Source organism: Paraburkholderia sp. BR10923 (assembly GCF_040948765.1).
GTDB lineage: Bacteria > Pseudomonadota > Gammaproteobacteria > Burkholderiales > Burkholderiaceae > Paraburkholderia > Paraburkholderia youngii.
This window is the reverse complement of sequence record NZ_JBFPKO010000012.1, coordinates 169,569-215,076: the sequence shown is the minus strand read 5'-3', so window position 1 is coordinate 215,076 and position 45,508 is coordinate 169,569. Positions and strand designations below refer to the sequence as shown.

Annotated in this window: 32 protein-coding genes (1 of these 32 running past the window's edge); 4 read left to right on the top strand and 28 right to left on the bottom strand. The window is 61.1% G+C overall.

Annotated elements, in window-relative coordinates:
- The 18 genes from AB3X94_RS23110 to AB3X94_RS23025 form a co-directional block, all read right to left on the bottom strand.
- On the bottom strand, positions 1-2,593 hold a 2,593-nt coding region (locus AB3X94_RS23110), incomplete at its 3' end, for a type VI secretion system Vgr family protein (protein WP_368612819.1).
- A gap of 33 nt (positions 2,594-2,626) precedes the next feature.
- Positions 2,627-6,592 (bottom strand): type VI secretion system membrane subunit TssM, encoded by a 3,966-nt coding sequence (gene tssM / locus AB3X94_RS23105; protein ID WP_368612818.1) that lies wholly within the window; start codon positions 6,590-6,592, stop codon positions 2,627-2,629.
- A gap of 13 nt (positions 6,593-6,605) precedes the next feature.
- A complete protein-coding gene (gene tssL / locus AB3X94_RS23100) occupies positions 6,606-7,940 on the bottom strand; it encodes a type VI secretion system protein TssL, long form (RefSeq protein ID WP_368612817.1) in 1,335 nt (444 codons plus the stop codon).
- A complete protein-coding gene (gene tssK, locus AB3X94_RS23095) occupies positions 7,937-9,286 on the bottom strand; it encodes a type VI secretion system baseplate subunit TssK (RefSeq protein WP_176111534.1) in 1,350 nt (449 codons plus the stop codon). Before tssK ends, tssL begins: the two co-directional genes overlap by 4 nt.
- A 5-nt stretch (positions 9,287-9,291) precedes the next feature.
- Positions 9,292-9,837 (bottom strand): type VI secretion system lipoprotein TssJ, encoded by a 546-nt coding sequence (gene tssJ, locus AB3X94_RS23090; RefSeq protein ID WP_176111535.1) that lies wholly within the window; start codon positions 9,835-9,837, stop codon positions 9,292-9,294.
- A gap of 141 nt (positions 9,838-9,978) precedes the next feature.
- The gene (locus AB3X94_RS23085) at positions 9,979-10,461 is read right to left on the bottom strand and encodes a type VI secretion system tube protein Hcp (RefSeq protein ID WP_176111536.1); all 483 of its coding nucleotides are present in this window, start codon (positions 10,459-10,461) and stop codon (positions 9,979-9,981) included.
- A gap of 108 nt (positions 10,462-10,569) precedes the next feature.
- Positions 10,570-12,072, bottom strand: a complete 1,503-nt coding sequence (gene tssC / locus AB3X94_RS23080) for a type VI secretion system contractile sheath large subunit (protein ID WP_176121500.1) — start codon at positions 12,070-12,072, stop codon at positions 10,570-10,572.
- A gap of 46 nt (positions 12,073-12,118) precedes the next feature.
- On the bottom strand, positions 12,119-12,652 hold the full coding sequence (tssB, locus tag AB3X94_RS23075; RefSeq protein ID WP_176121501.1) for a type VI secretion system contractile sheath small subunit: 534 nt from the start codon (positions 12,650-12,652) through the stop codon (positions 12,119-12,121).
- Between the two features lie 209 nt (positions 12,653-12,861).
- Positions 12,862-14,541: an OmpA family protein gene (locus AB3X94_RS23070; protein ID WP_176111539.1), complete on the bottom strand. Its 1,680-nt coding sequence runs from the start codon at positions 14,539-14,541 to the stop codon at positions 12,862-12,864.
- Positions 14,538-15,227 (bottom strand): DotU family type IV/VI secretion system protein, encoded by a 690-nt coding sequence (locus tag AB3X94_RS23065; RefSeq protein ID WP_368612816.1) that lies wholly within the window; start codon positions 15,225-15,227, stop codon positions 14,538-14,540. Before AB3X94_RS23065 ends, AB3X94_RS23070 begins: the two co-directional genes overlap by 4 nt.
- Before the next feature lie 24 nt (positions 15,228-15,251).
- The gene (locus AB3X94_RS23060) at positions 15,252-15,872 is read right to left on the bottom strand and encodes a fimbrial protein (RefSeq protein ID WP_246392318.1); all 621 of its coding nucleotides are present in this window, start codon (positions 15,870-15,872) and stop codon (positions 15,252-15,254) included.
- A 12-nt stretch (positions 15,873-15,884) separates the two neighbouring features.
- Positions 15,885-18,452 (bottom strand): fimbria/pilus outer membrane usher protein, encoded by a 2,568-nt coding sequence (locus AB3X94_RS23055; RefSeq protein WP_368612815.1) that lies wholly within the window; start codon positions 18,450-18,452, stop codon positions 15,885-15,887.
- A gap of 285 nt (positions 18,453-18,737) precedes the next feature.
- Positions 18,738-19,502 (bottom strand): fimbria/pilus periplasmic chaperone, encoded by a 765-nt coding sequence (locus AB3X94_RS23050; RefSeq protein WP_176111995.1) that lies wholly within the window; start codon positions 19,500-19,502, stop codon positions 18,738-18,740.
- 99 nt (positions 19,503-19,601) lie between these two features.
- Positions 19,602-20,138 (bottom strand): fimbrial protein, encoded by a 537-nt coding sequence (locus AB3X94_RS23045; protein ID WP_368612814.1) that lies wholly within the window; start codon positions 20,136-20,138, stop codon positions 19,602-19,604.
- 254 nt (positions 20,139-20,392) lie between these two features.
- The gene (locus AB3X94_RS23040) at positions 20,393-21,043 is read right to left on the bottom strand and encodes a response regulator transcription factor (RefSeq protein ID WP_176111542.1); all 651 of its coding nucleotides are present in this window, start codon (positions 21,041-21,043) and stop codon (positions 20,393-20,395) included.
- A 492-nt stretch (positions 21,044-21,535) separates the two neighbouring features.
- A complete protein-coding gene (locus AB3X94_RS23035) occupies positions 21,536-21,925 on the bottom strand; it encodes a BON domain-containing protein (RefSeq protein WP_176111543.1) in 390 nt (129 codons plus the stop codon).
- A gap of 159 nt (positions 21,926-22,084) precedes the next feature.
- Positions 22,085-23,272 carry a porin gene (locus AB3X94_RS23030; protein ID WP_176111544.1) on the bottom strand — a complete coding sequence of 396 codons (1,188 nt, stop codon included), beginning with the start codon at positions 23,270-23,272 and terminating at the stop codon, positions 22,085-22,087.
- Between the two features lie 77 nt (positions 23,273-23,349).
- A complete protein-coding gene (locus tag AB3X94_RS23025; protein WP_368612813.1) occupies positions 23,350-24,531 on the bottom strand; it encodes a M20 aminoacylase family protein in 1,182 nt (393 codons plus the stop codon).
- 154 nt (positions 24,532-24,685) lie between these two features.
- On the opposite strand from AB3X94_RS23025, the gene AB3X94_RS23020 reads away from it, so the two are divergent.
- Positions 24,686-25,582 carry a LysR substrate-binding domain-containing protein gene (locus tag AB3X94_RS23020; protein WP_368612812.1) on the top strand — a complete coding sequence of 299 codons (897 nt, stop codon included), beginning with the start codon at positions 24,686-24,688 and terminating at the stop codon, positions 25,580-25,582.
- Between the two features lie 67 nt (positions 25,583-25,649).
- Here AB3X94_RS23020 and AB3X94_RS23015 read toward each other — a convergent pair whose 3' ends face one another.
- The 6 genes from AB3X94_RS23015 to AB3X94_RS22990 all read right to left on the bottom strand — a co-directional run bounded on the left by AB3X94_RS23015 (position 25,650) and on the right by AB3X94_RS22990 (position 35,221).
- The gene (locus AB3X94_RS23015) at positions 25,650-27,077 is read right to left on the bottom strand and encodes a basic amino acid/polyamine antiporter (protein WP_368612811.1); all 1,428 of its coding nucleotides are present in this window, start codon (positions 27,075-27,077) and stop codon (positions 25,650-25,652) included.
- A 68-nt stretch (positions 27,078-27,145) separates the two neighbouring features.
- The gene (locus AB3X94_RS23010; RefSeq protein ID WP_368612810.1) at positions 27,146-28,582 is read right to left on the bottom strand and encodes a basic amino acid/polyamine antiporter; all 1,437 of its coding nucleotides are present in this window, start codon (positions 28,580-28,582) and stop codon (positions 27,146-27,148) included.
- A gap of 146 nt (positions 28,583-28,728) precedes the next feature.
- Positions 28,729-30,231 carry an efflux transporter outer membrane subunit gene (locus AB3X94_RS23005; RefSeq protein ID WP_368612809.1) on the bottom strand — a complete coding sequence of 501 codons (1,503 nt, stop codon included), beginning with the start codon at positions 30,229-30,231 and terminating at the stop codon, positions 28,729-28,731.
- On the bottom strand, positions 30,228-33,287 hold the full coding sequence (locus AB3X94_RS23000; protein WP_368612808.1) for an efflux RND transporter permease subunit: 3,060 nt from the start codon (positions 33,285-33,287) through the stop codon (positions 30,228-30,230). The genes AB3X94_RS23005 and AB3X94_RS23000 overlap by 4 nt, the downstream gene beginning before the upstream one ends.
- On the bottom strand, positions 33,284-34,258 hold the full coding sequence (locus AB3X94_RS22995) for an efflux RND transporter periplasmic adaptor subunit (RefSeq protein ID WP_368612807.1): 975 nt from the start codon (positions 34,256-34,258) through the stop codon (positions 33,284-33,286). Before AB3X94_RS22995 ends, AB3X94_RS23000 begins: the two co-directional genes overlap by 4 nt.
- Positions 34,259-34,906: 648 nt before the next feature.
- The gene (locus tag AB3X94_RS22990) at positions 34,907-35,221 is read right to left on the bottom strand and encodes a hypothetical protein (RefSeq protein ID WP_176111552.1); all 315 of its coding nucleotides are present in this window, start codon (positions 35,219-35,221) and stop codon (positions 34,907-34,909) included.
- On the opposite strand from AB3X94_RS22990, the gene AB3X94_RS22985 reads away from it, so the two are divergent.
- Positions 35,220-35,702: a hypothetical protein gene (locus AB3X94_RS22985; protein WP_176111553.1), complete on the top strand. Its 483-nt coding sequence runs from the start codon at positions 35,220-35,222 to the stop codon at positions 35,700-35,702. The genes AB3X94_RS22990 and AB3X94_RS22985 overlap by 2 nt on opposite strands.
- Positions 35,703-35,713: 11 nt before the next feature.
- The gene (locus AB3X94_RS22980; protein ID WP_176111554.1) at positions 35,714-36,274 is read left to right on the top strand and encodes a hypothetical protein; all 561 of its coding nucleotides are present in this window, start codon (positions 35,714-35,716) and stop codon (positions 36,272-36,274) included.
- A gap of 1,931 nt (positions 36,275-38,205) precedes the next feature.
- On the opposite strand, the gene AB3X94_RS22975 is transcribed toward AB3X94_RS22980, so the two are convergent.
- Positions 38,206-39,180, bottom strand: coding sequence for a ParB/RepB/Spo0J family partition protein (locus AB3X94_RS22975; protein WP_176111555.1), 975 nt, complete (start codon positions 39,178-39,180; stop codon positions 38,206-38,208).
- The gene (locus tag AB3X94_RS22970; RefSeq protein WP_176111556.1) at positions 39,177-40,388 is read right to left on the bottom strand and encodes a ParA family protein; all 1,212 of its coding nucleotides are present in this window, start codon (positions 40,386-40,388) and stop codon (positions 39,177-39,179) included. The genes AB3X94_RS22975 and AB3X94_RS22970 overlap by 4 nt, the downstream gene beginning before the upstream one ends.
- Positions 40,389-41,437: 1,049 nt before the next feature.
- Between AB3X94_RS22970 and AB3X94_RS22965 the strand changes: the two genes are divergently transcribed.
- Complete coding sequence (locus tag AB3X94_RS22965; protein WP_176111996.1) at positions 41,438-42,841, top strand: replication initiation protein; 1,404 nt, start codon at positions 41,438-41,440, stop codon at positions 42,839-42,841.
- 125 nt (positions 42,842-42,966) lie between these two features.
- Here the strand turns inward: AB3X94_RS22965 and AB3X94_RS22960 are convergent, their stop codons facing one another.
- Both AB3X94_RS22960 and AB3X94_RS22955 read right to left on the bottom strand, forming a co-directional pair.
- Positions 42,967-44,463: a GntP family permease gene (locus AB3X94_RS22960; RefSeq protein WP_176111557.1), complete on the bottom strand. Its 1,497-nt coding sequence runs from the start codon at positions 44,461-44,463 to the stop codon at positions 42,967-42,969.
- A 2-nt stretch (positions 44,464-44,465) separates the two neighbouring features.
- Positions 44,466-45,508, bottom strand: partial view of a patatin-like phospholipase family protein gene (locus tag AB3X94_RS22955; protein WP_176111558.1) — the 3' portion only. The gene runs 1 nt beyond the window's last position; the window shows 1,043 of its 1,044 coding nt (coding positions 2-1,044); the start codon is cut by the window's right edge — 2 of its three bases fall inside, at positions 45,507-45,508; its stop codon occupies positions 44,466-44,468.

Here is a 45,508-nt window from a genome sequence, read left to right as displayed (position 1 = left end):
CTTCCGATGGCAGCGGCTCTTCCGACGGCGGCGGCTCTTCCGATGGCAGCGGCTCTTCCGACGGCGGCGGCTCTTCCGATGGCAGCGGCTCTTCCGACGGCGGCGGCTCTTCCGACGGCGGCGGCTCTTCCGACGGCGGCGGCTCTTCCGACCGCGGCGGCTCTTCCGACGGCGGCGGCTCTTCCGATGGCAGCGGCTCTTCCGAAGGCGGTGGTTCTTCCGACGGCGGTGGCTCTTCCGACGGCGGCGGCTCTTCCGACGGCGGTGGCTCTTCCGACGGCGGTGGCTCTTCCGACGGCGGCGGCTCTTCCGACGGCGGTGGCTCCTCCGACGGTGGCGGCTCCTCCGACGGCGGCGGCTCCTCCGATGGCGGCGGTTCTTCCGTCGGAAGCGGATCTATCGTCGGAAGTGGTTCCTCCGAAGGCGGCGGCGGAATAATTGGAACGTCCAGCGCATCAAGCACCACTAAAGGAACCGGCACCGTCACTGCGCTACCGCATTCCATGTCACCGGGGTTGAGGTCCAGCGGCGTGCCTTGCACCACAACACGGGTGTCACCCTGGATGCGGATCGACTTACCGATGAGCTTGATCTCGCCATCGTTGCTCATCGTCAGCGACGACTTGCCGCACACGATGGACAGCACCCCTCCAGCCGACAGCGAATAGGCTCCGCCCACTGCGTGCGTTGACGCGCCACCGACCGTGACCGTACGTGCCCCGCCTACCGTCAGAGTGGAGGCGCCCCCAACCGCAGTCTCGTCGAGCCCCCCGATCGAAACGAACTGTCCAAGATCCACGGAATGGAAGGCAACATTCTTCACCCTCATCGAATACTTGCCGCCAACGACCGTGCTGGAAGTCGCCCCAACGGTCATGCTGTGCGCCGCGGCCACGCCGATCGTGTAGTCGGCACCGATCACGTGCGATTCGTTGAGCTTCGTCAGGCGGTTCATGTCCCGCTCAGCCTGCACCGTGAATTCCTCGGCACCCGCCTTGTCCTCGAAGCGAATGCTGTTGTAGTTCTGCAAGCCCCCTTCCATCGACCGGCTCATGAAACCGCTTTGCGTCGCGTTGCCTGGCAACTCATAGGGCGGACGCGTCACCGTGTTGTACAGACTCCCGGTGATCAGCGGACGATCCGGGTCGCCGTTCCAGAAATCGACGATGACTTCCTGGCCGATGCGCGGAATATAGATGCCACCGAAACCCTGACCGGCCCACGCCTGGCTTACACGGACCCAGCAGGAGTCGGTTTCGACGTTGCGGCCATAGCGGTCCCAGACGAAGCGGACCTTCACGCGACCGAATTCGTCGGTCCACAATTCCTTGCCCTCGGGACCCACGACGACAGCCGACTGAGGCCCGCTGACGATCGGTTTCGACGTCTCCCGCGGCAGTCTGAACACTTCGCTCGTCGGCTGTACGTCGAACTTGTTGCTGCAGGTGTACTCGTAACCGCTACCCGATTCATCCGGCGTGCCAATCAGGGCGAGTTTCGTACCGATCACGAGGTATTCGCAGTTCGCAGCCGTATGGTCGTAGTGGGTCAACCCAAACGTCTGCCCGCACGCGAGTCCGCGCACGTTACCTTCGCCTTGCGCTCGCGTGCCCGGCGCGCGCAGCGCTTCCATGCGCGTACGCGCGAGCAGTTCACCGTGGTTGCCGTCGGTGTAGTCGCCCGGCCAGTCGTAGCGCTCGAGCAGGTTCCAACTGGTATCGCGCGGCTGTTGATTGATCGCTCGCATGTCGGCACGCGAACGCGTGAAGTCGAAGTCGCTCGTCACATAGTGACCGGTGCACAAAACTTCCGCCGTCGAAAACGCGCTGATGTATTCGGTGTCGGTCTTGCCGTTCTGCGGTTGGAACGCGAGCGTCCGGTATGCGGAGTTCGGCGACTGGCGGTGCGCGCCGATGTGATCGCACAGCACGAGCCGGTGCTTGCCGTCGGCATGCTCGAAAAACCAGTAGATGCCCCACTCCTCCATCAGGCGTTGAATGAAGTGGTAGTCGGTCTCGCCGTACTGGACCTGGAACGCGCGCGGCTCGTTGGTCGGACTCTCACCCTCGAGCGCATAGCGGCTGACGTCGAGACGCTTTTCGACCGGATACGGATAGTCCTTCAGAACCTCGTCGATGATCTCGATGACCGTCTTGTTCTGGAAAATCTTGTAGTCGGTCGTCAAGGTGGCCAGCCACAGCCAGGGCTTCAGCACGACACGATAGACGTTGTAGCGGCCTTCCCGACGCAGGTATTGCGCGGCGGCGACGAGTCCGGTGATTTCGCGCTGAGCCGCTTCGGGATCGGCGCTCGGCTCGAGGTCGATCGCGACGGTCATTTCCTTGCCTAGCAGCGCCTTCAGATCGAGGTTGGCACTGACGGCAAGCGGCACCGTGTAATTGTCGGGCGTGCGCAACAGCAGTTCGTATTCGAACAGCTTGCCGAGATGCTCGTTGCCCTTCAGTGACATGAACTGCAGCGCCGGCTGCGTCAGTCCGTCCGCGCTCTGAGCCGGCCACCTCGGTATCCCCGCGCTGGATACGGTCACTGCGCGGCTTTGCACACCTATCGCGTTCAAGGGATTACTTGACATGCACTCCTCTAAGTTCTCTTTATCGAAAAGGCGCTACAGCTCATTGGACGATGCGGTGCCTGACGACGCGTCCGTTCGCCTTGCCAGCGTGTTTCCACTGCCAGGGCAACGAAAATCCCGCAGCAACGCGGTGAGTTGCGGTCCCGACTGCCCGCCCGATGTCAGTTCGATAACCGCGTGCCGGTCGTCGAAATTGAAGTCCACTGCCGAGCGGCTCGACGACAATGTCGACGTCGCACGACCCCGGTCGATCAGACGGAACAGCGCCCACGGACCCTCGGTCATCACGGTCGACGTGTCCGGACGCACGCGCGGATTCGCGGTGAGGCCGGCCATCGAGCCGCCGCGCGGCCCCGGCCATGTGATCGGGAATGTCGTGACCGGACCGTGCGCATAGCGCAGGCTTTGCCCGTCGACGTCGATGAGCAGATCGGTAATCTCGGGGTCCAGCGACACGACCTTGAGGCCCGCATTCCACGACATCCGGGTCGCGCCGGGATCGCGGAAAAATGTCTGGCGGATCGCCGCGGCGCGCTCGAACGGTTCGAGGCTCGGTCCCTGCATGGGCGGCATGCCGGGGCTGACCGGCTTATAGCGCCACGGCCGTATGCTCGTATCGACACGGCTCGCGAGCGTCTTGTGGAAGAAGTCGTCGAGCAGGCCGCCCGCCGCGAAAACGCGGTTGAAATCGTCGATGTCGACTTCCTGGACGCTCGCGACGAACGGATATTTGCCTTCGACAGCACGGCGGCATTGCGCGCCAACGCTCGATTCGACCTGCATCGTCAGCAGCGAGCCGACGTTGCGGTCCACCTTGCGCATCGACTGCGTCGCGAGGCCCACGAGCACGGCCCGAAACGGCGGTGGCAGCTTCTGCGCCTCGAGCTGCATCGTGGCGCCGAGGTCGTCCGTGGGCGGCATGCTGTTGGTGGCGAGCACGTCGCCGGCGGTCGTCAATCGCGTGTACTGCTCGTTGATCAGCCCGATGACGCCGCCCAGCTGCAGCACGCCGCTGCCGCCAGGCAGCGCGCTCCCGCTATCGGCCTGGCCGGTCACGACTTCGCGCAGCGCGGCAAAGCGTCGGTCGACCAGTTCACGTTCCATCTTCTGCTGCGCGAGCTGACCGATGGTGGCGGTTGCGGCCACGGCGCTCGCGGCGCGCGCCGCCTGCGAGCGACGCATGATCCCGTTGATGGCACTCCCGGCGGCCGACGATTCGTCCGCGCCGTCAGCGACCGACAGCGACGTCTCGCGCGCGGCGGTTCGCGCGAGTCTGGCCAGCGGCGAATCCGGCGCGGCCAGCGTGCGCAGCGTCTGCAGATCGGGCGCCAGCGTGCCTTCGCTGGCGGACACCGGTCTCACGTCGTCGAGAAACTGGCTCCAATAGTTGCCATAATCGGTCAAGTACTGGCGACGGATATCGTCGGCGAGCTTGTCCTTGCGCAGCGCGTTGCCGTTTGCCATGTGCCGCCACCGCGTCGATGTATCGGCCTCGCCCATCACCCACGCGTCCTGTTTGCGCGCCTGCTCGAGAAATTCCGGCAGGCGCTTGTTGAATACCGCGTGATAGCCGTCGTAGGTATAGAGACCGGGGATGCCTCGCGCGAGCGTCGAGCCGTTGGCCAGCATGAACACGGTAGTGGCTTGCGGACCCGCGGCGCTCAGCAGCGTGACGTTCTCGGGCGCCTCCGGCGCCATGCTGTTCATCGCGCGTTCGTAGAGCCGTCCGGACGCCGGATTGCGGCCGAGGAACTCGCGCGCGCGACGCACTAGCTGCGCATTCACCGGTTTTGCCGGCACCGCGGGCACCCCTTCCCCGATCAGCGCGTCGAGGTGTCGCGCCATCACGGTGCGCTCGCCGAGCGGTGCGACGCCGTTGGCGTGCTCCCAGTCGCCGAGCACCCATGCCTTGATCGCTTTCGCGTCGTAGTGCGAGCGATCGAACAGCATCAGGTAGACCGTCAGCGTGCGATAAACGCCGTCCGCGTCCTGTGCGCCGATTTGTGTATCGAGCACCGTTTCGAGCCGGCCGATGACTTGCGGCAGCAACATCTGTTTCAGCAGACCGTAGTAGGTCTCGCCGGCGGCGGCGCTGATGGCGGGCGCCGTATACAGCCCGTAGCGCCATGCGGGACCGGGACTGTCGAGTTCGATGCCGTCGAACTGCGGCAGGTCACGCGACGCTGACAGCATCGACCCCATCGCCCCGGGCTGCGGCGTCTTGCGCTGCGACAGGACCCGCGCGGCGAGCCCATTGGCCTTGGCGTCGATCGCGGCAAGATACTCGCGGTTATTGCCGAAGCTAACGACGAGTGCACCGACTAGCCACACCGCGACGACGATCGCGAGCAGATGCCCGACAACACGCAACGCTCGGAAACGGATTTCCCAGTACAGGTTTGGCCGCACCAGATGCGCTTCAGCCAGGATCACGTGCTGAAACAGATTGCGCAAGAAATAGCCGCGATAGGCGGTAGGCGTAGCGCCACCGGATGACGGCGAGACCGTTTTCGGCGCGGCGCCGAACAAACCCGCAAGCCCGCGACGCAGCCGCTGCAACAGTGTGGTGCTGTCGGCGGACACGGCCTCGTGAGTTTGCGCCGCGCTCGTGAAATAGACGCCGCGCAGCGTGCTGTTCAATTGTGTATCGTCGTATTTCGAATCGAGAAACACCAGCGCGAGCAGTTCATTGAGTTCCGCGCACAGGCTACGAAATTCAGACGGCAACGCATAAAGCTTCTTGCGCAGATCGACCTCGTACACCTCAAGCAGCCTCGTGTTGATGCTGTCTTCGAGTCCCTGCTCCAGCTCACGCATCTCGGCCGCGCAGGCCACGCGCAATGTGTCGCGGCCGTGTGGTTCCGGCTCCTCCTGATAAGGCAGTGTGAAGCCGAAAATCTGCGCGCGGCTCTCCGCCGTCAACGACTGGAAATACTCCCCGAAGCCAGGCAGCAAATCGAGCTTCGTGACGAGTACGTAGACGGGGAATCGAATCCCTAACTGCTGGCGCAGCTCGCCAAGCCGCGCGCGCATCGACGCGGCGAGCGCCTTTCGTTCGGACGCGGGGCGCGTCAACAACTCTTCGACCGAAACGGCCAGCAGCGCACCGTTGATCGGCGCGCGCGGGCGCCGCTTGCAAAGCAATCCGAGAAAGCCGCGCCATTCGGCCTCGTTCGCGCTCTTCAGGTCTTCCGGTTTGACGTCGATCTTCGCGGCGTCTTGCGATGCTGCGTCCTGAACCGTATAACGGCCAGCGGTATCGATCAGCACCGCCTCGTTCGCGAACCACCAGTCGCAATTCTCAGTTTCGACGCGGCCTCTCAGCGACGCCGCGGCCATTTGCTCCGCCTCCGGAAAATCCAGACCCGAGTTCAGGATCAACGTCGTCTTGCCGGCCCCCGGCGAGCCCACCACCATGTACCAAGGAAGTTCGTACAGATAGCGCTGGCTTTCGAGCAGACGACGCAGCCCCGCCGGTCCGCCGCGCATGCGTTTGAGTTTGTCGATGGCCTTCGCGACGACCGCGTGAAGCGCGCGGATTTCGTCACGTGCGACAGGGGTCGCGGCCGGCTTCTTCGTGAACGGGTTCAGAACGCGCTGCAGCAGCACGTCGTCGCTGCGCACTGCCCGCCACAGGCGATACAGCCCATAGATCGCGTAGCAGGCAAGCAGCACCGAGATCAGCAGCACGCGGGACCATGTAGTGCCGAGCGGATGCGTTTCGCCGAACGCGAGTATCGGTCCGAAATACCAGAGCGCGACACACAGCAACGCGACGCCGATGACGCCCGGCGACCAGCCGAGCAGCCAGAACAGCAGCAGCAACAACAGCACGACGATCGACAGCGCGCGCGAGAACACGCTGTCGAGCGGCCGGTAGTCGCCAAAAGCGATCAGAGGCCCCACGAACCAGAGAGCCATAGCCGCCACGAGGATCGCGGCGAGCACCAGCGTCTGGCGCGTCAGCACCAGTTTCGATAAGCGGTTCAAATAAGACATCAAGGCTTTCCCGTTAGTGCGCGACGAAGACTTCCACGCGTCGATTGCGGGAACGACCTTCCGCTGTAGTGTTGTCCGCGACAGGTTGGGCATCGCCCTTGCCGACGGCCAGGATGCGATTGGCAGGCACGCCGTGCGCCTTCAATACGTCGGCGACGAACGCCGCGCGCTGTTCCGATAACACCCGGTTGTCGGGAAACTCCGCCGTATGGATCGGCTGGTTGTCGGTGTGCCCGGTCACCGTGACATGGTCGCCGACCCGCGCGACCTCCTGCGCAACCCTGCTCAGCACTGGATCCAGTTCGGGGCGAATGCGGCTTTGCCCCGGAAGAAACACGTAGTCGCCACGAAACACGACCCGGCTGCTGCGCTCGTTCTCTTCGACCAGGACCTGGCCGCGAGCAATCTCATCCTTCAGCAGAACGGACAGGCGCAAGCGCTCGTGAACGACCGGAGCCGCGACCTTGATCGGCACTCCGATCGCGAGAATCTTTGCTTGCAGCGCATTGCTTTGCGCCAGAAGCCGATACTCGTACCAGGCGAACAACGAGAACACGCATAGCGCGGCGACGCCCGCCGTCGCCCAGACCGGCACGCTTTTCAGCAGCCGCATCCTGCCCGGCTCCTCGCCGCGCCAATGCGGCGACAGTTCGAGCCGCAGCGTGTCGCGCGTGCCGCTGATGAGCGTCAGCATCCGCTGCCGGATCTGCTCCAGATGACGTGGACCGTCCGCGGCAACGCTGTAGCGTCCTTCGAATCCCAGGCTGAGAATGCGATACAGCACCTCGAGTACGTCGATGTACTCCTGGGGGTCGGTTGCCATGCGGCCGATCAGCAGGAAGAACTTCTCGCCACCGTCCACTTCTCCTTCGAAGTTCAGCAACAGACCCCGTGCGGCCCAGATGCCACCGCTCCCCCAACGCGTGCGGTTGGCGGCTTCGTCGAGCGCGGTGCACAGCGCGTAACGAACAGCCGCCACATGTTTCCACGGCAAACCTGCCTTGTCGCAGACCTTCTGGAATGCGGCGACCTCACGCACCAGCAGCGAGCGCAAGCTCGCGACCGCGGCCAACGAATCGAGCGAAGCCGGCATGTCCGCCAACATGCGCAACAAAGGCTGTGCGGCTTCACGCAACGGATTGCGCGCGGTCTTCATGCGCTCGAGACGCGTCTGCACCTCTTCCGGCGGATCGAAGGAGGTCGCATCCACGACCGGTTCCTGATTGGCGGCGGCCGCGGTTGCGGGACGGCCCGCGGGCAATCCAGACGGCTGGCTCTGGCCAGAAGCGGAGTTCTCGGGGTTCAGCAGAAAGTCGAACGCATCATCCCCGTATGCGCCGGTACTCATTTTTGACGCACGCCCCACAGTTCAAGCTTGAGTTCCGGGAAGTGTCCGGCGACGTGCATGGCAAGCCCTCCGTGCCGTGCAATCTGCTCCCAGAACGGTCCGGTACGCGACAGTTCGAAATATATAAAGCCCGAGTTGAACGGAATCTGGCGCGGAGGAACCGGCAGCGCGGCTATGGTCAGACCCGGCAGATGCGAACGGATCAATTCCGGCAAGCGCTGTGGATGGCTGATCTTCGTTTGGGCAAGAAACTGCTGCTGCAGCAATTCCGAAGGCATCTGCGCGCCCACCGCGAGCACGAGGCTCGAATAGCCTGCCAGTTCGTTCGGCAACATGGCGGCCGTGCGGATGCCGTGCGCCTGCTCCGTAAGCGCAATCGGCTGCGCACCGCGAATCAACACCTGGTTCAACAGATAGTGAACCTCCTCGACGAGCGGCCTGATACTGCTGTAGAGCTGCGCGTGGTCATAGCCTGGAGCAGGCCGCGGACGACGCGTTTGTGGACGCACGAAGGTCGAAAGCTCGCCGGCAAAAAGCGCGAGCTCGCGATACAGGTTTACCGGCGCTGTCTCCTCGAGCTGGCAAATATGTTCGAGCAGCGGCTCATAGCGATTGAGCACCTGGAGCAGCAGATAGTCGGCCACTTCGGCCGCCGCGCCCGAACGGCCATCGGCACCTGACAGACGAGCGGCGAGCGCGTCGGCGCGTAGTCGCGCGAGGCCGTGCAGCTGCATCGCCCATTCGCGCAGCAGTGGATTCGCGCCGTAGCCGGTCACGGGCGGAATGTGGTCGGTGCTGTGCAGCGACACGGCGCCGTCCGCGTGCAGCGCCTTCACGCGCGTCAGCGCAACACCGATCCAGGACTGTGTCAGCTCTTTCTCTGGCAACAGCCGCAGGCGCAGATTCGACAGTTGGACGGGCTTCGGGCCCTGGCCGATCGCATTGCTGTCGCGCAGTTCCGTGTCGTACGCATGGTAACGGGCCAGCGATCCGCTCTGCTCGGTGAAGGCGGTTTCCTCGGTATTCGGCAGGCGAAGCGGGATCGCCAGGTAAATCACCTGCTCCTGATGTTCCGGTCCGATCGTCAGTGGGGGCGGAGGCTGCGTCAGACCCGGCACCTCGAACGGCGTGCCGTCCGGAAATACGCCGAGCCCGCTTTTGAATACCAGCTTGCCGAACGCGAGCGATTCCTGATCGATTTCATAACGGCTGAAGCCCCAGAAAAACGGGCTCAGCGGCGCACTGCGGCGATGCGCGAACGACTCGAAATATCGTTCCTGCTGCTGAAACAATTGCGGGCGCAGGAAAAGTCCCTCGCTCCAAACAACTTTGCTATACCAACTCATTGATATTAGTCTGACTTTGAAATCGAAACAGTGCGCTGGTCAAGCTGGATCGTCAGCTTCTGTTCCTTGTCTGGAAGAGCCATCCTGTACCATGCGGCGTCGGGCGCGACTGGCAACCGGTACACCGCGCGCCAGACTGATTTCCCGAGATCCCGGTAGCCGGCCAGCACGCCAATTGCGGTAGTGGCGGCATTCGACTTGCGGACGATCTCGCGGGTGTCGCCGGGACGCAGAATGAATTCGTCGACGATCAGCGCGTCGTCGCCAAGGATTTTTTTGTCGTCGCTTTGCAGCGTGAAAAAGTCGGCGGTTTGAAACGCGGTGGGTGACTTCAGTTCGTAGATCCGCACGAGGATCGGCGCCGCCGTTCCCCACTCGTTCGGATTGACGTTCTCGTTTGCCGCGATCTGAAGCCGGAGGGTCGTTCGCTCCTTGATAACGGGAGCCGGCGCGCCAGCGCACCCGGACAGCCATGCGCTCACCCCGCTTAGGGCTAGCCAGCCCCCGATGCTCAGCCATATCGCGAAGCGAGAAAGAAAGTTCGAAACCATCTGACGGTATCAAGGAGGTCTCGCACGTAGTCCTGAATGAACCAGGATGCCTGCATCCAGCCCGGCATCCTGGCTAACAGTCTTGACACTGTCCACCGGACAAAAGAGTGGTGGTGTCAGGATTCAGGAATCTGTGCGACTTTAGGCTTTGTTCTTCTTGATATCGAAGGTCGCCGTGATCGCACCGCCGCTGCCGCCTTGCGCGTTCTGCACCACATATTCCTGCTTCAGGCGAGCAAAGGACAGACTCACCGTTTCGCGGGGACGTGATTCGCTGTCGCTGACGCCGGAGGGATGCACCGAGGTAACCAGCACGTCGCTCATCGTGAATTTGATGTATTCGAGCGGATTGCCGCCGGCTTTACGCACGACCAGCTTCGCTTCATCGATGTGCTTACCGGTCAGGCAGTATTGCGTCAGATTGGGCGTTGCACGATCGATGAAATGCTCGAACGTGAAGTCTTCGACCGTTGCCCGGCCGGCGCCACCGCCGGAACCAACGTGCATATTCGATTGCTGCGTAACGCCCCACCCCCAGCTCAGAACGTCGATTTCATCCTTGTGGTTAGCGTCTGCCGACTCACCATCAATCCCGTTAATCTTGAGAAAGATGTCTTGCGCCATAAAAGTACTCCTTGGTACACGTTAGTTTTGAGTTGCTCAATGAAAGCCAGGCATATTTAGTGAGCGCCTGTCCGTCGCTCAATCACCGCATAAGCGGTAGACGCAGGATCAGGCGGCTTCCTTCACGAGCGGCAGCTTCGCGACGAGACGCAAAGAAACCGTCAGACCTTCGAGCTGGAAATGGGGGCGCAGGAAGAATTTCGCCTGGTAATATCCAGGATTTCCCTCGACGTCCTCGACGACCACTTCGGCCGCCGCCAGCGGTCGACGTGCCTTGGTTTCCTGCGACGAATTCGCGGGATCGGCGTCGACGTAGTTCATGACCCATTCATTGAGCCATTGCTGCATTTCGTCGCGCTCCTTGAATGCGCCGATCTTGTCGCGCACGATGCACTTCAGGTAATGCGCAAAGCGCGAGCATGCAAACAGATACGGAAGACGCGCCGATAGATTCGCGTTAGCAGTTGCGTCCGGATCGTGGTACTCGACCGGTTTCTGCAACGATTGCGCACCGATGAACGCCGCGTAATCAGTGTTCTTGCGGTGGATGAGCGGTATGAAGCCACTCTTGGACAATTCCGCTTCGCGGCGGTCGGAGATCGCGATTTCCGTCGGGCACTTCATGTCGATCCCGCCGTCATCCGTCGGGAACGTGTGACACGGCAGGTTTTCAACCACACCGCCGCTTTCCACGCCGCGAATCAGCGTGCACCAGCCGTAATTCTTGAACGAACGGTTGATGTTCACCGCCATTGCGTAGGCCGCGTTCGACCATACATAGCGTTGATGATCCGCGCCGTCGGTCGCCTCTTCGAAATTGAATTCGTCGACCGGATTAGTCTTGACGCCATACGGCAGACGCGCAAGAAAACGCGGCATTGCAAGGCCGATGTAACGCGCGTCTTCGGAACTGCGCAGCGAGTTCCAAGGCGCGTACTCGAGATTTTGCGTAAAGATCTTCGTCAGGTCGCGTGGGTTCGCGAGTTCCTGCCACGAGTCCATCTGCAGCACGGACGGCGCCGCGCCGCTAATGAACGGCGCATGCGATGCTGCCGCCACCTTTGCAATCGAGCCCAGCAGGTCGACATCGGCCGGTGTGTGATCGAAGTAGTAGTCAGCGACGAGACAGCCGTACGGCTCGCCACCCAACTGCCCGTACTCTTCCTCGTAGATTTGCTTGAAGAACGGACTCTGGTCCCACGCAATCCCTTTATAGCGCTTCATCGTGCGGCGCAGATCGTCCTTCGACACGTCCATGAAGCGTATCTTCAGTTTCTCATCCGTTTCCGTGTTCGCGACGAGGTGGTGAAGTCCACGCCATGCGCTTTCAAGACTCTGGAAATCTTCGTGATGAAGAATCAGGTTGATCTGTTCGGACAATTTGCGATCGATCTCCCCAATAATCGACTCTATGTTTTTGTAGGCGTCGTCCGACACTGTTGCCGATGTAAGCAGTGCTTGCTGAGCGAGCGTTCGGACAGCCCCCTCTACAGCCTCGCGCGCGCGCTCCGTTTTGGGCTTGAATTCGCGCGACAGGAGTGCATTGAAATCGGATTGATTGGTCACGCTCGCCGTTGCCTTGGCGCGCGTATTCGCTTGAAGTTCGGCCATCATTTCCCCATTGTTTCAGGCTGTGCTTTCGTGCGGAAAGCAAAGATCATTCGTCGGTCACCGGCTCGCCGGTGGTTGCCGCTTCCGGTTTCGGCGCCTTGGCAAGCGCTTCGAGCAATGCAGGGTCTCTCAACACCTTGCTGACCAGGTTTTCCGCGCCACTCTTGCCATCCATATACGTTTGCAGATTGGCGAGCTGCGTACGCGCCTCCAGCAGTTGCGCGAGCGCGTTAACCTTCTTCGCGACGGCTGCGGGCGAGAAATCGTCCATGCTTTCGAACGTGATATCGACCATCAGCTGACCTTCGTTCGTCAGCGTGTTGGGCACCGCGAACGCGACACGCGGTTTCATGGCCTTCATTCGCTCGTCGAAGTTCTCGATGTCGATATTGAAGAACTTGCGATCGCCGACGGCGGGCAACGGTTCGAGCGGCTTGCCCGACAAGTCGGCGAGGACGCCCATCACGAACGGGAGCTCGACTCTCTTATCGGAACCGTAAATTTCGACGTCGTATTCGATCTGGACGCGAGGAGCACGATTACGTGCGATGAATTTTTGAGAACTGGTAGAAGCCGACATAGTGCTCTGAGGTTATCGCTCAAATAAAATAAGAAGCGGTGGCACCGCTCGTTTTCACTTAGGAAATGCGCTATCCGGTGATGTTATGTCTCGAAGCAGCGTGACGATATGGGCGGTTGCCCAAAATTCGGTCTCGATTGCAAGAACAAATGAGGGGTTTGACGTGCCACGAATGCTGCCACTTGGACGGATACCCGCGACGAGTACTTTTATTGGGCGCCTGAATCGGGAATAAGGGTAATTTCGGCACGACGATTCTTCTCGCGGTCCTGAGTATTTTCATTGCTGGCAATCGGCCGCGTGTCGCCATATCCCTGAATGGCGAAACGTGTCACGGGCAAGGAAGCAGTGTTGACGAACCAATCGCGGATGGCCTGTGCCCGTGCCTCGGACAGCTTCTGATTCGCGACGCTGGAACCCATGTTGTCCGTGTGACCCGCGATCAGGATCCGCTTGTCGGGATTGGCGCGAATCAGATCGAGAACGCCTTTGAGTCTCGGCTCTGCACCTGGCTTCAGCGTCGTCTTGCCGCTGTCGAACAACAGGAAATTGTCGATCGTCACAGCGTACGGCGGCGAATGCGCGGGAATCGATGGTGAATGCGATGTGGCGGTCACGCGTTCAAGCGCGACTTGCAACCGCTTGCCCCGATACAGTCCCCAGCCGAGTCCCGTCGGCACACCGTTGCTCGCATAGCGAGCCAGCTCGGCGGAATGCCTGCGCAACGATTCGAATCGCTCACGCTTCGCGTCGGCACGGGCTGTGGGTATATGCGTGTACACCTCGAGGTCGTCCGCGACTCGCGCGACCAATCTGCTGTTCGACCATGCTGACACACCAACCGATACCATCAGGACGACGGCCGACGCAGCCACTGCGTGCAGCATTGCGGAGTACGGTCGGCCCCGCTCGCTCTTCGAGAACCGGACGCTCTCGTTCCGCACAATGGTCCTGAGTAAGGGTAGAGACAGCGGCTGCGGCTGCGCCTTCGGCGTCATCAGCGGCGGCCGCAGCGTGGTTTTTCCGGTTAGCCATCGCGACCAGGCGCCGGGACGCATCGGTGGGTGTCCGATATCGGCCAACAGCAAGCCACGCAGCGAGAGCGGCGCGGTGTTCGCGAGCGACGAAAGTATCGACAACAGCGCCGCATCTTCTAGCCAGTCGAACACTGCGTGTCCCAAGCCGGCACGCGAGGCACGTTGCGGCCGTGCGACCGCGAGCCATGCCTGGTCCAGCTGTTGCCTGAGTGCTTGCGCATGTTGCCAAGCGGTTGCGGTCGCGAGTGGCGTTGTCGACAAACTGCTTGCATCGCCGAACCAGACCGGTTCCACTGCGCGGTCGCGATTCGCGCCGAGATAAGCGTAGATCGCGAGATAGCAAGGTAATACGAACGCCCGGGGAGCGGTGCTTGCGGCGATTTCATGCTTCCAGCGGGTAAATTCGCGGCGAATCACCGCGTCGTCGCACTCAGCGTCGGGAACAACGGGCATCAACACAGCATCCGGCGGACGTTGATACGACTCCATCACCGTGTCCAACACGCTGGACAGCGCCCCGGGGGACGTGACATGAAACCACACGGCATCAACGCTTCGGCGCAGCGTGGCTGCTTGGCCATCGCGCGCAAACAACGCACCGGCATGTGGCCCGGCGACAAGAACGATCGATAACTCGCGCATGTTCCCGGTCTGAACGTGCTGGTCCTCGTGGGTCGGCTTCGATCGCCCGCAAGTTGGCAATACCGCCGTGCCCACCGCCGTCAGCAGAACAAGGCTAAGCACAACGGGCCACGACGGTTGAAGGGCAAGCGGCAAACACAGCCAGATCAGGCCGGCAACGGAGACAGCGACCCAGATCAGCGCCGCTCGGTAGCTGTTTGCGGAAATCATTGCGTACTCTGCGGGGACGATGATTCAGGTAGATCACTTATCGCAACGTCCAGGCTAACGTCCAGCGCCGTCCATAGTGACGCGACGGCAATCGCGCCAGCAATGAGCACGCCGGCGGTCCTGCGCGAAAGTGCGATGCGTGATATGTCCGCCGGCCGAATCGAATTGGACGGTGTCATGGCGGTTTTCGGTGCGTCGGGTGTGGACAACGCCGCCGTATCACATCTATGCCAGTTCAACTCCAATCTCGCACGCTCCAGATATGCGTTCGCGTCTCTGCGTCCGCCGTCGAAGCCCAGCCCCAGCAACATGCTGTAGAACTCGAGTCCGGCGAGATCTCGGCCGCCGCCATCCACCACCGTTTCGATCCGTTCCCAAACCAATGCAGTGCCATCGCGCACGCCATGAAAACGCCTCTGCAACGGGTCACGCAACCATTCTTCGTGCTGGTTGGAAGGCAATGCATGCAGCGTCAGCTCATCCAGCAGAACGCACTGTGCGAGGCTGACTTCCTGGATATCCGTTGGCGGAAAGTTTCGATCCTGCATTTGCTGCTGTAGCGTTTCGATCAACGTGCTACAACGCGCGCGCCAAAAAAGAACAGCCGGCATTTGCGCGCCGTCGGACAGCAGTGCCGCATGCAACGCTGTCGCTCGCATCAGCGCGACCGTTGAATCAAACATCATATAAACGTATGCGCGCCGGCACCCTCAGGGCATTTCGACGACATAGGTGACGAATGTACTCACAGTGCCAGCCGTGGCTCGACCCGTTGCGTAGTAGCTGGCAATGAAATCCACCGGCGTCGGATCCGTGGACGTGATCGGAATGACCTTCATCGTGGATCGGTCGCCGACCTTGATCCGCGATCCGTCCGCATTCGCCAGCATGACCTGTACATTCTTTGCCGATGTCGTGCCGCCCGCGTTTTGCAGGTCCAAATTTCCCGTATTGGGATCGGTCGACGAACCGCTCTCGAAATACACGCGCGCACCCGTCTCGCCGCTTGGGCATCGGATCGTGATGGTGAAGACCTTTGAGCCATCCGCCACTCCGGCTCTCGGCAGCGATTGCGTCGAAAGCCTCGGCAATGTGACCGTCATGTCGGGCGAACTGACCAGCGAACACGTCGTCGCGTTGTAGGTGCCACTAAAGTTGAGCGTGACCGAGGGCGATCCTTGCGCATATACGCAAACTGATCCCAACAGCGCACTCGCGATCAACCCGGCAGTTGGTCCGGCAATTCGAAAGTATCTGCAAATATTTTTCATTTTCTGACCTCCACTGTCGGCGGAATCATCTGAGCCGCAGCGCTGGCGCTGACCGGGCATCGGCCTTCGCCTTCAGCGAAGCGAACTGACAAGCGCCGCGCCCGCTGAACGCCGCGCGACGGGCTTTGCCGGCGCAGACCAGACAAGCGCTGGATCACAGCTCAGTTTGATGCGCGCAACGATTCCCGCGTGAGGGCTGCTGTCCGCTTTGTCGTCGGCTGGCACCGTGTACGGCATCACGCACTGCTCCGCTGCGCGGTTGCCCCAGCGCACCAGCAGCTTGCCTTCGTGCTCGAGGCCGCGCAGATACGCGAGACCGCCCTGACCGACGATGCCCACCGATTTCTCGGATTCATCGAACAACTCGGCGCCCATCGGCATGGCTTTGCCTTCCCTATCCATGACCTCCGCGAAGATAGGTGTGCCCTGCGTCGTCGCAATCTTCACCTTCACCAGCGAATTCGCGCGCGGCACGACTTCTTCACTCGTGTTGCCCAGTTCAACGTCGAGCGGCACGTCGCTCGGATCCAGCGCGACCGTGTTGACCCGGTATGGCGTCAACGAAGACACCACCGCATAGCCGTGGCCGTCGATTCGCGCGCCCTGGCCATTGATAATCCGGCCACCCTCTGCGCCTTTCGCTTCGACGAGCGCGAAGGCCTGACCGAGTGGCGGGCTCAGCGTGACGCCGCCGCTGTGAATGACGACCGCGCCGTCGGCGTTGAATGCGGCTTGACGGGTCTGATTGCTGATCGATGCATTGAGGTTGTACGTACCGAACGGCGCGCGATACATCGCGTAACCGCCTGCGGAAACGGTTCGATTGTCGCCGGCGACGATCCTCGATGCGTTGACACCGTAGTTGATCGGCGTGGCTCCGGTCGTGTTGCCCGACGCAGTGGCCTGGATCGTGCTGTCCCCGTTCGAGCTGCGCGCAACGTTGGTGGTCAGATAGTCGAACGTACGATGCTCGTTCGAGTCGACCTTACCGAGCGGAATCGTCAGGTTCAAGCCTACCTGCGTGCTGATCTTCGAGTTTTGCAGGCGCGTGCGTTGCGCATACAGCGAGTAGGACACCCGTTTGTACGCGCTGTTGAAGCCAACCTGATATTGCAGATCGTAGCCCTTCGACGCGCCCCAGTAGTTCTGCGAACTGCCGGCGATATAAAAAGAACTAGACTCGCCGATCGGTTGGTTGACGTTCAGTTGCAGACGGCTGCGCGTGCGGTAGTCATACTGACCCGTGATGTCTCGCGGGCCATATCGCGCGTACATCGCGTCACGCAGGCTATAGAAGCGTGCGGTCGAATAGCGGTAGGCCGCAACCGAAAAATTCGTGTTCGGCCCCGGAAGAAGCTTGCTGTAGCTGATCCGGGTACTGTAGCCGGGACGACCACCCGACATGCCGGGAATATTCGTTCCGGCCGCGGTTACGTCAAACGCGAATGCGCCGAGCGGCGTATTGAGCGCGACACCGACCAGCCCTGCCCAATAACCTTCCGCGAACTGTGCACCGGTGTAGCCGGTCCACAGGTTTGTCAGGCCGCGCTGATAAACCGCCTGCGCTACCCACGGATGGCTATCCAGCACGGTATCGCGATAGACACCGGTCGTCAGATTGAAACGTGAAACACCTGGCCGCAACAACTGCGGGACTGACGCGAACGGAACCAGAAAAGTCCGCTGGCGGCCGTCGGATTCTGCAATAGTGACCTGAAGGTCGCCGCCATAGCCGGTAGCCGGCAGGTCGCTCAATTCAAATGGCCCCGGCGGTACGCTGGTCTCCGCGACGATGACGTTGTTCTGACGGACGATGATGCGTGCATTGGTATCGGCCACGCCACGCACAACCGGTGCGTAGGAGCGCATGGAATCCGGCAACATGCGGTCGTCGCTCGAAAGCTGGACGCCACGCACGTTGAACGAATCGAAGACGTCACCGCTCGTCGAGCTGTCGCCGATCGTCAATTGACTCTTCAGCGCCGTGACATCGTGCTGCGCGAACAGCGCGACACTTTGCCAATGCGCGTCGGGACTCCGGTTCTGCAAGCTTGCCGTGGCCCACTGCCGGAAACGCCAGCCGTTCACGTTTAATCCGCTTTGCACACCGAGGTAGGCACTGCTGAAGTCTCCGCTCCCATTGTTCTGGTGAGTCGTATAGCTGGCGAGACTGTATTGCACGAAGCCTGCGTTGATCCCGTTGTCCCAACGGGATGGATCGACATAACCGGCAGCCTCCTTGCGCAGTTCGATCTGTGGAATCGACAGATCGAGCTGGAGATCGGCGGTGTTGAACGATGCCAGCGATCCTGGTATGGCTTCCGCCAGCGGCACGCATTGCGATGACGCATCTGCATCGTCGACGTCGCCCTTTCCGGTTTCCGTTAGCCGTTGGATCACGTGTTCAGTATCTACGCCAGCCCGGTCCAGGCTGGGTATCGTGAAGCAGGGCCTGGCGATATCCGAGTCCGGCACCGCCTGAAAAACGACATCGAAGCGTCCACGCTTCTTACCATTGACGAGCAGTTCGACCGGATAGACACCCGGAGCAACAGGATTACCTCGCGTATAGCGCGACAGATCGGCGACGTTGCCCGTGAAGAACGCGGGATTGAACTCGACTTCTTGCGGAGCTTCCACAGACGGCGCATTCGATGTCGGCAGGTCAGATGACGCATCTGTATGCGCAGCTTCTACGTTGGCACCAACTGCCTGCTGCGGCAGTTCGGACGCCGAGCAGTCACTGGGCGGCGTCGCCCCGCCCGAATCCGACGCACATGCGGCGACCGCGGAATTCGCGGAAAAGACCCAGCCCGACGCTACGATTGCCGCCCACGCCAGTGGGTGGAATCGGAAAGGGACATTAGTGAATACTGTTGCAACCGCCGTCTTACTATTCCGCACGCCCGACATACCGTATTCCAATTATTGATTCTTTTGCGCTTCCGCGCTTTGTACTCCTACCACCACCGCCGAGTCCTTGATCGCTGTGCCGAAGTCGTTCAGAACTGTGTAGGAAACCGTGGCAGGAGCTTTGATATCCAGCTTTCCTTCTTGTGGATGGAGATCAACGTGCCCGAACGGAGGTGCCATAGTGGGCAAAAGAGCGACTTTCTTGCCTGCCGTCTCTACTTCCGCCATGCCGACGGAAATGTAGTAGGGCGATGGGTTGTCGAGACGAACGACCTTCTGACCTTTGTCATCCGACTCGACATGCCACTTCAGTTGAGCTCGCCCCGCCGTTGGGTCATCGAGCAACGATGTGGGCCGGTAAAACATCTTGATACGCGTGCGGAACGCGAGCTGAATCATGTTCCGGTCATCAGCGTCCTTAGGCTTCGGCGGAATTTCCAGAACGTTCAACCAATAGACTGTTTCACGGTCAACCGGCAGGTCGCCGCCCGCGAACATGATGCGCAAAGCCTGACCTCGGTGAGGTTCGACTCGAAATACGGCTGGCAACAACGTAAACGGCACCTTGATTTCATTCGGCGCAGCTGCCGCATCGCCGTCGTCCAGCCACGCTTGGACCAGGACCGGGCGGCTCTCAACATTGTTCAAACGAACGTTGACTTCACGGTTTTGCGCCGGATAAATAACTCGTGTACCGGTAATGGTGATAGCAGCTTGTGCAGCAAACGACGCGACACTGCACGCTATGGCCGCAACCAGATATCTAGAGAATTTCATTGAAGACACTCGCTCCTCCACGCGACCGATAAGCGGAATGTCACTTCGGGTTGCCTTCCGAGAAGAAGCGCAACCCGATGCCATTCGGCTTGGACTGGCTTACTGATATGCCAACGTGTAGCGAACAACAGCCGTCACGTTACCGGCCGTGGTTTTGTTCGTTGCGTAGTACCGGCCGCCGTAGTTCATCGTTGCGGTGCCGTTGCTCGCGATAGGAACGAACGAACCCGTGCTACCCAGAAGAATTGGCGTATTGCCATCACTGTCAAGCAATTGCACTTCGACATTGGAAGCCGGCGAAGTGCTTGCCTGATTGATGGCATTACGCGTAGCCGGGTCCATGTTCGTGGTCTCGAAATGCGCCGCGACATTGGTCAGCGTTGCCGGGCACTGCGACACCGAAATTTCGAACATCCTGGAGCCGGCGGTTTGGCCAGCGGCAACCAGCGACTGGGTAGACAGGGTAGGCAGCGTGACCGTCTTGTCGTCGTCACCGGCGTTAATCACGCAGGTGTCGTCGATCAGTTCGCCGTTGAACGTTACCTGACCTGTGCCCGGTGCGGCTTGAGCGAAAACCATCGGCGCGACGGACAGGCCGGCCACCGCGATCATGAGTTGCGTCACTTGTTTTTTCATGAGATTCCTCTTTGTTGCTATTTCAAAACTACACACCCTTGTGAAGCCGGAGCTCCCCAGCGATCGTCAAGGCAGAGGAATGATGTCATTGAAGAAGGTCGGTGTTAATGGGCCGATACCCAAAATGAAATACCATATGGGACAGCCGACAAACGGCGTGTCGATCCTCGAACTGAGCCGATGTCAGGACCGCCAGACGGTAGGGGAAAGGCGCCAGGAGAACTACAGAATCCGCCTGAGGATCGCGGCAATGGCTACGAGCAGGACCACTCGCGCACGATCGTGACGAGTTCTACGTCGTTTCTGGCACCCAGCTTCTTCATGCCAGCGTTCTTCTGATTGCTGACGGTCTTGGGACTGCGATTGAGCCGCTCGGCAATTGTGGCGATCGACATGCCGTCGCAGATCATTCGCACGACTGTCGACTCATTTTTAGACAGCAAATTGAGAGAAGAACCGCCTTCCGCTGCGCGCGCCGTTGCGCGCAACATCTTGTTCGCAATGGAATCAGGCAGAAAGACGCTCTTATTCTTGGCGGCACGAATGGCAGCGGTCAGGCTGACAAAGCCCTCCGGCCCCTTACCGACAAAGCCGGCCGCCCCCGCATTGAGCGCAGCCGAAATGATGTGCGTGGAAGAGTGCGTACTCAGGAACACTACTCGTAAGGTTGGAGCGACACGCCGGATGCGGTCAAGAAGATTGAGACCATCGGCATACGGATCGCCTTCGAATTCGTAGTCGCACACGAGCACATCGACTGGTACTTCAACCAACAGCTGGAGAAGCTGGCCAATCGTTTCGCTTTTGAAACAGACCTGAATATCCGGACAACGCTGGAGAAGATGCTCGACGCCGAGGAGAATGAATGGATGATCGTCGGCAATAGCCACTCTGATTTTGTTCACTCGCACTCCATACCACGCTGGTGAATACTTTTCTCGTGCCGACACACCTGCATGCTTTGTTACCAAAGTACGATGTCATTTCACGCCGATACATGACGGGAAGGGCGCGGGAATATCTCGCCCATGCCACTCGTCGGACGTTTTTGAGCCACTGTTTTTTTGAATCAATTGAAATCGCTGAGCAGGTCGGTGCGCTTTTGGTAGAACACAAAGTAATTTTTCGCATGCAACCTGACATGGACAGCGGCGAGAATTTAAAAGACTCCCGCCTTCAACTTAGCCGAATTGTACGGGGCGCTAACAGGAAAAAAATCGGAGAATTCCTATATGCGTCATAGGTACGAGGAGTGCTTGGCTCAAGGTGCTCTCCAGACACGCTTGCGAGCGGCAAGTACGTTGAGCGTTCCACAAGAAGCGGCAATGACTGGGCGATGAGCAACGTCGTGCTTCGAGTCAACATCTAGCCCCAGTCGGACCCGTCGCGATTCCTCGCTAGTTGCTGCCCCGTGTGCTGAATTCCTTGCGCACCGCGACGCGGCTCGTCACCGACTGAACACCGGGTACGCCTTTCGCAATGTTGGTAGCGAGATCGACCTGGTCCGCGGTCGGCGCGCTGCCCGTCAACGTCACGACGCCGTTATTTGCGCGCACTGTAATGTTGCTGGCCCGCAGCCCCTGACTTCGCGCGTTTCTGAATGCGCGGCGTACGTCCCGCACGAGTTGCCGGTTGGCTGCCTTGATCTCGCCCTCGGTTGGCGAGGAAGCCGCCTCCGCTTGCGCCGTCGGAACCGACCCACCCGCTTGCGGTTGCGCGTGAGTATTCAGGCAAGCGAACACGATCGCGCTCGCGCCAACCAGCTTCACCCATTTCCGTGCGTTCATTTTGTTCTCCTGTCATCTATGGCCGGATGACACCGACGACGACTCCGGCCGTTAATCGGTGATGCGCTCGTCGAATACAGTCAGCGCGGCGAGACTGACGAGTATGCACGCGCTCATATACCAGACCGGCGCATAGGCGACGACCCGCCGTGTCTCGATTCAGAACAGGTGATAGATGCCGAGTGACGCCGTCATCGGCGTCGTGCCCAGTTCAGGCGACGCGGTCCCCGTTTGCAGCGGCAGCGGATTACTGTTCAGAATCACACTCGAAATCCCGTAGTTGCGGATGAAGCCCGCGCGCGCATACAGCGACGTGCGCTTCGACAGCGAGTAGTCGTAGCCGAGCATCGCGCCGAGCGCCGAGTCCTTCGCCGGATCGCCAGCACTGTCACGCACTCCCGATGTATCGCGATAGACCACCGACGCGCGCACCGCGTGACGTCCCCACGGCACTGTCGCGCCGACGATGTACGAGCGCGCGATGCCGTTGCCTGCGAGCTTCGGCGCCACCTGCGCGAACGCGGCCGTTAGCACGTAGCTGCCGACGTCGTAGATCGCAGATACCCCGTAGATATCGTTGCGCACGGTTTGCTTGCCCGCCGAGGTTTCGACCGGCGAGCTCCACACGCGGTTGTAGGCACCCGACAGGTACCACGTGCCGTTCGTCCACGACGCGACCACGCCCTGATTCGACGCATTCGGCGACACGCCGGCCTGGTTGTTGAACGCATACAGGAACGTCGCGCCGAAGCCCATCACCCGCGGCGTGGTCCATGTCACCGCGTTGCTCGCGCGCACCAGCACCTGGCTCGAACCCGGCCCGAGGTCCGCGTTGTAGCCGACGCCCTTCGGCGTCTGCACCGCACCGCCGGCGAGCCACGCGACAACCGAGTTCGTCGTCACTTCGCCGAATGGGTCGATGACTTCCGGCAGGTTCGCGGTCGGTTGCAAGCCGAGGCGCACCACACCCCATGTCGCCGAGTTCAGCCCGACCCATGCGGCGCGGTCGAACAGCGTGTTGCTGGTGCCGAACGCGCCATTGTTCGCCATGAAGCCGTTTTCGAGGTTGAATTCCGCCTTCAGGCCGCCGCCGAGATCTTCGCGGCCAAACAACCCAAATTGCGACGTATGAACGCCGCCGCTCTGCGTTTGCCACTTCGAGGTGCCGCTGACGCTCTGGAAGTTCAGACCCATGTCGACGGCGCCGTACAGCTGAACGCCGTTCTGCTGGATCGCGCTTTCCATCGACGGCCACGCGGACAGCCATTGCTGCAGGTACGAGTCGGCCCAGGCCGCATGTGACATCAGCGCCACGGTCGCGGCGCAAACGGTCTTTTTATATTTCATGTGAATCCCCGATATGGACGTAGTCTGGCCACCGGCCCGTCGGCACGCCGGGTCGGCGAAACGCGAATTGGCGAAGTTCAGGCTGAGAGGTATTGCTCGACGAGCGCGGCCCAGTAGGCGACGCCGATCGGCAGCGCCTGATCGTTGAAGTCGTAGCCGGCGTTGTGGATCATGCAGCTGCCGTGACCTTCGTGACCGTTGCCGAGCGCGACGTAGCAGCCCGGCACTTTCTCCAGCATCCACGAGAAGTCCTCACCGCCCATCATGCCCGGCGGCAGCGGCAGGATGTTCTGTGCGCCGACCACCGCGGCAACCGCTTCGCGAGCGCGCGCGGTCTCCTGAGCGGTGTTCATCAGCACGCGCGTGACCCGCTGATAGTCGATGTGCGCACTGACGCCGAAGCTGGCCGCCTGGCTCTCGACGATCTCGCGCAAGCGCGTTTCGATCAGTTGCTGGACCTCGTTGCTGAGCGTGCGCACGGTCAGCAGGATCGTCGCCGTGTTGGGCACGACGTTGTGCGCGGTGCCGGCCTGGATCGCACCGACGGTCAGCACCGCGGCATCGGCCGGCGGCACGTTGCGCGCGACGATGGTCTGCAGTGCCATCACGATGCTCGCGGCAGCCACCACGGGATCGCGGCTCAGATGCGGCATCGCGGCGTGCATGCCCTTGCCGGTCAGTGTGACCGTCACCAGATCGGCCGATGCCGCCATCGCGCCCTGCTGCACGATGAACATGCCGACCGGCACGCCCGGTGCGTTATGCAGCGCGTAGACCGCGTCGCACGGAAAGCGCTCGAACAGACCCTCTTCCATCATCCGCACGGCGCCGCCCTGCCCCTCTTCGGCCGGCTGGAAGATCAGGTTCAACGTGCCGTCGAAGCGCCGCGTTTGTGCAAAGTAATGCGCGGCCGCCAGCAGGATCGCCGTGTGTCCGTCGTGCCCGCATGCATGCATCTTGCCGTGCACCCGGCTCGCATACGGCAGACCGGTGTCCTCGATGATCGGCAGCGCGTCCATGTCCGCGCGAATGCCGATCGCGCGCGTGCCGTCGCCGAGTTTCAGACGGCCGACCACCCCCGTACCCCCGATGCCTTCAGTAACCTGATAACCCCATTCCTTAAGTTTCCCGGCGACGAGCCGGCTCGTTTCGACTTCTTCGAATCCCAGTTCCGGATGTGCATGAATGCGCCGGCGCAATTCGACGAATTCGGCCGCCTGCTCGCGAATTGCGGGATCGATATTGATGTTATGGGACAACGCCGTCTCCTCTGACAGACCCGTGTGACACGCGCTGGATCGAGCTCAGCGCGAATTGAGAGGCAGTCTACGAGAGCGGCGGCGAATAAAAACATGATAAAGTTTTATGCCAATAACCGTTAGTTATAGTATTTACCCTGAGGTAATAAGGTTAATGGCAATTAAGCTTCATCAATTGCGCGCACTGGTCGCCGTCGCGGATCATGGCACGATCGTCGGCGCCTCGCGGGCGCTATTCGTCAGTCAGCCAGCCGTTACCAAAGCCATTCGGGAACTGGAAACCGATATCGGCATGTCGTTATTCGGCCGTAGCGTCAATGGCGTCGCTCTTACGCGCACCGGGGAATCTCTGTTGCGGCATGCGCGGTTGATCGTCGGGGAACTCGGGCGCGCCGAACAGCAGATGGCGATGGAGCGAGGCGCGCAGGAAGGCCGCGTGACGATCGGTGTGACGCCGCTCGCGGCACTTACGCTGCTGCCCGATGCTTATGCACGGTTTCGCCTGGATATGCCGCACATCACAGTCGAATTTCTCGAGTTTCACGCGACGAACCTACAGGATCGGTTGCGCCAGGGTTCGCTCGATTTCGCGCTCGCCGCGGCGACCGAATCGTCCGCCGATTCGTCGATCGAATGTTCGGAACTGCTGTCTTATCCTTTGGCGTTCGCAGTGCGCGCGAACGGTGCGCTCGCGAAGGCCAGTTCGCTCGCCGATCTGTGCGATGTCGAATGGGTCCACTCCGACACTACCGACGACTATCCGCAATTTGTCGCCGATCTGTTCAACCGTCAGGGCCTGCCGGTGCCGAGCCGGATCACTCGCTGCACGTCGCAATCGCTGATGTACAGCCTCGCACTCAGCATCGACGCGGTGATGGCCTGGGCTTCGCACACGCTCGAACTCGTGAACTCGACGGGGCATATGAAAAGGCTGGATTTCGTTGAAACGTCGCGCACTGCGAGATTGCATCTGATGCAGCGCGAAGGCGCGATTCACACGCGCCCGGCCGACTATTTCATTCGCTGCATTCGCGAGGCCGCGCTGATGTGAGCCCCGCGGCGCGCGCAGCAAGCTATCTCCTGAGCACCGCCGTCACCTGCGAGCGGCACTGAAATGCTCAAGCCCCGAAATGATTGCGCACGAGATCGGCGAACGCGACCAGCGCGGTAAGCAGAACCACGATGAACAGCCAGCGTTCCAGCACCGTAAACACAGGCCGTTTTCCCTTGCGACGCTCGGCGATGTAGAACCATGCAGTCGCCGCCGTGTAAAGCACGGTCGACATCAACAGATAATGCAGGCCGCCCGCGTACACGAGAAAGAGCGCATAGACGCAGCCCATCAGCGCGAGCATGAAATCGATGCGCCGTGACCACGGCTGCCCCGCATACGATTCGCCGCTCGCGGCGAGCTTCAATCCATAGCCGGCGACGAACAGATATGGAATCAGGCTCATCGATGTCGTGAACTCCTTGGCCAGCGTGAACGCTTCTTTCGAAAACAGCGTCACGATCAGAAACGCCTGGATCACGAGGCTCGTCATCCATAGCGCGGCGACCGGTACGTGGTTGCGGTTTTCTCGGCCGAGAAACGCGGGCATCGTACGGCTCTTGCCCGCCGCGTGCAGAATTTCGGCGGCGATCAGCGTCCATGCGAGATAGGAGCCGAGTACCGAGATCAACAGGCCGAGCTTGACCACGACCGCGCCCCAGGCACCGACCGCGGCGCTCAGCACGCCAGCCATCGACGGATTTCTTAGCGTACCCAGCTGCTCGAGCGGCAATACGCCATACGACAACAACGTGACCATGACCATCAACGCAAGCACGCATAGAAAGCCGAGCACGGTCGCGACGCCGACGTCGCGCCGTTCGCGCGCGTGCCGTGAATAAACGCTCGCGCCTTCGACGCCGAGAAACACGAAGACCGTCCCCAACATCGTCTTGCGCACCTCATCGAAAAGACCGGTCGCCGACGGCTCGGGACCGGTCCACAGATTCGCGACGAACACCCGCCACTCGACGCTCGACAGCACGAGCACCGCGAACAGTCCGAGCGCAAGCAACTTGGCGACCGTCATAGACGCATTCGCAATCGACGAGCCCTTCACGCCGCGCAGAATCAGATAGTGAAACACCCAGATCATCAGCGAGGAACTGACGATCGCGCTAAACGTATTGCCGGCGCCGAACGAGGGCACGACGATCGCGAGCGCGGACTTGATCAGCACGAGATAGGCCACGTTGCCGAGACAGCTGGCGCACCAGTAGCCGAACGCCGACAGAAATCCCGTATAGCGTCCGAACCCGACGCGCGCATATGTATAGACGCCGACGTCGAGCTCGGCCTTGCGCCATGCGAGCCGTTGAAAGATCAGCGCGAGTATCAGCATGCCGGAGCCGGTGATGGTCCAGCTGATCAACGACCCGACGACGCCGGTATATTTGCCGAGCGCCTGCGGCAACGAAAAGACGCCCACCCCGACCATCGAGCCGATCACCATCGCCATCAGGCCCGGCGCTGAAAGTCTGACGCGCTTGTCCATGCTGCGATCGCTCTCCCGCGAACACGTTCCGATCGAGCCGCGCTCGCGCGACTACGATGATCGACCACTCAGATGACGATCGTGCCGGTCGCGAGGCCGATCAGCGCGGCAATCGCGCCGCAGGCCGCGACGGCAAAGATGACCCACTCGACTTTCGAAAACACCCGCATGCCGCGCTCGCGTTTGGCCAATACATACAGCACCGTACCGGGCGCATAAAGCAGTGCCGATAGCATCAGGAATTTCAGGCCGCCCGCGAACAGCAGAAAGGCCGTATAGAACGTCGCGAACATCGCGACGAAATACTCGGTGCGCAACGCACCGCTCAAGGTGCCTCCATTCTGTCCACTATCGCGGCGCGCAGCCTTGATGCCGTACGCAGCCACGAGGAAATACGGAATCAGCGCCATCGAACTCGTCAGATTGAGCATCAGCGCAAACGCATCGGTCGACCAGTACGTGCTGACGACGAAACACTGCACCACGGTGCTCGTGAGCCAGATCGCCGCGACCGGCAGCTTGCGCTCGTTTTGTCGCGCGAAGATGCGCGGCATCGTCTCGAGCCGCGCAGCGGCGAACAGCACCTCGGCACAGATCAGCGACCATGCGAGGTATGCGCCAAGGATCGAAATGATCAGACCGGCGCTGATGAACACGACGCCGAATGGGCCGAGCAGCGCGCCGAGTACCGCGGCCATCGACGGCTGGCGCATCACCGCGAGATCGGCGCGCGGCAAGCTCGCGTAAGGCAGCAGAGTCACCAGCACCAGCAGACACAGCACGGCGACGAAGCCGGTGATCGTCGCGGCGCCGACGTCCGAGCGCTTTTTCGCGTAGCGCGAGTACACGCTCGCACCTTCGATACCGACGAACACGAAGACGGTGACGAGCATCGTCGCGCGAACCTGCGAGAACAGGCCGTTGCCGAGCTGATCGTTGCCTTCCCGCAGATTTGCATGAAACATGTCGGCGCGAAACAGCGCGATCAGTATCACGATGAACAGCACGATCGGAATCACTTTCGCGACCGTCACGATCGTGTTGATCATCGTGGCCTGCTGGACACCGCGCAGCATCACCAGATGAAACAGCCAGATGCCCACCGACGACACGAAGATCGCGGTCGCCGTATTGCCCTCGCCAAAGACGGGGACGAAAGCGCCGAGCGTCGATTTGATCAGCACCCAGTACGACACGTTGCCGAAGCAGCCGGCCATCCAGTAGCCGAATGCGGATAGAAAGCCCGCATAATCGCCAAAGCCCGCTCGCGCATAGGCGAACACGCCGGCATCGAGTTCGGGCCGGCGCTGTGCGAGCGCCTGGAACACGCGCGCCAGCGCATACATGCCGATGCCCGCCACGCACCATGCAATGACGGCTCCGAACGGTCCGGTCGCGCGTGCGAAATTGCGCGGCAACGAGAATATCCCTGCGCCCACCATTGAGCCGACGACCATCGCGGTCAATGCGGGTAACGACAGTTTCGTCTCGACCTGGGTTGCCATCGTTCACCCTTCAGAGAAGCTGATTTCTTCCAGAAAGGGACTTACGCGGAGCAGGTGCGCGTACGTTGCGCATCTCCTGTTAGTCCTCCCGACTGAAGCCAACGGCCTTGCGAATGTTTCGTGCGTTTGCGGTGCCTCGTCGTCGCTCATTGTGACGCCGGCGCCGGTGCGTTCCCGGCGGCGGCCGCGGGTCCCGTCGGCGTTTGTGGATTCGCTGCGACTGGCGGATTGGCCAACCAGCCGCCCCCCATCGCTCTGAACAGCGCGAACTGTGCCTGCAGTTTGCCGACCTCTTCCCTCGCCTGCGACGACTGGCTTTCGAGCAGCGCAACCCGCACCTGATCGATATCGACGCGGCCGGTATCGCCGAGCTCGTAGCGACGTCGCACCTGGTTCAGCTGCGTGGTACGACGCGCGACTTCTTCATTGCGCGCATTGAACAACTCGTCCTGCCGGTTCAAACGCGCCAGCGCACGCTCGACGTCATAGAATGCGCCGAGCGCGGTCTTTTCGTAGTTGAACATCGCCTGCTGCGCCTGCGCATCCGACGACTCCACCTGCGAGCGCCGCGCGCCGAAGTCGATCAGCGGCATCGCCATCGCCGCGCCGAATAGCCAGAACGTGCTGGTCCCCAGGTTTTGACCTGCGAACTCCCAACCGTTGCGCGCGAGCATGCCGCTTAGCGATATGGTCGGCCAGTAGTTGAGTCGCGCGACATCCGACTGTCTGACCGCCGCATTCACGCGGGCCTGCGCCGCGATCAGATCCGGGCGCCGCATCAGCAGATCGACGGGCTGGCCGGGCTCGATATGCGGCAGCGCGGTCATCAGCGTGTCGCTTTCATCGAGGATTCCCGCGAACTCCGCTGGCTGCACGCCGCACAGATTCTGCAAATTCAGCCGCGCCTGAGCGATGCCGTTCTCCAGGTCCTGCAAACGCGCATCGACCTGCGCACGGCCAGCGCGCGCCGCTTCGATGTCGGTACTCATCACGAGGCCCGCGGTAAAGCTCTTTTCGGCGATGTCGACGAAGTCGTCCGCGATCGCGCGGCTTTGCAACAGGATCGTGCGCTGACGCAACAGGCCGCGATACGTGACGTACAGATCCGCGACACCCGACACCACGCTCAGGCGCACCGCTTCCGCATCGCCCGCAGCCGCGCGTACCTGCTCCCGTGCCGCCGAGAGCCGCGAGCGTCCCTGGCCGAACAGATCGATCTCCCATTGCGCCTGCAGACCTACTCGAAAGAACTGCGCATCGGTATTGGTGATGCCGAGGAACTGCGCGAACTCGAGCTGCGTCTCGCCGCCGTGAAACCTTGCGCCGCTCACGCTCGCACCGAGCGATGGCAACAGTTGCGAGCGAGCCAACCGAATCCCGGCCTGGACCTGATCGACGCGCGCGTAAGCGGTGGCGATGTCGAAGTTGCGTGCGAGCGCGAGTTCGATCAGTTTGTTCAGCGTCGGATCGTCGTACTGGGTCCACCATGCGGCGAGATCCTGCGCGGACATCGGGGTCGCCGCGTCCGGTTGGGCCTCCGAATACTGCGGCGGAAACGCGGCGGGCTTTTCCAGCTGCAACGAACCCGAACAACCTGCTTCGAGCAGCAGCGCCGCGACGACGAGAAGACAGTGGCGCGCGCGGATCATTTTGCTTCCGGGTGTCGGCCCGGCTCCCATTCCGCCTGCTTGATCGAGAACAGCATCGAGTACAGCGCCGGCACGGCGACCATCGTCAGTACGGTGGCGAAAGCAAGGCCCGACATGATCGTAATCGCCATGTCCTTGAAGAACGGGTCCCACAACAGGGGCGCCATGCCGAGCGCCGTCGTGCCGGCCGACAGCATCACCGGACGCAAGCGGCTCATCGCACCGTGGGTCACCGCCTGCATGCGAGGTACGCCGGCGGCGACCTGCGCATCCATTTCTTCGACGAGCACGACGCCGTTCTTGATCAGCATGCCGATCAGGCTCAATAGACCGAGCAACGCCATGAAGCCGAACGCGCCACGGAACAGCAGCAGACCGATCGTCACGCCGCAGATCGACATCGGCACGACGAGCAGCACGACGAGCGCGGGCTTCAGGCGTCCGAACATCATCAGCACGAGCAGCGCCATCGCGATGAAACCGAGCGGCAGTTGCCGGAACAGGCTTTGCTGCGCGCGCGTCGACGATTCGTGCTCGCCGCCCCATTCGAAGCGATAGCCCGAAGGCAGCTTGATGTCCTCGATGCCCGAGCGAATGCGGTTGAAGGCGTCGACACTGTTCTGCCCATAGATAGGGTTCGCCGATACGGTGATCGTGCGAATCCGGTCCTCGCGCGCGATCTGACCTTCCTCGGTCCCGACCGTGAAGCCGTCGACCACGTCGCCGAGCGGCACGTAACGGCGCAGACCGGCGCTGAACACCTGCAAGTCCTGCAGACCCGCGACGCCGCGCGTGTAGTCGGGCGAGAGCAGCACGATCGGCAGCAACTGATCGCCTTCGCGATAGATGCCCGCGCGCAGGCCCTCGGTTGCATAAGCCATGGTGTCGGTGACCTGCCGGCGCGTCACACCGAGCGAGCGCGCGCGCGACTCGTCGAATTCCGGCCGCACGATGCTGATCGGGTTCTCCCAGTCGTCGCGGATCGCGATGATGCGGCCGTCGGCCTTCAGCACGTTCTGCGCTTCCTGCGACAAGCGACGCAGCACGGCCGGATCGGGACCGGAGAAGCGCGCCTGAATTGCCGCGCCTCCGCCGGGGCCGAAGTTCGGCCGCGTCACCGTCCAGTGCTGCTCGGGGAAACGCTTCTTGAGATCCGCTTCGATGTCCGGAAGCATGATGTCGATCAGGCGCAGGTCCTTCGCGCCGACGATGAACTGCGCGTACGACGGATCGCGCGTCTCCGGATCGTAGACAAGGAAGAAGCGCGTCGCGCCGGAGCCGATATACGTCTGCACGTTGCTGACATCCGCATGCTCGAGCAGCACCTTCTCGACTTCGCGACTCTTTTCGACGACCGCGCGAATATCGGCGCCGCGCGGCAAACGCATATCGACATAGAAGATCGGCGTCGTCGACGCGGGGAAGAAGCTCTGCTCGACAAAACGGAACGCCCAGCCGGCGAGTACCGTCAGCGCGACGAGGCCGATCACCACGAGCACGCGCCGTCGGGTGACCCATGACAATAACTCGCCATAACGCTTGTACAGCTTCGCCTTGAACGGGTCTTCATCGATGATGTCCGCGGGCTTGAAAAGATACGTGCCGAACAGCGGCGTCAGCGCGATGGCGATCACCCAGCTAAATAGCAGCGAAATCGCAGCGACGGCGAACAGCGACGCACAGAATTCGCCGACCGCATCCGGCGACAGACCGATGCCCGAAAAAGCCAGAATCCCCACGATGGTCGACGCAAGCAGAATCCATTGGCTTTGTTTGAGAATCTCGGTCGCCGCCTCGAGATGCGACTTGCCTCGCTGCACCCTCACGAGCATGCCCTCGACCACCACGATGCTGTTATCGGTCAGCATGCCCATCACGATGATCAGCGCACCGAGCGAAATGCGCTGCAGCTCGATCCCCGCCGCGTACATGACGAGCAGCGTGCCGAGAATCGACAGGAACAACTCGACGCCGAGCACGATCCCCGCACGCCACCCAAGCCCGATGCCGAGCGCGACACCGACGATCGACACGGACAGGAACACGTCGAAGATGAAACCGCGCACGCTCTCATCGACGACCTGCGGCTGATCGTAAAGCGAGTACAGCTTGATGCCGATCGGGCGGTCGCGCTCGAGTTCGGCGAGTTTCGCCGTGATCCGTTCGCCGACCCTCACCACGTTGACGCGCGGTCGCGCGCTGATGCCGATCGTGACCGCGGGCTCACCGTTGTAGTGAATGACCTGGTTCGGAATCGTCGCGTAGCCATGGCTCACGCGAGCAATGTCGCCGAGCAGAAGCGGGCCGGGCGTATTGTTGACGGGCAGCGAGCGGAGGGCCTGCAGTGAATCGAGCGAGCCGGTCGGCGCAATCCGCAACGACAAGTCGCCGACGCGCTCGCGGCCCGCGGGCCGCACCTCGTTCTGCAGGAACAGCGTCTGCGCGAGGTCGTCGGTGGAAAGATTGTTGGCGATCAGTTGCGACTGGTCGACGTCGACCGAGATCTGCTCCTGCTGCTGACCGGCGATCACGATGTCGGACACGTCGTCGAGCGTCAGCAACTGGCGGCGCAGTTCGCGCGCGTACGCATACAGTTGCGCCTGCGTATAGCCCTCGCCGGTCAGCGCGTAGAACATCCCGTAGACGTCGCCGAAGCGGTCGAGCACGAGTGTCGGGCCCGCCCCCGGCGGCAGCCGTACCTGCGCATCCGACACAGAGTTGCGCAATTCGTCCCACACTTGCGGCAATTGCGCCGACGTGTACTGGTCGCGAATCTGGACGCGGATTTCAGAGTAGCCCGGCATGGAACGCGAGGTCAGCTTCTCGACCTGCGGCATCTGCTGGATCGCGCTTTCGAGGCGGTCCGTCACCTCCTGCTCGACCTCGTGCGCACTCGCGCCCGGATACAGCGTCACGACGACCGAAGTCTTGATCGTGAACTTCGGGTCTTCGAGCCGCCCGATGTTGTAGTACGCAAAAAGGCCGCCCAACAGCGAGATCAGCGTCAGAACCCATGCGATCAACGGCTTTTCGATCAGGGGGCGCGCGAGGTTCATTGAGGCGCATCCATTGGACGGACCGCCATTCCCTCTTTCATGAACTGCGAGCCGCCCGCCACCACCCGGTCGCCCTCCGCGACCGCACCCGCGACGACCGCATCGTCATTGCGAATTTCGCGCACGCTGACCGGCACCGCATGCACACGGCCGGACGCCGCATCGTAGCGCCACAGACTGCGCTGACCGTCCGCGCCGATCGACACCGCCGCGATCGGAATCGCGAAGTAGCCTTGATTGTCGTTTTGCGCGACTTGTCGGGCCGTGTCGGAAATCTGTACCCGCAACGCCATGCCGGGTAACAGCATGGCGCTATGCGGTCCCTCGATCGAGAACACGAGCCGGTAGGCGGCCGAAGTCGGCGAGGTCTGCGTGGTCCGTTCGCGGAACACTAGCGGGAAGCGGTTCTGCGGCCGCTCGGGCAGCCACGCCTCGGCTCTCAGCGTCTTGTCGACGAACAGCCGTTCGGCAATGCTCTGAGGCAGATCGACGCCGACATCGACACGGCCGATGTTTTCCAGATTGAAAGCGGGTGCGCCAGCCTGCACGACCTGCTGGATCTCGATGTTGCGGCGAGCGATCCGGCCGTCGAATGGCGCGACGAGCCGGCTATTGCGCAAGTCGCGGCTCGCCATGTCGCGTACTGCGCGTGCGGCGACCGTGGCAGCCGACAGCTGCTCATAAGCAGCCTGTGACAGAATCCCGTCCCTGCGCAGCACCGCCTGACGCTTCAGGTTGTCGCTCAGTTGCTGATACTGCGCGTTCGCGCGTTGCAGTTGCAGCTTGTAGGGTTCTTCATCGATACGCGCGATCACCTGCCCGCGTTTCACGGATGCGCCTTCGAGCACCGCGATCTGCACGACGCGGCCCGATACTTCGAAGGCGAGCGGCGAGATGCTGGTCTGCTCGACTCGCCCGGTAAATATGCGAATGGCGGAGGCGTCGGCCGGTTCCACCCTGGTGAGCTGCACGGCTGGCCTCGTTTCGCCGCTCTGTGTTTCGGTCTGCCGTTGGCAGCCCGACAGCGAAACGACCAGCGCACAGGCCAACGCGCACCACAATACGCCGGTCAATGCGACGCTGGCTGATCGGCCTGGCTGCGGTGCTTCGGAACGGTTTGCGGTCATCTCGTCCTCGGCTGACTGCTGGCGCAACCCATGTCGCACACCCCGGCGGCAACGTAGCTCGCGGGCCGGCGATTACGAGGCTCTACAGGTTGCTCGTGAATTCATAGTGGTCCGCATCCCTTCTGTGGGACCGGCAACGTTATGCGTCGTCATTCAGGCTCCGTTTATCAGGCATCCTGTGTAACTGCCAACCTGCTTCGCCACGCCGAAGAAACACTGAGGAAATTCACTAGTCCGCCCTGTATGGAATGGACGGCGATTCCAGCACGATCAACAGTCGTTCATGACTTCGCGCAGTTCACGGGTGGACTGCCCGTGTCACGCGTGCGTCATTGTCCCCTTTCGCAGTTCGTCACGGGCATCATGGCCGATCCATGCGCTAGCCGTCAATCGATTCGCGACTTACGTCGGGCATACAGATTTATTCCATGGTGCGCTCGGAAAGAACGCTGTAGGTCTCAAGGAATTTGTTCGCCGAAGGAGCAGCCGTGATTAGTTGAATCGGGATTCTTTCTCATTGGAGCCAATACGCATTATGGCGAACGGCATGGGTTGAACCAGCGATTTGCCGGGCGTAGAGTCCACCGGATTCTCCATCGCGATGCGCCGCGGCGATATTCTGTCGACCGGACGTCTGATGGAGACACCTGCCAACGCCAGCCGCTGGATTGCATCAATACCGTCTCGACCGTCGGCGGAATCAATACCGACCGGCGTTTGTCGAGCCTCACCGAACTGTCGTTGCAGATGGCCATCACGAACACACCGGCCAACGCCTGCGAATGGAGCGACGCGCGCTTCGCGCATGCGTTTCTATTCCTCGGTGAACGCACTGCTGGCGACCGTGCATTCGAAGATGGTCAGACCCAGGTCCGTGACCATTACAACTACGCGGTGCAAGAGCTTGCGCGCGCTGTTTCTGCGCGGCGCGCTCGCGACCGAAGCCGGCAAGGACGTGCCGGGCACGCAATACATCGCAGGCTGGCCATTCATCTCGACCTCAGCCGGACCGGACCCGGCGCCCCGAAGGCGTGCGCGAACCGCGCGAAGTCATCCCGGCGTCGCGGCTGTCGTTCGCCTGGACGCCGACGCGGGCGGCGATGCCGATGGCGAAGGAGATGGCAATGCCGAAGCCGATAGCGGTGTGTCGTCACCGACCGCGGGACGGCCGAAGCCGGCGTCGCGCTATTGCAGCGAGATGCCGTCGCCGAACGTCACCACGTTGATCTGGTTCAGCCAGGGCACGCTCGAACAGGTCGTGAGGACGGGCGGCTCGATCGGCTACTGAACTTCACACCGATGCCGCACGTCGAGCGCGCCATATTTATCGCGGCACCCCACCAAGGCACACCGCTCGCGAGCAACCGGCTGTCGCGCTGGACGGCCAACCTCGTACGTCTGCCGCTTGCCCTGCTAAACGAGTTCAAGGAAGTGATGGGGACGGCGACGAACATCGAAGCGCAGGGACAGACCTTCCAGGCGCCGAACAGCATCGAACAGTCGGGCGAAATCGATCCGTTGATCCGCGCGATTTCGCAGTTGCCGATCGGCCCTCACGTTTGCTTCCGTTCGATCATGGCGTGGTGCCGCGAAAGCGGGCGGCTCGAAGATTCCGACGATGGCGTCGTTCCTTATCGCAGCGCGCATCTCGCGGGCGCGCTGTCGGAGAAGGCGATCATTGCCGGGCACAGCGTGCAGCAGATGCCGCGGGCGCGAGGAGGCGGGGTCGGCGAAGTGACGGCGGAGCAGCCGGGTGTTTTTTCGCGACGGCGTGGGCCTGGCGAGATCGATCAAGTCAGCGAAACGTTCGAATGGTCAGCGCGAGCCCCTCCAATTCATTCGCTACAAATTACGTATTGAATGTTACGGATCGTTGAGCCGCGTGGGTGCATTCATGCGTCTGGTCCGCGATGGATGGAAGTGACGGGGTATCGTGCACCAATTTGATTGATCGGCGTGAAACAATACTTCGGTGAGCAGAAAAAGATCTTTTAAAACAAGGAGTTATGATATATGAAAGACATTTCCCAATGTTTCACGAGGCTCCCGTTGGCGAGATCGGCTGCAGAATCGACGGTTCGCGCTCGGATTGGCTAATACTGCGTCCTTTTTCGATATTAAGTTCGTAGAGGTTGCCCGCATGCTCTGGCACCGTATGTTATTAGATTGTCCATGGACGACTGTGATGGGCGTTGAAGCTCAAGTTGTTGACGCGCTCGGCGATAAATAGTGGCTCGCGTTGGGATCATGTGATGCGCAACCGTCTCGCCAATCCATGTCACAGAGCGAGCCGGCCGACGACTCTTTCCGTCCACGATGACTTGCGCGGTTGTCCCCGCTCATCCCGCCAACCATCGTCCAGCGGGTTAATTGCCGATAAGCCGAGCGCTGCGACTTTGATTTCGCGCTGACCGCGTGGTCTGGCGGCGGCTCACCGAGTAACCCCGACATACGAGACCAGACGGAAACCATCCGTTGCAGTCGATTAGCTCATTGCTCAAGTGCTGAGCCAAACGATGATCGGCGCGGTCGCGATGCATGCCTTCGAAAAAGACGAGCCGGACATCCCGTGAGGGAGCGAATCGATCCGCAGACTTGTCGACCGAGATTACTTATCCGAACGTGCCTTGTCACTAACAACGGGCAGAGTTTGGCTTAACGCACGAACCGTCAAACGCGTAGCGGTTGGGAGGTGTTGGTGATTGACTTCTCGCCGTCGGGCGACTGGCAGGATCTGCAATGGGACATGATTCCAGGGCAAGCTTGCGCCGCTCGAATCAGATGCGAACACCGCTGACGGTAGGTTTGATCTGCTTAAGTCTAGAGGGATCGCGCTACCAAATGCGGACATCCCTAGCGCGGTATTTGAGTAATAGCGGTGCTGGCTCCCGCCGCACCTTGACGTATGCCGTCTATCCGCTGAGGGCACGCCAAATGCACAGCCTTTCTTTGCGCGTCAGTCCATCCGGATTCCACCGCAAATCGTATGGGACGGATTTGCCGGCAGAAATGCCGCCGACTGTATGGTCGATAAGCGTTGGTGCGAGCGCCGCATGTCCGTGGCCATAGGTGCTTTCGAACATCGGAGCGGCCGTGAAACGCGTCGACGACATTCACCAATGCGCTGCGGCCAGGAGCGCCATCATTAACTCGACGCTTTATGGAAAAGCATTGTCGGCGTGTCCCGCGATATTTCACCTGTTTGCCGGCAAGCCTGTGGCGTCCGTTTGGCGAGCGTCGAGTCGTTCTCAAGGGCAGCGATTTTTCTCATTAGCAAGAGCGAGCCGTCGATGGCCAAGCGGAGGCACGCGGACAAATAGCCGGATCGTAGCGCGAGGTTGAGAATGACCGTGGATGGCTTGACGGGGAACATTCTCTTTTAAACGAGAGATAGCTGTGCCTCCGACAATATGACCCATCGGTGAGTCGGTGGAAGCCAGCTCACGGATTGCCTCATAAATTCCGAGCCAAATGGCGAGCTCGATCATGTTCAGGAGCTGACCAGCAATCAGCCTTGCAAGATTGCCCCGCGAAGGCACTACTACGCGTGTCTCCCCGTGAACCGCCGAAGGCACAATGAATGTTCGTCCGCACGGAGGCGACGCTCTGATATCGACGTCGGTTTCCGCCGGCAAGAATGTCTAGAGTCTAGACACTCGGATGGACGCTGATGCGTGGCAGCTTAGAGAGTGTCTAGACTCTAGACACTCTCTTAAGCTCGGACCATTTTGGCTGGCCGAAAAAAAGCCCGCACTTGGCGGGCCTTTCTACACTACGAACCAGAAATCAAATCAACTCGTTTTCGGCTGCGACTGAAACATCTGTCCGATCAACTGTCGTATCTGAACCTCTTGCGCCTCGGTGATCACCCCGGTCTTGATCTTGATCGTGAAATTGCTGACATCCTTCGTGATGCTTCCAGCGTGCTCTCGCCCCGCGAAAAACTTCTCGATGCTGCGACCGCTGGTACCAGCCGACGTCGTCTGCCGGGTCGCCAAGGCAGTGATTGCCGCCGCGACCTTGCCTTGATCCATTTCGCCTCTCACCAACAGCGGCCAAATTTCACGAGCCGCTCTAACCCCTTCCTCGCCGTGCTTTTTGATGGCCGTCCCGATTGCTTGCGCAGCAGTCCCGCCCAATAGTCGCGGTTGAATATCGAGATCTTTCTTGATGAAGTCCGGCAGATTATCGAACGATAAGAACTGGTACAGACCCGCCCGAGACAAGCCCATCGCTTCCGCCAGTCGCTTGCGATTCGGAAACTCCGTTTCCGATCGACGGATCGCAACGCCGATTTCATAGTCAGTAAGGTCGTCGCGGCTGATGTTTTCGACCATCGCCAGCACGGCCATATCCGAGTCGGAGCAATCTGCGACGACTGCCTTGATTGTGTCCTGCCCCAGCATCTTGTGCGCACGCCAACGCCGTTCACCAGCGACGATCTGATAGTCGTCGGCGACACGACGGACCACGATCGGCTGCATCAGCCCAACTTCCCGGATCGACTCCGCAAGCTCGGCCAACTTTGCTTCGTTGAACACGCGGCGCGGCTGCCACGGGTTCGGCAAGATCCCCGCAACCGGCAGTTGCGATGCGACGCCGGTCGATTCCAATTCCTGCACGCGAAGCTGCGCAACGGCCAGCGCGCCGGCAAGGCCGGGCGCCGTTTGCGTGCGGTTGCTGCGCTTCACCTCGTCCTCGTTGATCGACGAAGTTTTGCGAATGCCGGACGTCTTGGCCAGCAACTGTTCTCGCATATTGCTCATTGCGCGTTCCTCCATTTTTCCGAATAGATCTCGTCGATCCAGCGACAGTAATCGACGAGAGGCTGCCGCACGCGTTGCAGCGACTTGGCCGCGCTGTGATTGCTGCTAATGTCGAAGACGGTCGAGAACGCCAACGCCCCGGTGCTCATCACCGAGCTCGCCGGTACCTCGATCGAATGCAACCAGTTTTCGTACGCGCTTTGCGCCCAAGCACGTACGATCGGCGCCGACGAGTTCCGCCCATAATCGACACGCGACAACACCAGCGACACAAAGTCGTATTTCTTTTCCTTCTCGAATTTGATGAAGCTTTTGGACACGTCTGAGAAGAGTCGCCAGAACGACAGCGAGCTGATGAAGTCCAGGTTTTCCGGCACCATCGGCATCACCATGGCATCCGCGGCCATCAGCGCGTTCAGATTGAGGTACGACAGCGACGGCGACGTATCCATCAGAATGTAGTCGTACTTCTTGCGCAGCGGCTCGAGCCCTTGACGAAGCACGGTCCAGAAACGAAAACCTGGCCGCATCTTTTGCATCGCTGGTAGATGGAACTCTGCTCCGATCAGTTCCGTATGCGCGGGAATCACGTCGATACCATCCCAGTACGTCGACTGAATCCGCCCCTCGAGGCCGCCCTCGATGTCCTGGTCGTAGACATATGGCAATACCGTATCTTCAGGCGACACGTCTTTTTCCGCGTACAGTCCGCACAGTTCCGAGAGCGACGCCTGCGGATCGAGATCGACCACCAACACTTTCCGCCCCCGTAGCGACAGCCCTTGGGCAAGGCACATCGTCGTAGTCGTCTTGGCGGAACCACCTTTGAGCTGCGCGGTGATGATGATCTTCCCGTCTGGTTCCTTCAGACGAGTGACCAGTGGAGTCTGGTAGATGTCGGAAATCTTTTGTACCCAGATCCGCGCTTCTTCCAGCGTGAAGGTCCGGGTACGGCCCGTGCCGGCCGCCGTGCCCGAAGGCAGTTCTCCGTCGCCTTTTGTTGCGAGATACTGAACCTGCGAGTGCGAGATGTTGCACATCTCGGCAATCTCGCCAGTCTTGAAAACGGGAGCCGTTTTTCGAGGACGTGGAGCCAGAATCGTGTCACGCAGCTCATTAGTGAAAATGGTGACTTTTTCTGCGAACTCACTGATCTGCTCAAAGTGAACGGTTCGGTCTACGGCAGGAAGTTGGCTCGTTCTGACCATTCTGAGGTTTATCCATAAAATTCCAGAAACCTCAGAATACAGGAAATACTTGAAAATAGCTTTTTAAATTACTGTTTTAATGCAGTTTTTCTGGAAATTTCCATGTTTTCACAGCGTTTTCGGTGGCGGAACTGTCGTCGAAACGAAACAGGCCCCGAAACACCGCGTGCTTGAGGGCACAAATGACCTCACCTTCCCTCGTAATAGGGCCAGCCGACTCGGCGAACTTGCTTAAAACTTAAGCACCGGGTGAGGTCATTTGTGCACTTTCTCATTTCCGCGAAGCCCACTCCGGCGAATTGCAGCACAACGGACCTCACCATTATCAGGTTTGTTGCCACCTTCCGGCGAGCGCTCCGTCCGTTTGCAGCGCAAAAGCACAATCAACCTCACCTAGCACCCGCTGATTTCCGCCGGCGAGAGGCGGCCAGCCCGTACCCCAGCCCGTCATTAATCCTTGCGGATCACCGTGAAAGCACAACCAACCTCACCTTGGCCACGCACCCGTTCATAAGCTCCCAGGCATCGCACAATCGACCTCACCATGCTGCATTGCGCAATCTCCACGTCAATTTGCTCTGTGATCCCAGTTGGTAGGTTTTTTTAAACCGAGAACGAACCCACAAACCTACATACCAAAACGATATTCAATTCATTCAACGACTTAGGTCTGAAAAGGTGAGGTGCGTTGTGTCGAAGGTGAGGTTTGCTGTGCTGAGAGGTGCGGTTGGCTGTGCAGCAAGGTGAGACCAATTCCCCACCACGGTGCGGTTCCATGTGTTTGACCGTGCGTCGATTTCCGAAGGTGAGGTGGGTTGTGCATTTGCAGGAAATGAAGGTCGGATGGGCCGTCCCATAAGGCTTCGCCGCGCGGAAGTCCCTCTCGCAAGGTGAGGTTCCTTGTGTAGATGGTGAGGTCCTGTGTGCTAAATCGCGGAATGGGCGAAAAAGCGGCCACCGCCGCCGTCGTTGTGATGGTGAGGTTCTGTGTGTTGACAGCTCACCACCGCATGCTTACAGTCCCGGGAGCTAAAAAGTGGATGAAGAACATGGCCGCGGACAATCCGGAAGAGGGCAAGTCGAAAGCGACGTCACGCCAGATGGCGCTCGCGCTGTTCGAAGACATGTTCGATCAGGGATTGCGCATCAACGAGGCCAATCGCGAGATCGGTTATCAGCGCAACGATTTCTTCACCGAGATCGTCAACATGGGACTGCCGGCGCGGCGTTTTCTCGATGCCGCGTACTTCATCGTCGCGCAGGAGCCCGAGCAACGCGATCAGTACGACGTCGAACTCAACTACTTCAAGTGGCTGATGCGCTACGATAGCCGCAACCTGAAGCATTTGCGCACGATCGCCGACGAAGCTCAGAACGCGAAAGTCCGCGTGACGAATACGCCCGCGGACCGCGATCCCAGTGAAGACGACCTGTGGGTGCAGGTCCAACTGATCGGTATGGTCGGCTTTCATCGCGGGCGTATGCGTTTCGACGTCCATCCACGGCTCGTGCCGCATATCCGCGATCCGCAGAAATCTCACTGGCTGAGCTTGCGCATTTCCACCGCGTTCACGCGCAGTCTCGCGCGCGCGATCTACGACAAGGTTTTGCCCAACGTTCCCGCAGGACGCACCGACTGGATCCAGCTCGAGGAAATGCGCAACTGGCCCGGCAAAATGGGCGCGAACGCCGCCATCTTCAAATACTTCAAGCGCGATTGGCTCGAACCGGCGGTGCGCGAGATCAACGAAGTGTCGGACGTCGAGATGTCCTACGAGACGCGAACTGAATCCACCACGTCGAAGAAAATCGACCGCATCCGCTTCCTGCTCAAGCGTAAGGACACAGCCGACGCGGTACTCGCGAGCCTCGCCGACGCGAGCCATCTGTACAAGATTCTCACCGACGAGTTCGGGCTGTCGACCAAGCAGTTCAGCGAGATTTCGGAGAACCGCGAACTGTGGACCGACGAACGCATTCAGCAGGCCGTCGAATACACGCGTTTCAGAATCAAGCGCGGCCAGGTCAAGAAGAGTCCCGCGGGCTATCTGATGCGCGCGCTACGCGACAACTGGAAGATCTCCGACGCCGAGCGCACGATGGTCGACGTGCAAGCCAAACTGCTCGCGGATGAGGCGCAGGAACAGGCAGCCAAGACCGAAACGAGAAAGACCCTGGCGAACAGCATCGCGACGCGTGAAGAAGAAGTGCGTGCGCGCATGAACGAGGATTCGCGCAAGGGCCGCGATCATTTCAACGCCGCCGATGCGAAGACGCGCAAGGAACTGATGCATGCGTGGACGACATCGCGCGAAGGCAAGCTGATGCTGCGTCGGATGAAGCTCGAACCGTCGACGGTCACCGAAGATGCGATCCTCGCGAATACGGAGCTGGTCTGGTATCTGGGGCAGTTCGTGTTCGGCCGGATGAATGCGGCGCGCGCGGCAGCGTGAAGTGAGCGGCTAGTCAGCAGGCAAGCAATCCAGACTCGGCCGAGCAGCAACAGGAAAGGGGTCTTGCACTGACGAACAGCAACGTCAGCGCAAGACCCCTCGATACTTTAGAAAGCAGAAAACCCTCAGAACGTGCCGACCAGCGAGCCCAGCACGATCACCACAACCAGCGCGAGCAACGCGCCGAGAATCGCGACCATCACGATGTCGCGATAGCTCTCACGATGGTTCGAGCCGCATACCGCAAGCAGCGTCACGACCGCGCCGTTGTGCGGCAGGCTGTCGAGTGTCCCGGAGGACATCACGGCGACCCGATGCAGCAGTGCTGGGTCGATGCCGTGTTGCGCGGCCAGTTGAAGATAGGTGCCGCCGAGCGCGTCGAGCGCGATCGTGAGACCGCCTGAAGCCGAACCAGTCAATCCCGCGAGCAGGTTCGTGGCGACCGCGAGCGATACGAGCGGACCACCGCCGACGCCGAGCACCCATTCGCGCACGAGCGCGAACGCGGGCAACGCGGCAATCACCGCGCCATAGCCGACCAGACTGCCGACGTTGAGCACAGGCAGCACCGATGCATTCGCGCCCGCGTCCATCGTCTCGCGCAGCGCCGGCAGGCGGCGCCGATTGAGCAGCACGAGCACGACGATCGCGACGACGAGCGCCACGCACACGCCCCACACTCCGGCGACCGCCGAAAGCGACGTCTCACCCCAACGGACTTCGGCCAGATAGTCCGCGTCGATGCGCGGCAGCACGATCACGTTCATCACGAAGTTCGTCAGCACGACGAGCACGAGCGGCGCGAGCGCGACGCCGAACGACGGGAGATCCTCACTGACGTGCCCGCGTTTCGCTTCCTCCGGATCGAAACTCTGCGAGACGCTCGCGCGTTCGCGCACGAGGTTGTCGCTGGCCGGCGCCCCGGTGGATTTCACCGCCGCGTTGAGTCCGTCGAATCCTTCGTTGGCCGCCTTCGCGCGCGATTGCTGCAAGGACAACCACCACAGCCCGAACGCCACCATCACGATACTCGCGACGATGCCGAGCCCGGGCGCCGCAAACGGCGTCGTACCAAAGAACGGCATCGGGATCGCGTTCTGGATCGCCGGTGTGCCCGGCAGCGCGGACATCGTGAACGTCTGCGTGCCGAGCGCGATCGCGGCCGGCATCAGACGGCGCGGGATATTGGCGGCCTGGAATAGGGCGGTGGCCATCGGCGCGAGCACGAAGAACGCGACAAAGAGGCTGACACCGCCATAGGTGACGAGCGCGCCACCGATCACGACGGCGAGAATCGCCCGATGCGCGCCAAGCTTCTCCGTCATGTAACTGGCGATCGCCTTCACGGAGCCGCTGTCTTCCATCAGCTTGCCGAACAGCGCGCCGAGCAGGAACAACGGAAAGAACTGCGCGAGAAAGCGCGCGGCGCTGAGCATGAAGGTCTGGGTCCAGTGCGCCAGAATCGGTTCGCCCGAAATCGCGGCGGCCAGCATCGCGGCGAACGGCGCGAGCAGCAGCACGGTCCAGCCGCGGTATGCGAAGGCGATCAGCAGCGCGAGACTCGCGAGCATGCCAAAGAGTCCGAGACCGATCGCGAGCGGGGACACGGTGATGACTTCCATGGTCAGACTCCGTCGAGCAACGCGTCGAGATCCAGCGAGGAGCGCACGCCGATCGAATCGGCGTGCTCGATGAGGAACGCGTCCGCGGCGCGTCGGCCTTCGTCGCGCAGCATCGTCAGAAAGCTCCACTCGGCGTTCAGTTTCGACGAGTAGCCGAGTTCGGTCATCAGCTCGCTCGAGATCCGATGGATCCGCATCGCCGCCCAATGGCGGCCTTCGTCGCTGCCGGCGTCCGCGGCGCGCCGCAGCAGCGCGATCATGCGCAGCTCTTTCAGCAGCGGCGCGTTGAAGGCGACTTCGTTCAGGCGGCTGATGATGTCGCGCGCGGTGCGTGGTGTTTCATCCCGCACGACGGGATTGACCTGAATCAGCAGCGTATCGCTCGACGTGCATTCGCGTACCAGCGGCGTGATGGTCGGATTCCCGGCGTAGCCGCCGTCCCAATAGTATTCACCGTCGATCTGCACGGCCTGGAACAGCGTGGGCAGGCAGCCGGAGGCGAGCAGCACGTCGGGCGTCAGGTCGCCATTGCGAAACACACGCGCCTGGCCCGTGCGCACGCGCGTCGCTGTGATGAACAGCTTGATCGGCGCGTCGCGCAGATGCCCGAAATCGATCGAGTCCTGCAGAATCTTCGCCAGCGGATGGACGCCGCGCGGGTTCAGGTCGTACGGAGAAAACACCCGCGCCGCGAGGTCCATCGCGATGAAGAACGGCGAGTAGTCGAGCGTCCAGCGGCCCATCAATACGTCGAACGGGCTGCGGCGAAACGGGCTGTACACCGACGCTTCGAATACTCGCCGCCAGAACGCTTCGAGCGCGGCGCGCGCGCCGGACGCGCCGCCCACCTGGTAGCCGCTTACCAGCACCGCAGCGTTCATCGCGCCAGCCGACGTACCTGATATCCCTTCGATCTGCAGCCACGACTCTTCGAGCAAACGGTCGAGGACGCCCCATGTAAAAGCACCGTGCGAACCGCCACCCTGCAATGCGAGATCGATAAGGGCGGGTTCGCGGCGAGAGGGTTGGTTTTTTCTTGCAGCCA

Excerpts from the sequence above, each read along its gene's own strand:
- tssC (WP_176121500.1), bottom strand. The coding sequence starts at position 12,072 with ATGGCCGAACTTCAAGCGAATACGCGCGCCAAGGCAACGGCGAGCGTG.
- AB3X94_RS23035 (WP_176111543.1), bottom strand. The coding sequence starts at position 21,925 with ATGAACGCACGGAAATGGGTGAAGCTGGTTGGCGCGAGCGCGATCGTG.
- AB3X94_RS23010 (WP_368612810.1), bottom strand. The coding sequence starts at position 28,582 with ATGGCAACCCAGGTCGAGACGAAACTGTCGTTACCCGCATTGACCGCG.
- AB3X94_RS23030 (WP_176111544.1), bottom strand. The coding sequence starts at position 23,272 with ATGAAATATAAAAAGACCGTTTGCGCCGCGACCGTGGCGCTGATGTCA.
- AB3X94_RS23085 (WP_176111536.1), bottom strand. The coding sequence starts at position 10,461 with ATGGCGCAAGACATCTTTCTCAAGATTAACGGGATTGATGGTGAGTCG.
- AB3X94_RS23045 (WP_368612814.1), bottom strand. The coding sequence starts at position 20,138 with ATGAAAAAACAAGTGACGCAACTCATGATCGCGGTGGCCGGCCTGTCC.
- AB3X94_RS23015 (WP_368612811.1), bottom strand. The coding sequence starts at position 27,077 with ATGGACAAGCGCGTCAGACTTTCAGCGCCGGGCCTGATGGCGATGGTG.
- tssK (WP_176111534.1), bottom strand. The coding sequence starts at position 9,286 with ATGAGTTGGTATAGCAAAGTTGTTTGGAGCGAGGGACTTTTCCTGCGC.
- AB3X94_RS22965 (WP_176111996.1), top strand. The coding sequence starts at position 41,438 with ATGGCCGCGGACAATCCGGAAGAGGGCAAGTCGAAAGCGACGTCACGC.
- AB3X94_RS22975 (WP_176111555.1), bottom strand. The coding sequence starts at position 39,180 with ATGAGCAATATGCGAGAACAGTTGCTGGCCAAGACGTCCGGCATTCGC.
- tssJ (WP_176111535.1), bottom strand. The coding sequence starts at position 9,837 with ATGGTTTCGAACTTTCTTTCTCGCTTCGCGATATGGCTGAGCATCGGG.
- tssL (WP_368612817.1), bottom strand. The coding sequence starts at position 7,940 with ATGAGTACCGGCGCATACGGGGATGATGCGTTCGACTTTCTGCTGAAC.
- AB3X94_RS23020 (WP_368612812.1), top strand. The coding sequence starts at position 24,686 with ATGGCAATTAAGCTTCATCAATTGCGCGCACTGGTCGCCGTCGCGGAT.
- AB3X94_RS22960 (WP_176111557.1), bottom strand. The coding sequence starts at position 44,463 with ATGGAAGTCATCACCGTGTCCCCGCTCGCGATCGGTCTCGGACTCTTT.
- AB3X94_RS22980 (WP_176111554.1), top strand. The coding sequence starts at position 35,714 with ATGCCGCACGTCGAGCGCGCCATATTTATCGCGGCACCCCACCAAGGC.
- AB3X94_RS23070 (WP_176111539.1), bottom strand. The coding sequence starts at position 14,541 with ATGATTTCCGCAAACAGCTACCGAGCGGCGCTGATCTGGGTCGCTGTC.
- AB3X94_RS22990 (WP_176111552.1), bottom strand. The coding sequence starts at position 35,221 with ATGCGCGAAGCGCGCGTCGCTCCATTCGCAGGCGTTGGCCGGTGTGTT.
- AB3X94_RS23065 (WP_368612816.1), bottom strand. The coding sequence starts at position 15,227 with ATGATGTTTGATTCAACGGTCGCGCTGATGCGAGCGACAGCGTTGCAT.
- tssB (WP_176121501.1), bottom strand. The coding sequence starts at position 12,652 with ATGTCGGCTTCTACCAGTTCTCAAAAATTCATCGCACGTAATCGTGCT.
- AB3X94_RS23005 (WP_368612809.1), bottom strand. The coding sequence starts at position 30,231 with ATGATCCGCGCGCGCCACTGTCTTCTCGTCGTCGCGGCGCTGCTGCTC.
- AB3X94_RS22985 (WP_176111553.1), top strand. The coding sequence starts at position 35,220 with ATGCGTTTCTATTCCTCGGTGAACGCACTGCTGGCGACCGTGCATTCG.
- AB3X94_RS23060 (WP_246392318.1), bottom strand. The coding sequence starts at position 15,872 with ATGCCCGGTCAGCGCCAGCGCTGCGGCTCAGATGATTCCGCCGACAGT.
- tssM (WP_368612818.1), bottom strand. The coding sequence starts at position 6,592 with ATGTCTTATTTGAACCGCTTATCGAAACTGGTGCTGACGCGCCAGACG.
- AB3X94_RS22970 (WP_176111556.1), bottom strand. The coding sequence starts at position 40,388 with ATGGTCAGAACGAGCCAACTTCCTGCCGTAGACCGAACCGTTCACTTT.
- AB3X94_RS23050 (WP_176111995.1), bottom strand. The coding sequence starts at position 19,502 with ATGAAATTCTCTAGATATCTGGTTGCGGCCATAGCGTGCAGTGTCGCG.
- AB3X94_RS23000 (WP_368612808.1), bottom strand. The coding sequence starts at position 33,287 with ATGAACCTCGCGCGCCCCCTGATCGAAAAGCCGTTGATCGCATGGGTT.